The following is a 54,783-nucleotide window of genomic DNA, read 5'->3' as shown; positions in this document are numbered from 1 at the left end:
TTCAGCTTGTCGAACGGGAAGGTCTGCAGGTTGCTGAGCGAGGAATGCCCGGTACCGAAATCGTCCATGACGATGTGCACCCCGTGGATGCGCAGTCGTCCGAGGGTGGCAAGGACATCTTCGCGATTGTGCAGAAGGGCAGCCTCGGTGATCTCCAGCTCCAGCCTGCGCGGCTCCAATCCCGTGCGCCGCAGGATGCCGAAGATCTGGTCGAACAGATTGGGAAGCAGGAATTGCACCGGTGAGATATTGACCGACACCGGCAAGGGCTCGTTCCATTTCACCGCCTCCCGGCAGGCCTGCTCCAGCACCCATTCGCCGATCTGGATGATCGAACCGCTTTGCTCGGCGATGGGGATGAAGACATCGGGACTGATCAGGCCACGCTCGGGATGCATCCAGCGCAGAAGCGCTTCGTAGGCGACAATCCGATCGCCACGCAGGTCGACGAGCGGCTGGTATTCAAGGAAGAGCTGCCGGCGAAGCACGGCGTGGCGCAGATCGTTTTCAATCTGCCGGCGCGTGCGCACGGTTTCGTCCATCTCCGTGTCGAAGAAGCAGGCAATCCCCTTGCCCGACTGCTTGGCACGGTAGAGAGCGGTGTCGGCATTGTTTCGCAGCCGGTCGGCGGTGTCACCATCAGCAGGGTAGATCGCAGCACCGATGCTGACGCCGACGGCGGTCGGATCGCGGTTCGTATCCATCTCCGCGGCAAAAAACGTCAGGATACGGTCTGTCAGATGACGGGCGGCCTCCGGTTGCTCGCCCCCGACCTGAAGGATGGCAAACTCGTCACCGCCAAGCCGGGCGACGGTATCCCCCTCGCCGACCGCCTTGCGCAGGATGTCGGCAACCTTCTTGAGGATGCGATCCCCCTCGCCGTGGCCAAAGATGTCATTGACCGCCTTGAACCGATCGAGGTCAAGACAGAGGATCGCGAGTTGCTCGTCCTTCGCCGCCGCAGCCGCCATGACCTGGGTAAGGCGGAGGTCGAAGAAACCACGATTGGGAAGGTCGGTGAGGGCATCGTGATGCGCCAGATGTTCGATGGTGCGTTCCGCTTCCTTGCGCGCGCTGAGATCACGCACGAAGATCACCTCGCATTCGCGCCCGCGATATTCGATCATCCGACAGGTGAACTCGACCGGAACGGACTGCCCGGCCACATTGACCAGGTCGATCTCCCCCGGGCCGTCGCCGCGATGGTGGCCCTCCAGCCCCTCCTCGCCAAAGGCGAAAATCTCCGCCGGCTTTCGGCCGGCAAGCTCCGCGACCTTGTATCCCGCCAACCGCGCAAAGCGCTCATTGGCGTCGATGACGCGGCCTTCGTGCACGATGGCCATGCCTTCGAGCGATGCATTGGCCAGCCCGCGCAGGTCGGTCAGGTGGCGGTCGACGAACACCGCGCCGAAAGCCAGGATGATCAGCATCGTCGAGGCGGCGATGACCCCGCCGGCAAGCCAGGCGGGATGAATGACATCGGTTGCAGGAATATCCGGCGCCGGCACCAGCGTAACGCCGCTCATCGACGTGAAGTGGAGGACGCAGATGGCAACAACGAGCAGCAGGGTCGAAACCACCAGCCTGCGGACATTGCGCAACACATGAAAGGCATGAAGCGCTGCCGATGCCAGCAAGGTGCCCGCAACGATGGCCAAGCCCGTGAACCTGGTATCGTAGACGATGTGGCCGGGCATCTCGAGCGCCTGCATGCCGGTAAAGTGCATGGCGGCGATACCGACACCCAGGATGACCCCGCTTGACGCGAGAGCGTAATGCGAGCGCGCACCGAGACCGACCGTGAACGCGACCCAGGCAGCCGCGACGGCCACCGCAATGGAGAGCGCTGTTCCCGATGCGCCGTAGGAAACCGTCATACCGCCATCATAGGCAAGCATCGCGATGAAATGGGTGGACCAGACGCCGATGCCGCAGGCAAAACCACTGGCAGCGCCCCACAGAGCGCGCTGGTTGCCTTCGCTTCGCTGGGCCCGCAACAGCAGCAGCATGGTTGCGACACAACCCGCCAGGCAAACCACGGCGGCCACCAGCACCAGGCGCCAATCGTGGTCATCGCGTATGCATGCAATCACTGAAAACATGATCGTCTCCCGCGTCAACGATAGCTTGACAAGGAGTCGCTAAATAACTGTAAATTGTATTGGCCCGTTTGCTCGCCCTTGATACAACCCCAAAAATGGTTGCGTCATAGCGCGCCACACGCGTGGCAGTCAGGCCGTGGCGATCTCGCTATCGATCACGCCCAAGGCGCGCTCGAGATGTCCGTCGAAAACGAGCCGTTGTTCGTCGAGAACAACGGATATTTCGGGCGGCCCCTGAAGCCGGAGCTGGAGAGACTGGGACACACCCTCCACCAGCCCGCCGTGCAAGAGGTCGAAGTAGCGTGTGCCGGGGCCGGTGACGTAGATCGGCATGCGCTCATAAAGACTGAGCATGCGCGATATGCCGTTGCCAAGTGCAAGTCCGGCCTGCCGAAAGGCATAGCCCGCCATGCGATGCCCCTGTCGCGCACTCGCCGCGATCTTGTCCATCTCTGCAATCGGCACGAACTTTGCGGGGATCGTATCGGGCGGCACCTCGAACGCTGCCCTGAGGATGCCGTAGAACCCGGCGGCGGCTTCGATGCAGCCATAGGCCCCGCACCGGCACAATCCCGCCGATGGCGCATGCAGCATGTGCCCGAAGTTTGGCGCCGTCACGTCGATCTCGCCGAACCTGCCCTTGCGGGCAACGCCGAGGCCGATGCTGTGGCCGAGCGAGATGGCAGCAAGCGATCGGAAACCCGCCGCCGGCGCGCGCTCCGCTTCCGCCGCCAGCGCCTGCGCCACCAGCAAGGTCTCATTGTTGAGCATCACCTTCGCCCGCCACTGCGGCGCAAGCAGTGCGGCAAAATCGAGCTGTTCGCTGCCGAACACCGGCGACCAGAGCAGACGCGCGGCATCGTTGTCGACATCAACCAGCCCCTTGCTGCTGATGGAGACGGCGAGCACACGGTCACGCGTGAGGCGCGAACGCTGCAGCAAGCGCTCCAGCGCTTCGACGAAGATCTGCGCGAAGGCGGTCGTGCCGCGCTGGTCGTGATTGCGGCTCTCCTCGAAGCGGTCGAGCAGCGTGCCGCCATAGTCAGTCAGTGAATATTGCACCACGTCGGAGGAGATGCGCACGACGATGACATAGCCGCAGTCGCGGCGCGGCGTGAACAGCACGCGCGGACGCCCGCGCCCGCCCTGCACCTGCTGCTCGGCCTTGGCGATGACGCCGGCCCGCTCGAGCTCGGCCGTGATCGCCGACACGGTCGCGGACGCCAGCCCGGTGGCCGCGGAAATTTCGGTATGGGAAAGATTGCGGGCGCGCCGGAGCGCGGCAAGCACCATAGCGCTGTTTTGCTGACGCACGAGTTCAGTGCTGGACTTGGTCAGCATCATACGTCCTTGCCGGTGGCGGGTCCTTCGAACACATGCCCTCCCAAAGCATCTGCCGTTCGGCGAAGCAAGGCGCTGACGGCCTTGTCGACAGCCTTGCCAATCTCTGCCATTGATTTTCTCGACTGTCGAGAAATAATCCACAGGCCATTTCACACGCCAGGCAACCGCAATCGCCCTGTTCGGCGTCGGCCGGAGAGGCTTTGCCGCGAGTTGCATTGCCGGGCCGCCGACCAAGATCCGCCGAGCCAGCGGGCAAGGCTCTCGGTAACCATCCGGTGATCGTCGCGGAGATCGGTTGAAATGACACAACAATCCTTTCTTGACCGACTGCGGGAGCCCTGCACCCTTTGTGGCGCAGCGGTTGCGCGCATCGGGAGCGGGTGCATTCAGACGTCGAGTGCAACCGGGCTGCCCGTGTTGACAGGTCCCGGATTCTCTGACATTCATTTTCTCGACTGTCGAGAAAATAAAGCCGGACGATGTTTCGGTGGCGTTTCGACAGCGTTGCAAGGCTGGTCGAGGATGGTGCGGGAGGTTCGCACGCTCAGCCGGCCGCCACTCGGGAGGAATAAATGAAATCCGTTTTGAAGCTGATGGCAGGGGCTGCCATCATCGCGTCGATGCATTCCGCTGCCATCGCCAAGGACCTGGTGGTCGGCGTTTCCTGGTCCAACTTCCAGGAAGAGCGTTGGAAAACCGACGAAGCTGCCATCAAGGCAGCGCTTGAGGCATCCGGCGACAAGTACATTTCCGCCGACGCCCAGTCTTCCGCTGCCAAGCAGCTGACCGACGTCGAGTCGCTGATCGCCCAGGGCGCCAACGCCCTGATCGTGCTTGCACAGGACAGCGACGCCATCGGCCCGGCCATCGAAAAGGCTGCTGCCGAAGGCATTCCGGTCGTCGGCTATGACCGCCTGATCGAAAATCCGGCCGCCTTCTACATCACCTTCGACAACAAGGAAGTGGGCCGCATGCAGGCTCGCGAAGTGTTCAAGGTCAAGCCGGAAGGCAACTACGTCTTCATCAAGGGCTCGTCTGCCGACCCGAACGCCGACTTCCTGTTCTCCGGACAGATGGAAGTGCTGAAGGAAGCCGTCGACGCCGGCAAGATCAAGAACGTCGGTGAAGCCTACACCGACGGCTGGAAGCCGGAAAACGCTCAGAAGAACATGGAGCAGTTCCTGACCGCCAACGACAACAAGGTCGACGCGGTCGTCGCTTCCAACGACGGCACGGCGGGCGGCGCGATCGCAGCCCTCGACGCCCAGGGCCTCGCCGGTTCCGTTCCGGTCTCGGGCCAGGACGCCGACAAGGCGGCCCTCAACCGCGTAGCCCTCGGCACCCAGACCGTTTCGGTCTGGAAGGACTCGCGTGAACTCGGCAAGCGCGCTGCTGAAATCGCGGCCGAACTCGCAAGCGGCAAGAAGATGGAAGAAATTGCCGGCGTGACCGCCTTCAACGGCGGCCCGAAGGGCGTCGCCATGCAGTCGGTCTTCCTCGCACCGCTTCCGATCACCAAGGAGAACCTCAACGTCGTCATCGACGCCGGCTGGATCTCCAAGGACGAAGCCTGCCAGGGCGTCAAGGGCGACGTCGCTGCGTGCAAATAAGCCGCCCGGACAGGGTTGAGCTCTGACCTTAAGACAAGCGCCGCAACGCACTCCGTTGCGGCGCTTGCGCAAGGTGCGGCCGGGGCGGACAATGTGGCAAGACCTTCGGGCACGCATTGGCACGAACGACAGAAGCGCTCGACAGCTGTCTTCATCATCAGACTTGTCGCGTCCCATTCCGGCTTCTTGGCGCCGGCGGATGCGGTGACATCAACAGAAAGTGGGGGGAAGGCACGTCCATGGCCGACATCACACAGGGCAACCAGACACAAAGAACCCAGGCCAACCGGGCCCGCAATGCAGACGAGAACCCGGTGAAGCGCTTTTTCCGCGCCACCGAGATCGACACCCGCTTGCTCGGCATGGTCGGCGCGCTGGCCATTATCTGGCTCGGCTTCGAAATCATGACCGGCGGCCTGTTCCTGACGCCGCGCAACCTTTGGAACCTGACGGTTCAAACCTCGTCCGTCGCCGTGATGGCGACCGGCATGGTCTTGATCATCGTCACCCGCAACATCGATCTGTCGGTCGGCTCCGTGCTCGGCTTCTGCGGCATGATCATGGCGGTCATGCAGGTAAAAGTCCTGCCGCAATATCTCGGGCTTGAGCATCCCGCCATCTGGATCATCACGCTTGCCTGCGGCATCGCCGTCGGTGCTGCGATCGGCGCGCTCCAGGGCTCGATCATCGCCTTCCTCAACGTGCCGGCCTTCATCGTCACGCTCGGTGGCCTGCTCGTCTGGCGCGGCGCCACCTGGTTCGTCACCAGCGGCCAGACCGTTGCGCCGATGAATTCCACCTTCCGCCTGATGGGCGGCGGCACCGAGGGGTCGATCGGGGCAACTGCCAGCTGGATCGTCGGCATCATCGCCTGTATCGCCATCGTCGGCGCCATCCTCAACTCGCGCAAGCAGCGCAAGCGCTTCGGCTTTCCGCTGCGGCCGGTCTGGGCCGAATATTTCCTCGGCATCCTCGGCTGCATCCTGGTGATGGGTGCCGTCGCTATCGCCAACCACTATTACTGGCCGGTCAACATCGCCCGCAAATATGCCGATGCCAACGGCATCGCCTGGCCGGACGGCGGCCTCATGATCTCGCATGGCATCGCCATCCCCGTGCTGGTCGCCATCGCCGTCGGCATCGTCATGACGTTCATCGCCACCCGCCTGCGCTTCGGCCGTTACGTCTTTGCGCTCGGCGGCAACCCTGAAGCAGCCGAACTTGCGGGGATCAAGACCCGCTGGGTCACCGTCAAGATCTTCATGCTGATGGGCGTGCTCTGCGCCATCGCCGCTGCGATCTCGACCGCCCGCCTCAATGCCGCAACCAACGCGCAAGGCGAGCTCGACGAGCTCTACACGATTGCAGCCGCGGTTATCGGCGGCACGTCGCTTGCCGGCGGCGTCGGCACGATCGCCGGCGCGATGATCGGCGCCCTCGTCATGCAATCACTGCAGTCGGGCATGGTGCTGCTCGGGATCGACAGTCCGTTCCAGCGCATCGTCGTCGGCGTGGTTCTTGTCGTGGCCGTCTGGCTCGACACCATCTACCGCGCCCGTGCCAAGTAAGAAGGGGTCCGACCAATGAAAGACCAACGCACTCCGCTCGTGGAAATGAAGAACATTTCCATCTCCTTCGGCGGCATCCATGCGGTCGACAACGCCTCCGTCGACCTTTACCCCGGCGAAGTGGTGGCGCTTCTCGGCCACAACGGCGCCGGCAAGTCGACGCTGATCAAGATCCTGTCGGGCGCCTACAAGCGCGACGGCGGCGAGATCCTGATCAATGGCGAAGCCGCCGACATCAGCAACCCGCGCGACGCCAAGAAATACGGCATCGAGACGATCTACCAGACGCTCGCCGTCGCCGACAACGTCGATGCGGCCGCCAACCTCTATCTCGGCCGTGAGCTCAGGACCCCCTGGGGTACGCTCGACGACGTGGCGATGGAGGCCAAGGCCCGCGAAGTGATGGGGCGCCTCAACCCCAACTTCCAGCGCTTCAAGGAACCGGTGAAGGCGCTCTCCGGCGGCCAGCGGCAATCGGTGGCGATCGCCCGCGCCATCCTGTTCGACGCCCGCATCCTGATCATGGACGAGCCGACAGCAGCCCTGGGGCCCCAGGAAACCGCCCAGGTCGGCGAGCTGATCAAGCAGCTGAAGCGCGAAGGCATCGGCATCTTCCTGATCAGCCACGACATCCACGACGTCTTCGACCTCGCCGACCGCGTGTCGGTGATGAAGAACGGCCAGGTCGTCGGCCAGGCCCGCACCGAAGATGTGACCAAGGATGAGGTGCTCGGCATGATCATCATGGGCAAGGTCCCGCCCAAGGCGATCCCCGGCCCCGGCGCGATGCAGACCGCCTAACCAAAAGTACCGAATGGCCCGGCACTCGCCGGGCCATTCCTTTTGATGCCCACGTGGCTCCGCCTCGAAACAAGGAAGCGCCGCGTGAGGACGCGGAGGGCAAGCAGCCGCAAGGTGCAAGGCCCATGCCGACCTCCCGGATTCGCAACACTCCCCTCTCCCGCGCTGCCAGCTCATACATGTCGCAAGCCGACACTCGCTCCTCCTCCCCTCACCTGCCGAGACTTGTTCAAGTGGCCCATTCGACTGGTCGCCTTGGCAGCAATTTGCGGTCCTTCGCAAATTCCCCTGCGAACTCCGTCATTTCACCATTGAAGCGACGCGCAAGCTAAGCTATGAACCGCTCACAGCCCGCTTCGGCGGCCTCGCTGCAAACGGATGCACCCGTAGCTCAGCTGGATAGAGTGTTGGATTCCGATTCCAAAGGTCACAGGTTCGAATCCTGTCGGGTGCGCCAAATCTCCGCCATAGAAAAGTCACGCCCCCACAGAGGTGGAGGCTTATTTTGCATGCAATGAAGCCGCCTATCATTTGATGATGCCCCGGCACCTGGCACGGATAACGTAGGCCTGGCTTCATCTTCAAACCCAGGCGACTTGACCCGGGTTGATCAGCCGCGCGGGCATTCATTCTGCATTCCGTTCGTGCCGTTGCTCTTCGATCACTTTTCCGAGCCGCTCCAGTTCAAGCGAATAGCAGAAGAGCGCGAACAGTACGGCCATGACACCGAGCGTCTTAGCGATGCCCTGGCCAAGCGGCGGCAAGACTTCGAGCTGCGGCACATGGCGGAAGAAGATCACCGAGAACAGCGCGCCGCCGAAGACGAAGCTGGCGCGGCTGGCGAACATGAGGAGGTGGCCGACGAAGCAGCTATGAAACGGCCACGTACCGGTATCGCGCCCAATAGCACATTTGCATGACGGTCGCGGCAGACACGACCCCAATCACAACGAAGATATCCAGCTCTTCGGCTTCGCCGGAGCGCATGACCAGCTTCTGGAACAACGGAAAGATCATCCAGAACAGCGTACTGGCAGCGCCGGTTTGCACAAGCAGCAAGGTGACGTAGACAACGAAGGAGCGGTCTGCGGCGACAGGCGCTTCATGGGCCACCGTCGACCTCCACAGCTGCAAGATCCTGAAGTCCGCGAGCCATGTCCCTCGGTTCGACGTCGCCGAGAAGCGCGGACTGCACCACGAAGCCAAGTATCTCGGCAAGGACGACCTTGGCGACATCGCTTGTCGATGCGCTCTTCCGCAGCAGTCCGGCATTGCACCATGACACAGCCACATCGGCGAGACGCGCACGGAACGCGAGATAGAACCCCCGAATGGTTTCACGCAGCCGCTCGTTGCGCTGCGCCTCGCTCCACCCAAGCAGCGCGATGCGTTTGAGGTCGTAGCCTTCGCGCGTCGTGAAGTCGGAGATCGCCTGCGTGATCTTCTCGACGAACAAATCCGGAGACGGCGGCGCAGATTTGAGGATGGGCTCGACCCGTTCCTGCAGGCCAATCAGGGAGGTCGTCACGGCCGCGACAATGAGCTCCTCCTTGCTCGGGTAGTAGGAATAGACCGCCCCGGCCGAGAGCCCCGATGCCCGGATGATGTCATCCATCGTCGTGGCTTGCAGCCCCTGCTTCTGAAAGCAGAGCCAGGCGGCTTCGAGTATCTGAGCCCTGCGGGCGGCACGCTTTTCATCGGATATCTTCGGCATCGTAAATTAATAAAACGAACGACCGTTCTTTACAAGAGTTCTCTGTTGCGTTAAAAACGAACGATCATTCGATTTTAGGAGCGCCCGATGATCAAGGTCACCGCGATCGAGACAGGCAAGGCTCGAATGAAGACGGCACAACGCACCGGACGCGATGATCGCGGGCCGATTGGCCGCAAGATCGACATCTTTCGTGACAGGGACTGGGTCGAGCCGCTGCCCATACTCTGCTTCCTGATCGAGCATCCGGAAGGGCGTTTCCTGGTCGATACCGGCGACACCTGGCGCAACTCGGTGCCAGGTTATCTGCCGGGATGGAACCCGTTTTACCGGCAGGTGTCGATCCGGGTCGCGCCCGAGGAAGAGATCGGTCCGCGCCTGCGCAACCTGGGGATCGATCCGGCGCGCGACCTGTCAGCCGTGATCCTTACCCATTTCCACCACGACCACACCGGCGGTCTCGAGCATTTCCCGCACAACCGGATCATTGGCCCACGCGCAAACTACGCGGTCTCGACGGGGTTGCGCGGAATGATGATGGGCTGCCTTCCGCAACGTTGGCCGATATGGCTGACGCCGGAGCTGGTGGACCTGAATGGTCCACCGATCGGCCCCTTCCATACATCACACCCGATCACGACGGACGGACGCATTGCCCTCGTGCCGACGCCGGGCCACGTCCGCGGTCATTGCTCGGTCATCGTCCAGGCCGGAGACGTCGCCTATTTCCTCGCCGGCGATGCGACCTATTCACAGGACAATCTGCGTGCCGAACGCACCGATGGTGTCACCAACGATCCCACGACGGCGCGTGCAACGCTGCGGGCTATCAAATCGTTTGCCGCCCTCCGACCGACGATCATCCTGCCTGCCCACGATCCTGACGGACCATGCCGTCTCGCAGAAAGAGACGTTTTCGCCTGACACGAGATCTCAAGCTCCGCTTCGGCAAACCCAAGCCCAAACGGATGCAACAAGAGCTTTCAGTTGCCCTCTGCCGCACCGCTTTTCATGTTGATCTTGCTGGCAGACACAAGGCCAGCAACGGGCAAGCCGGCTAGCCCTCTGTCTCCGCCCGCGCGTACCGCCCCGGGGCCTCCCCCACATGGCGACTGAAGGCCGTGCTGAATGCGCTCGCCGAGCCGTAACCGACCCGCTCGGCGACATCGGAGATCTCGGCGTTGTGGTTGCACAGAAGATCCTTGGCCATCGCCATGCGCCAGCCGAGCAGATATTCCATCGGCGCCACGCCGACATTGCGGGTGAACCTTTCGAAGAACGCCGAGCGCGAGAGCCCGGCCGCTTTCGCAAGCTCGGCGACCGTCCATGATCGCGCCGGGTTGCCGTGCATCGCCCTTATCGCTTCCGCGAGCCGCTGATCGGCAAGCCCACGCAGCAATCCCGGCGAGGCATCCGGCCGCTGGGTCAGCCGCAGCGCCTCGATCAGCAGCACTTCGACAAGACGCGCCAGCACCAGATCGCGGCAGGCGCGCCGTTCGGCCGCTTCCTCCGTCAGCAACCGAACCAGGATCGAAAGCCGCTCGGCGCCGCGGACATGCACCTGCGCCGGCAGCAACGACACCAGCAATCCGGCATCCTCAGTTGCAAAGACGAAGTAGCCGCCAAGCAGCCGCACGCTTGCCGGTCCATCGCGGTCGCCGTGGCGAACCTCGTCACCCGGGATGGGCGCCGCCTTCGGATCGATGAACGTCGGCGTCACGGGCTCGAAGCCCGATAGGGTGAAGCCGGGTGTCGTCGGCAAAAGAACGAAATCGCCCGCCTCAAGCACCAGCGGCTCCTGGCCGTCGACTGCGAGACGACAGGCGCCGTCGAGAACGGTGCAAAACCCGGGGTGACCGAAGTCGGAATAGCGCACGCCCCAACGGCCGGCACCGCTGATGCTTTTCGTAAACACGGCGCGTGGCCTGAGCAGCGTGATGATTTCCGAGAGTGGGTCGATCATTTCAGGACTATTGCAAATGAAATAAGGATTTTCAATTATATATCGTCCGGAATTTCATCGATACCTTGGCATCATCGAAACCGACCAAGGACATCACCATGCGAACCGTATTGATTACTGGCTGCTCATCCGGCTACGGCCTCGAAACCGCCCGCCTCTTCCACGCCAACGGCTGGAACGTGGTCGCGACCATGCGCACCCCACGTGAGGATATCCTGCCGCGTTCGGACCGCATGCGCATCGTGCGGCTGGATGTGACCGAGCCCGAAAGCATTTCGGCAGCGCTCGAGGCCAGTGGTCCGATCGATGCGCTCGTCAACAATGCCGGCATCGGCGTGGTCGGCGCCTTCGAGGCAACGCCGATGGCACATGTGCGCAAGATCTTTGAGACCAACACGTTCGGCGTCATGGCGATGACGCAGGCGGTGATCCCGCAGTTTCGCGCCAGGAAGTCCGGCGTCGTGGTCAACGTCACGTCCAGCGTTACGCTCGCCGCCATGCCTCTGGCCGCCGCCTATACCGCCAGCAAGACGGCGATCGAAGGGTTTACCGGGTCGCTTGCCCACGAGCTCGCCGCCTTCGGCGTGCGCGCCAAGCTGGTCGAGCCCGGCTACGCCCCGAGTACGCGGTTTTCGCAGAACACCGGCGTGCGCATCGAGGACCTGATCCCGGAAACCTATGCCGCGTTCGCACGGCCGATCTTCGCCGCCTTTGCCAACCTGGCCCTGATCACCACGGAGAGCGATGTGGCGGACGCGGTATGGCGCGCCGTCAATGACACCTCGGAACAATTGCATTTCCCGGCGGGCGCGGATGCCGTGGCGCTGGCGCGCGCAAGCTGACATCCCCCGGTTGACCCCGCGTCACCCGGCGACCCCCGTGTCGCCCGGCAGCAACCGTCAAGCGAGCGGCAGGCCCGCAGCGTGCACCCTGTCGATGAGCGCTTCGGTGATCGCCCGGTCCTGGAAGAACTCCTGTGTGCGGATGTAGCCGGCCGACAGCTTCGGGTCGAGTGCCTGGATCTGCGCCACCAACTGGCGCGCCCGACCGGTATCGCCGCGCGCCATGCGTGCGGCGATACGGTAGATCAGCGTGCGTCGGGTCTGGTAGGGCAGCGCCCGCGCCACGGCGAAGAGCGCATCGTAGCGGCCGAGCATATAGAGCGAGGCAACCCGCTCCTCGACGATCCACACCGGCAGGAAAGGGTCCAGCGCCTCGGCCCGGTCGAGCAACTCCAACGCCCGCTCCGCCTCGTTGGCGTAGGTGTAGAAGGCGGCGCATCGCCCGGCGATGTAGGCATCGTTGGGCGCCAGCTCGATCGCCCGCTCGTGATGATGGCGCGAGGCGACAAAGTCGCCCTCCATGCACTTGATCGCGCCCATGATGCGGTGGGAGTCCGGGTCGGTGGGATCGAGATCGAGCGCGTGCGCGACCTGGCGCTCGCCGGCCGAAAGGTCGAAATCCGGCATATTGCTCCAGGCGCAGACATGCATGGCGACCGGCCGACCGAAGGACGGGTCCGCATCCATCGAGCGCTCGAACCAGCGCATGGCTTCGCCGATATGCCGGTCGGCGACGCCGATCAGGCGATGGTGGTCGAGCCCAAGAAGATAGTACTCGTAGGCCGACATGTTTTCCGGGCGCTTCAGCCGCGCGGCAACCAGTTCCGCCTGTTCTATCCGCCCCGCGACAGTCGCGGCGATGCGGGCTGTCACTTCGTCGATGACGACGAGCAGTTCTTCGAACGGCCGCTCGATCCGGTCCGACCAGACGAGATGGCCATGGATGGTCTCCGACAGCGACACATTGAGGCGGACGTGACCGCCGAGCTTGCGCACCGAGCCCGAGACCACGTAGCGCACCCCGAGTGCCTTGCCGACTTCGACGGGATCTCGGGTGGACAACGCCACGGAGGCCGAGCGCGAACTGACAAACAGGCTCTTCAGGCGGCCAAGCTCCAGGGTGAGGTCGTCGGTCAAGCCTTCCGTCAGGAAGGACTGGTCGTCCTGGCCTGCCACAAAGGCGACGAAAGGCGTGACGATGACCGAATTCGGCCGCATCGTGGCCGGCGGTGCCTCGCGCGTCGGCGCCGAGAGAAACCGGTGCCTATCGATGTTCGTGCCCACCCGGTAGACGCGGATCGGATCGGCGACCCCCTTGAACCGACGCTCGCCGATCTCCTCGAAGCCGCAGGGCGATGCCCGGCGCACTTGCTGGTAGAGCGCTTCGGACACCTCGATCTCGCCGGCGGCGGCGCTCGATTGCAGTCTGGCGGCAAGATTGACGCCATTGCCCCTCAAATCATCGCCGACCGCAAAAACGTCGGCAAGGTGCAACCCGAAACGCATGTGGCTCGGCGTGGCATCGGGGATCGCCGCAAGCGAGCTGCGTGCCTCCATGGCCGCGCGAAGAGCGTTGACCGGGCTTGTAAACTCCGCAAGCACCGCATCGCCGGCGGTGTTGAAGACGCGGCCATCATGACGCACGACCGTATCGCCCACCGCCCTCAAACAGGCGGAGACGCACTCGACGGCTTCTTCCTCATGGGATTCCATCGCCGCTGTCGACCCGACGAAATCCGCCACCATGATCGCAACCAGCTTGCGCTGCATCTCCACCGCCTCGCCGGCACCCGGGCCGCCAGCACCAAAGGATAGCACAAGATGACGGGTCAGACAGCAACCGCTATTTTAGCTATTTCTTCAAAAAGGGTGCGCCTCGTCGCGCGCCGGCATCTGGGCGGCGCTTGAGGGCCGGCCTGCGGGCTAACTTCATCATTTCTTCTTCGTCGTCTATAACGTGCCGGGTCGAAGTCACGAGAAGGCCGGTAAAGCTGCAGCCAAATGGTTTATTGAGCCGTTGTTTTCATATACAGGCTGCAACGTCTGGAGTGTGCAGATTTGACGGTCGAGATTCTAACAACAGAAACGGCGCCGTTCCGCGTGGCTCTCATTCGCTGGCACAAGTTTATAGCTAACCATGGGACAAGTTCGTATGGCTGAGAAATCTAAGGTCGCCCTCGTCACCGGCGTCACGGGGCAGGATGGCGCCTACCTTGCACAACTCCTGCTGGACAAGGGTTACATCGTACACGGCATCAAGCGGCGGTCTTCGTCTTTCAATACCGCCAGGATCGACAACATCTACCAGGATCCTCACGAGAAGAATGCGCGCTTCTTCCTGCATTATGGCGACATGACGGATGCCACAAACCTCATTCGGATCATGCAGGAAACGCAGCCGGACGAAATCTACAACCTGGCCGCACAAAGCCATGTTCAGGTCTCATTCGAAACGCCGGAATATACCGCCAATTCGGATGCGCTCGGCACTTTGCGGTTGCTGGAAGCCATTCGCATCCTGAGGCTGACCGACAAGGCACGGTTCTACCAGGCATCGACGTCCGAACTCTATGGCCTGGTCCAGGAAGTCCCTCAGCGCGAAACAACGCCGTTCTATCCGCGAAGCCCCTATGCCGCGGCAAAGCTCTACGCTTACTGGATTGTCGTAAACTATCGCGAAGCATACGGAATGCACGCTTCGAACGGGATTCTCTTCAACCACGAAAGCCCGCTGCGCGGAGAGACCTTTGTTACGAGGAAGATCACCCGCGCGGCCGCGGCCATCAAGCTCGGCAAACAAGACAAACTCTACCTCGGCAACCTCGACGCCAAACGAGACTGGGGCCACGCGCGCGAATATGTCCGCGGAATGTGGCTTATGCTGCAACAGGACAAGGCCGACGACTACGTCCTCGCCACGGGGAAAACTACCGAGGTGCGGACCTTCGTCGAATGGGCTTTCGCCGATGTTGGCATCAACCTGCGCTGGCAAGGCAGCGGCGTGGAGGAAACAGGAATCGATGATGCGACCGGCCAGGTGCTCGTCGAAGTGGATCCACGCTATTTCCGGCCAACCGAGGTCGACCTGTTGATTGGCGATCCGTCCAAGGCCCTGGAGAAACTGGGCTGGTCGCATGAGATCGGTGTCAGAGATCTCGTCAGGGAGATGGTGGAACACGACCTGCGCGAAATGGAAAGCCAGTAACCCTGCCGTGCTCCCGCACGAACCGCGAAGCGAGATACGAGAGTGACGAAAATCCTGCTAACAGGTGGCGGCGGTATGGTTGGGCGCAACCTCGTATCGCTGTGTCGCAATGTCGGTATCGACATTGTCGCCCCTGGCCGAAGCGAGCTCGACCTGCTGGACTTTAACCAAACGCAGAATGTCCTGAAGCAATTGAGCCCCGATCTGGTGATACACGCCGCAGGCGTCGTCGGCGGCATTCAGGCCAACATCAAACACCCGGTACGGTTCCTCTCCGACAATTGGGCCATGGGAAACAACATCGTCCTTGCGGCCCGATCGGCCGGCATGGCGCGGTTGCTCAATTTGGGCAGCTCCTGCATGTATCCTCGAAACAGCGAAGATGCGTTGCGAGAGGACCAGGTTCTGAGCGGGACGCTCGAGCCGACGAATGAAGGATACGCTCTGGCCAAATGCGCCGTTGCGCGCCTGTGCGAATACGTGACGAGAGAGACCCCGCAATACGACTACAAGACGATCATACCGTGCAATTTGTATGGCCCATTTGACAAATTCGATCCGGGCGTTTCGCATCTCATACCCGCGATCATTCACAAGCTGCATGTCGCCAAGCTGCGCGGTGAGAAATCCGTCGAGATTTGGGGAGATGGGTCGGCAAGGCGCGAATTCATGTTTGCCGGAGATCTTGCGGACGCGATCGTCTTCGCCATCGCCAACTTCGAGACCATGCCGAGCTTGCTGAATATCGGCCTGGGCCACGATTTTACAGTGAACGAATACTACCAGGTTGCTGCCGATGTTGTCGGCTATGACGGCACCTTTGCGCATGACATCTCAAAACCGGTCGGAATGAAACGCAAGCTGCTGGACGTGACAAAACAGACAATGCTGGGGTGGGCGCCGCGCACGACGCTTCGCGACGGCATCCGCAAAACCTACGAATACTACCTTTCAATGGAAGCCTGATATGCCTTATCCGTTAGCCAATTCCACTTGGGATGAAGAAGAATACGAAGCCCTCCAGACGGTGATAAAGTCTGGCATGTTTACCATGGGCGAGAAGGTTTCGCAGTTCGAGCGGGCCTTTGCAGACTATGTCGGCAGCAAGTATTGCGTCATGGTCAACTCCGGTTCTTCCGCCAACCTCTTGATGATCGCCGCCCTGCGGTATCGCTCGACGTCGCCTCTGCTGCCGGGAGCGGAAGTCATCGTTCCCGCAGTGTCATGGAGCACGACCTACTACCCGCTTCATCAGTATGGGCTGAAGCTCCGTTTTGTGGACATCGACGCACAGACGCTGAACTTCGACCTCGAACAGCTGTCGCAGGCGATAACGCCGGATACAAAAGCGATCATGGCCGTGAACCTGCTCGGCAATCCCAATGATTTTGCCCGCATCAAAGCGATAATCGGCGATCGCGACATCGCCCTCATCGAAGACAATTGCGAGTCGATGGGCGCCTTGTACGAAGGCAAGCAGGCCGGCACTTTCGGGCTGATGGGGTCCTTCAGTTCCTTCTTCAGCCATCACATATCCACCATGGAAGGCGGGCTTGTCGTGACTGACGACGAGGAACTGTTCCATGTCATGTTGTCCTTGCGCGCCCACGGCTGGACAAGAAACCTGCCGAAGGTAAACCGGGTGACGACCGACAAGAGCGATGACCCGTTTACGGAGTCGTTCCGCTTCGTGCTCCCCGGCTACAATCTGCGCCCTCTGGAAATGAGCGGCGCTCTGGGATTGGCCCAGCTTCGCAAGCTGCCCAGCATCGTCCAAGAGCGCCGGAAAAACGCCGAAAAATTCCTGGAGCTGATGCGCCGCTATCCGTTCCTGCGCGTTCAGCGCGAAATCGGCGAAAGCAGCTGGTTTGGCTTCAGCCTGATTGTCGAACCCGACTCGGGCGTGACGCGGCAAAGCATGCTCCAGTTGCTCACCGAGGCGCAGGTCGATGTCCGGCCAATCGTGGCGGGTAATTTTGCCAAGAACGAAGTTCTCAAATGGTTTGACTATTCCATTTCCGGCGACCTGCGGAACGCCGATACGGTCGACAAATCCGGCTTCTTCATCGGCAACCACCATTACCCGCTTGAGCAGGAGTTCGAACTGCTGCGCTCGGTCTTCGACAGGACGAATTGGAAGTAGCGACGGCGGGGGGCTCTTGCCCCTTGCCGCACTCATGACGGGACCCAGTTGATTCGGCGGGCAGCAATGCGAGCCGTGCCGGCAGCGTTCTGACGACAGACGAAGCCGCCACTTACCCACAGACGATGTGCAGCGAGCTTGGGCTGCCTTGGCATGTCGGTACATGGAACCACAGCGGCGAATTCCCAGACACGCCGCTTGGTTTTACCGAATCTGAGGACGTCCACCCGCCCAGGACGAAACGGGTGACCGAACACGTACCCGCCGTCCAGTTCGCTGGCCAACGTCGCCCACAGCTTTCCCGGTTGTGGCACTTACAGTCGCTGCCACTTGGCAGGCAGGATATCGCTCGCATCGTGCTCCTTCGAGCGGAACCACTGTGCCGGCGCGATCACGTGCTTGTCCGCTCGCGGATTGAGCCACGCGCCCCACCAACTGAATGTGCTGTTGGCGATAATGTGTGCCAGGCACGCCGCCATCAGATGCATATCCTCGCCGTCCTTGCCATCCGCCTGAGGCGCCACGAAGATCATGGACGGCCAGGACGGCAGGTTGGCGCGCGCCCAGGCCGGATCATCGGAAAACACAAAAAAGGTCGGGTTATCGAAACGCGCAGCCATCTGGCGCATCGCCTCGGCATACCACCCCGGTTCGCAGGTCCCGTGAACGGCGTTGGCTGAGGGATTGCTGACATAGTCACCGCGGCGTACGTGGACGGAGATGGGCGCATCGGCAGCGCGCACCTGCCGCAAGACCTCGTGCCTCCCGGCGCTGAACGGCGCATTCAGCTGGAACTCCTGACGAACGACATCTGCAACCGAAGCAAAGTACTTCTCTGTCTGCCAATACCCTTGGAGGTGCACTGGACCACGCAAGTCGAGGATCGCTGCGTCGAAAGTATTGGCTCGCTCCTTGGCGACAATGCAGGCCGATGCCTTGGGAAGGAGACGCGACTTCACCTTGCCGAGAAGCCCCCTGCCCGGCCGCGCCGGCACTTCTTCCGGGCGAGCGCTTTCGGCTTCGATCGCAAACTGCTCCAACCCGAAAGCCCAGGTCTTGTAGCTTTGCATTTCCGTCAGATCCAGCTTCAGCGTTTGTCCGCTTGCAGACGCAAGCGACCGGCCAGCGGCATACTGAAACATCTGGTTGCCAAGACCGCCAAGGATACGCGTGATGATCAAGAGTTTACCTTCGATTGTTGGGTTGCTTCAACAGGTACTGCCCCGTCCCGCCGTGGCTGTCATGCCTCGCTCGGCTCTTTCCATCGCCCCACGTATGGCAGATTGCTCAGGAAGCGACCGATATCGTCACGAGCGCGATAAATCGCCCGCAATCGCCGGAAACGCCGCGACTTCTTCGCACGCTGCCCCCCTTGCCAAATCTCCGATTGCTCGGCCGTTTCTGCCGCATGCGTGACTGGCAGTGGCGAAATTCCGTAGGAACCGACCCCATGGGTCCAGAACCGGTCCAAGTGGCAATCGACGGGCTCGAACCAGATCGCGGCCTTGGCCAACAGCTTGGACGCAGCCTTTGGCGACACCGCATAACATGACGTGCCGTGCGGTCCGCGCTCGAACCGGACAATGCGCATAGAGTCGTCCAGGCGCTCGCACGTCGCCCAATGGCGACGCTTGTGCCCGGAAAAACGCAAGAGTCCATAGCGCTCGATCTTGCGGGCGGCGAAATGATAGGCTTCCAAAAATTTGTCGTTGAGAACAACATCATCCTCAAAGATGAGAAGCGGTTTGTTCTCTCGCACGCTTCGTTCCCAGAGAAGATAGTGGCTGGCGAAGCACCCGAGTTCGCCTGCGTTGAGAATGAACCCTCTGCGAACTTCAGCAAGACGCTCGTCAAAATGGTCAAAAGACGAATGGCGCTCCTTGCGCCCGTCGACCGCATCGAAAAAGCTGTAGGGCAATCCCAGTGGTTCAAGCAGACGCACCATGTTCTGGCGTCGCTCCACAGAACGTTCCAGATTGACCACGACAATCTCGAGTTCAGTATCCTTCACTATATCGATCATCCCTTGGTCGCTTAATCATCACGTTTCGTCAGGTTTCTGTGCCAATTGGCGCGAATTTGTCAATCCGTCACCGCAGTCCCGACCTGGGTATCGCCGGATTCATCTTATCCACGTCAAGACGGGTTGAATGCACAGCGCTGGGGCGCGGCCCGCGCGATTGTCCGCAGAACGGGCTTGCGCCGTCCGCGACGGCACGTTGACGTTCACAAGGCATCACCGCACAGCCGAACCTCCGGAGATATCGCATGGAAGCCCGCGGCTCCGCAATTGCGCAAAATCGTGGCTTGGTCTAAGCGAAGACTTTCATTGGCAGCAATACGGTGGCCGTTGTGGCACGCCCACCAGCGCCTTGTAACCTCCCGAGCACTCCGCCCCCGGGAATTATCGCGCGAAAGGCAGGCAGCAAGCCGCCGCATCTAGCAGGAAGAGCAATGCCCCGGATTGACCTTTGCATCGTCGCCACCAGGCGTCCCGAATTGCTTGCCCAAACCCTTGCCAGTTTTCGTGAGAAGGTGCTGAACCAGCTGGACATGGGGTCGGCCTACCTCAATCTCGATCCCGTCTTCGGCTCTCCCGAGGACCATGCAGCATGCATCCAGATCGTTCGCGATCACTTCCCCGATGCGGTGATTTTCGAGCCGGAGCAACCGGGTTTTTGCGCCGCGGTCGCGAGAGTATGGTCGGCAAGCACATCGGAGTATGTCTTCCACCTGGAAGACGACTGGATTTCGCTGCGAGAGATGGGCCAGGAACTGCTTGAGCCCTTTGCCAATCCGTCGATCATGCAGGTGTCGTTTCACACCGCCGACCAGAACTGGGATATCGCGCGCAAGGGCCATTTCCATCAGCGCAACGAATATGCGCGGCTGCTCGGCATCAAGATCCCGCTGTTTCGAACCTTCCCGAAGTTCACGACCTCGCCGTCGATCCTGCGTGGCAACTTCGCGCGCCATTGCGCCGGCCTGATGGATCTCACCCGCGATCCGGAAAAGCAGTTCTATTCCGGGGTCAACCCGGCCATGGAGGCTTACGTCGCGGGCTATCGCAACTACATCTTCTCGCCGGAAGCAAAGCCGGTCATTCGCGATATGGGACGGGAATGGCGTGAGCAGCGCAACATCCGCAAGGTGATTACCAACTCCACCTCGACCTGGGAAAATGGCAGCTAAGTCCACAGTGTTCCGCTTTCAAGTGGAACGCCCGCCGGCAGATAGGGGACTTTAGAGTCAACGCGCCAGCGCGGGCTGAGTGCATTCTTCTCGGCGTTGCCCACGTTGCCCACGTTTGGCGCGACAAGCGTGCATCAACCAGCCGTCGATCCTGTTTCGGCGCGACGGCTGGTTTGTCAATGTCAGGCAGCAGCGCCCTTGCGCTGGAAGCCCTTGCTGGCCACCATCAGATTGCGGGTGTAGTCCTCACCGATCCGACCGGCAACGAGATCAGTCGAGGACAGCCGCTCGACCACGCGGCCGTTTTGCATCACGGCCAGCCGATCGCACATGTGGGTGACGACGCCGAGGTCGTGGCTGACCATGATGAAGGTGAGCTTGCGGTCGCGCCGCACCTGTTCGAGCAGGTTCAGGACCTCTGCCTGCACCGAGGCGTCGAGCGCCGATGTCGGCTCGTCGAGCAGCAGGATCGACGGCTCGAGGATCAGCGCCCGGGCAATGGCAATGCGTTGCCGCTGGCCGCCGGACAGTTGGTGCGGATAACGGAAGCGGAAGCCTGAACCGAGACCGACTTCGTCGAGCGCCTTCAGAATGCGGCGTTCGCCATCGGCAACGCCGTGGATCGCCAGAGGTTCGAGCAACTGCCGGTCGATCGTCTGGCGTGGGTGCAGCGAACCATAAGGGTCCTGGAAGACCATCTGCACGTCGCGATAAAACGCTTTGTCACGGCGGTTTCCGACGAGAACCCGGTCATGCACGCGGATCTTGCCGGATGTCACCGGCGCAAGGCCCGCGACTGCGCGAAGTAGGGTCGACTTTCCAGAGCCGGACTCGCCGACGAGCCCGAAGGATTCGCCGGGCGCGACATCGATGCTGACATCATCCAGTGCCTTGAACTCGTCATAGGTCACGACAAGATTTTCAGCAGATATTGTGGCGGTCGTCATAGGGCCCACTCCGGTTTGCGATCGAGAACCGGCAAGGGATGGCGATCGGAACCGATCGCCGGCATGCAGTTCAACAGGCCCTGGGTATAGGGATGTTTGGCGCTTGCGAGGTCGGACGCCTTAAGCTCCTCGACGATCTTGCCGGCATACATGACGATGACGCGATCACAGAACGACGACACCAGCCTGAGGTCGTGCGAAACGAAGATCAGCCCCATGCCGCGGTCGGCCACCAGATTGTCGAGGATACCAAGCACTTCGAGCTGAACCGTCACATCGAGCGCCGAGGTCGGCTCGTCGGCGATCAGAAGCTCAGGCCCTGCCACCAGCATCATGGCGATCATCGCGCGCTGCCCCATACCGCCCGAAACCTCGTGCGGATAGAGGTCAAAGACGCGGCCGGGATCGCGGATCTGCACCGCCTCCAGCATGTCGAGCGCCCGCTCGCGCGCTTCCGCACGGCTGACGTTTTCGTGGCGCGTCAACGTCTCGACGATCTGCCGGCCGATGCTCATCACCGGGTTCAACGAGTATTTCGGGTCCTGCAGGATCATGGCGATGCGCTTGCCACGCAGATCCCGCCGCACCTTCGGCGCCGCCGACAGCAGGTCGATGCCTTCGAAAGAAAGCGTCTTGGCCGTCACCCGCGCGTGCGCCGGCGTCAGCCCCATGATCGCCCGGCCGGTTTGCGACTTGCCGGAACCGCTCTCGCCAACAATGCCGAGGCGCTCGCGGCCGAGCGTGAACGAGACCCCGCGCACGGCCTCGACCACCCCAGTGCGGGTCGGAAACGAGACCTTGAGGTCGTCAACGGTCAGAAGCGGGTTCATTGTCCGCTCTCCCGTGGGTCCAGCGCGTCGCGCAGACCGTCACCAAGCAGGTTGAAGCCGAGGCTGACGATCAGGATCGCGACGCCGGGCATGGTGGCAACCCACCACTGGTCGAGGATGAAGCGGCGACCGGAGGCGATCATCGCGCCCCATTCCGGCAGCGGCGGCTGTGCGCCAAGGCCGAGGAAGCCGAGGCCTGCCGCCGTCAGGATGATACCGGCCATGTCGAGCGTGACGCGCACGATCAGCGACGACATGCACATCGGCATCACATGCCGGAAGACGATGCGTGTCGGCGACGCGCCCATCAGTTGCACGGCGGCGATGTAGTCGGAGTTGCGCACCGTCAGCGTTTCGGCGCGCGCAATGCGGGCATAGGGCGGCCAGGAGGTGATGGCGATCGCGATGACGGCATTCTCGATGCCGGGGCCAAGTGCTGCCACGAAGGCGAGAGCCAGAACCAGCTTCGGAAAGGCGAGGAAGATGTCGGTGATGCGCATCAGCACCGCATCGACCCATCCGCCGGCATAGCCCGCAACCGCGCCGACGATGAGGCCAACGGGTGCCGCGATGATCGCGACCAGCAGCACGACCGCAAGCGTCAGCCGCGAGCCGTGGATCAGCCGCGAGAGAATGTCTCGGCCGAGATCATCGGTCCCGAGCAGGTAACCCTCCGTTCCAGGCGGCAGCAGGCGGGCGTTGGCGAGATCGCCGATATAGGGCGAATGCGGTGCCAGCACATTGGCAAACGCCGCGACGAACACCAGCGCCAGCAGGATGAGCAGGCCGAGAACGGCCAGCTTGTTGGCGGAAAAGCGCTGCCAGGTCATGTAGGCGCGGCCAAGACGCGCCTGGGTGCGCGATTGCGGCCGGTCGGACAACAGCCATTCGCGGCGTGTCGTCGGGCGGGTTTCAGTGACGGTGCTCATCGCTGGCGCGTCCTCGGGTCAAGCGTCCGATAGAGAAGATCGGACAGGAGATTGATGCCGATGAAGACCGAACCGATGACGATGGTGCCACCGAGAACGGCATTCATGTCGGCATTCTGCAGCGAATTGGTGATGTAGAGGCCAAGGCCCGGCCAGGCGAAGACGGTTTCGGTCAAGACCGAACCTTCGAGCAGGCCGGCATAGGAAAGCGCAATCACGGTGACGAGCGGCACGGCGGCATTGCGCAGAGCATGGCCCCAGATGATGCGGGTTTCCGAGAGCCCCTTGGCGCGGGCGGCAACGATATATTCCTGCTGCAGCTCGTTCAGCATGAAGCTGCGCGTCATGCGGCTGATATAGGCGAGCGAGAAATAGCCGAGCAGCGACGCCGGCAGGATGATGTGGCGGAAGACGTCCCAGAGCACATCCCACTGCCGCTGCCAGAGCGCGTCGAACAGGTAGAAGCCGGTGATCGGCGTGAAGGTGTATTCGAAGACGATATCGATGCGGCCGGGATAGGCGACCCACTTCAGCCGGGCGTAGAACACCAGGAGCGACAGCAGCGCCAGCCAGAAGATCGGCACCGAATAGCCGACGAGGCCGATGACGCGCACGATCTGGTCGGCGATGCTGCCGCGCTTGACGGCGGCGAGAACGCCGAGCGGCACGCCAAAGATGGCGCCGATCAGGGTGCCGAGCGTCGCCAGTTCCATGGTCGCCGGGAAGACGCGACGGATGTCGGTCATGACGGGATTGGTCGTCAGCACCGAGATGCCGAAATCGCCGGTCAGCGCCTGTCGGACATAGATGAAGAATTGTTGATAGAGGGGCAGGTTCAGCCCCATCGCCTCGCGCGTCCTTTCGACGACATGCGTCGGCGCCCGGTCGCCGAGGACGGCGAGCACCGGGTCGATCGGAATGACCCGGCCGATGAAGAAGGTCACGGCCAGAAGGCCGAGATAGGTGGTGACGACGATCACCAGGAACCGCAGGACGGCGCCCATGATCTTCGCCGGACGGGCGCGTCGGCGCCCGCCCATCCGTTCTGTTCCGCTCATGCTCAAGGGAACTATCCTTTCGGGTTATTCCTTCGAGATGCCTGCAACGAAGTTCGTGTCGAAGCTCGGGCCGAGCTTCAGGCCCTTGACGTTGCCGCGGTAGCCGGCGACTTCGGTCTGCTGGAAGATGATGACGAATGGGCTTTCGCCCAGCACCGTCTTCTGCAGTTCCTTGTAGGTTTCCGCACGCTTGGCGCTGTCACGCTCGAGCAAGGCAGCCTTGGTCTTCTTCGTCAGTTCCGGGACGTCCCAGGCATTGCGCCAGGCAAGCGTCTTGTTCTTGCCTTCGTCGGAGTTGTCGGGGTTGGCGGTGAAGGTTTCGGCATTCGAGTTCGGGTCGAAATAGTCCATGCCCCACTGACCGATATACATGTCGTGGTTACGGGCACGGTACTTCGTCAGCGTCTGCTTGCCGTCGCCGGGGATGATCTCCAGCTTCACGCCGGCCTGGCCGAGCGTCTGCTGGAAGGATTCGGCAATGCCGGTGACCGGCTGGCCGTTGCGCACGTCCATGGTGACGGTGAAGCCGTCGGCAAGACCGGCCTTGGCCAGCAGTTCCTTCGCCTTGGCAACGTCGAACTTGTAGGGGTTCTCGTCGAGTGCACCCAGAACGCCCTTCGGCAGGAAGCTCTGGTGGATTTCGCCGATACCCTTGATGAGCGTCGAGCCGATCGCATCGTAGTCGACCAGGTACTTGAAGGCTTCGCGCACCTCGGGCTTGGCAAGGTTGGCGTTCTTCTGGTTGAGGCTGATGTAATAAACGGTGCCCTTCGGCGCGTTCGTCGTGGCAAGGTCGCCATTCTTTGCAACAGCGTCGAAATCGCCCGGCTCCAGGTTGCGCGCAACGTCGATGTCACCGGCTTCCAGCGCCAGGCGCTGGCCCGAGCTTTCCTTCATGTGGCGATAGATGACGCGGGCGAGCTTGGCCTGTTCGCCATAGTAGTTCTCGTTGCGTTCGAGAACGATGACTTCGTTGGCGCGCCATTCGCGCAGCTTGAACGGGCCCGAGCCGGCATAGCCGGTCTTCAGCCATTCATTGCCGAAGTCGTTGTCATACTTGTACTCGTCGCTCGGCGTGACCGGCTTGACGTTTTCAAGCACCAGCTTTTTGTCGAGCACGGCACCAACGGTCGCCGTCAGGCAGTTGAGCACGAAGCTCGGCGCGTAGGGCTGATCGACGGTGAAGACGAAGGTCGTGTCGTCGGTGGCCTTGGCCTTTTCCGTCACGTTGTCGCCGTTAAGGCCGAACTGGGTGAGGATGAAGGCGGGGCTCTTGTCGAGCTTGACGGCGCGCTCGAACGACCAGGCGACATCGGCAGCCGTCACTGGATTGCCGGAGGCGAACTTCAGGCCGGACTTCAGCTTGAACGTATAGGTCAGGCCGTCGTCGGAAACGGTCCAGCTGTCGGCCAGATCGCCGACGACCTTGGTGGTGTCGTTGATGTCGAGGCGCACCAGCATGCTGTAGGTATTGCCGGTGACTTCGGCGGCCGTCAGCTCGAAGGCTTCGCCCGGATCCATGGAAATGACGTCGTCGATCGCAAAGGCTTCGACCAGCGTGTCCTTCGGCGTTTCGGCAAAGGCCGGTGCAGTCGCGGCCATCACCATGGCGAGCGCTGCCGAAGCGGTCAGAAGACGAAGACGTCCATTGAGCTTGTGCATCATTTTTTGCAGTTCCCTCGTTTGCGCCCTTTTTGGGGGCTCTTCTTCATGGGTTCAGGCGGCCTCGTGCCAAGCCTGCCCCAGAACTCTCAGCCAGTTCTCCCGGCATATCTTTGCCAGTTCGGCGTCACCATATCCGGCACCCTTAAGCGCCGCAACGAGCTTCTGGCTGCCCGCCGCATCGCCGATATCCTCCGGGATCGTTGCGCCGTCAAAGTCGGAACCGAGCCCGACGCAGTCGATCCCCATGCGCTCGACCATGTAGTCGATGTGGCGAACCATGTCGGAAAGCGGCGTCGCGGCGTTTTCCTGTGCGTCGGCGCGCAGCATCGTGGTTGCATAGTTGAGGCCGACGAGCCCCTTGCTTTCGCTGACGGCGTCGAGTTGCTTGTCGGTGAGGTTGCGCGCAACCGCCGTCAGTGCATGGGCGTTCGAATGGCTGACGACCAGCGGCTGGTCGCTCGCTTTGGCGACGTCCCAGAACCCTTTTTCGGTGATATGTGCGAGATCGATAAGGATGCCCAGGCGGTTGCACGCCTTCACCAGTTCGAAGCCGGCCTCCGTCAACCCCGGCGCCGTGTCGGGCGACATCGGGAAGGCGAAGGGCACACCGTGGGCAAAGACGTTGTGGCGGCTCCAGACCGGTCCGAGCGAACGCAGGCCGGCGGCGTAGAAAGTCTCGAGCGACGACAGATCGGCACCGATCGCCTCACAGCCCTCCATGTGCAGAACGGATGCGAAAGTGCCTTGCGCGGCCGCGTCGCGGATTTCCGCAGTCGACCGACAAAGCTTCCAGGCGCCGGCCCGGTCGAGACGAACCGCAATATCGGCCATCTCGACGGCAACGCCAAGCGACGGCAGATGTTCGAGCGGTGCGGAGAGCGGCGTGGCATAGTGGCCATTGCCGTCCGGCCCCGCCAGCACCAGATCGCCCGATGGCACGTAGATCGCGCAGAGACCGCCGACCAGGCCGCCGGTTTTCGCACGCGGCGCATCGATATGCCCCTTGTCGGTGCCGCCGACGAACTCGCCAACCGGGTCGCTTCCCCTGCGTGCGTTCTGCCACAGCCGCAGAAGCACGTCATTATGGCCATCGAAAACCGCCTGCATTCCGGATTTCCTTATCATTTCAGGGAGATCGGATAGGGCATTCGATGCCGCACCGAGGGAGGAAAGATCGGATGCTATTGAAACGCTGAAGCGTTTTCAATTGATATTGAGGGGTTTTACCCAATGCCCGCTGTCGCGAAATGTTGCATGTTTGCCGCATGTGCCCCCTCAGAGAGGGCGTGAACAGGCTGAAAAGCTATGCCGAGGGCAGAAATTCTGCCATTTCTAGGGCATGAGACTTGCCGGGTCCGGGGTTATGGATCGGCACGCCGCATGATGCGGCATTGGGGGTTTTGTTGCTGCGTTTGTTTTCTTGGGCTGGCCGATCGGGCCAGGTGGGCCGCGTCGCCACCGTTCTGCTGCTGGCGTCCGTTCTTGCCGCCTGTGCCAGCCGCCCCGTCGGCGTACTTGTTCCATCGGGAACGGCCGGCGGCGCTTCGGAAGTCGATCTGCTCGTCGCCACCACCCGTGCGCCCTCGACGGAACCGGGCGTGCTTTTCAGCGGCGAGCGCGCCGACGAACTGTCGCTGACGGAAATCGTCGTTTCGATCCCGCCCGAAAAGACCCGCACGGTCGGTCAGGTTCAATGGCCGAAGAAACTGCCGGCCAATCCCGAACGCGAGTTTTCAACCGTCAGCGTGACGCCGCTCAAGGGCAAGGACGATGCCCAGTCGTGGCTGAAGGGCAATCTGCCGAAAAGCCGGCGCGTGCTGATCTTCGTCCACGGTTTCAACAACCGCTATGAGGACGCGGTCTATCGCTACGCCCAGATCGTCCACGATTCAGGAACGGATGTCGCGCCGGTGATCTTCACCTGGCCCTCGCGTGCCAGCGTCTTCGACTACAATTACGACAAGGAAAGCACCAACTATTCCCGTGACGCGCTGGAAGACCTGCTGCGCCGGGCGTCGCGCGATCCGAAGGTCGGCGAAATCACCGTCATGGCCCATTCGATGGGATCCTGGGTAACCGTCGAGGCGCTCAGACAGATGGCGATCCGCGATGGCCGGATCGCGCCGAAGATTACCGACGTCATTCTCGCCTCCCCCGATCTCGATGTCGACGTGTTCGGCAAGCAGATCCAGGCCATGGGCAAGGCGCGGCCGAAGTTCACGCTGTTCGTTTCGCGCGACGACCGTGCGCTCAACCTTTCGCGCCGGATTTCCGGCAATATCGACCGTCTCGGGCAGATCGACCCGACGGTCGAGCCCTATCGCACCCAGCTGGAGCAAGCCGGCATCACGGTTCTCGACCTGACGGCGCTCAAAGGCGGCGACAAGCTGAACCACGGCAAATTTGCCGAAAGCCCCGAAGTGGTGCAGTTGCTCGGCAACCGGCTGATCGCCGGGCAGACCGTGACCGATTCCGATGTCGGCCTCGGGGAACGCGTCGGCGCGGTGGCCCTCGGCACCGCCCAGACCGTCGGCAGTGCCGCCAGCGTCGCCGTCTCCACGCCGATCATGATCTTCGACCCGCGCACCCGCGCCAACTACGGCAATCAGGTCCGTCGTCTTGGGCAGTCGGTCGAAAACACCGTCGGATCGACCGTTGCCCCCTGAGATCGCCGCATGTTGCGCGGACAAAGCCCGGTAAGCTATGCTTTGCCGGGTCAGGATTGACCCTGGGGCAACGGGAAAATGAAATGAATCTCAAGGAGTTCGCAGGTCAGTTGGGGCTGTCTCAAACGACGGTCAGCCGTGCGCTCAGCGGTTATCCAGAAGTCAAGAAGACGACGCGCGAACGGGTGTTGAAGGCGGCAGCCGAGCTCGGCTACCGACCGAACACCAGCGCGCTCGGGCTTGCGACCGGACGCGTCGGAACGATCGGCATCGTCTTTCGCGGCGGCGGCGATTTCGGCCCGCACACCAGCGAGTTCATGGGCGGGCTCGGCAGTCGGCTGCAGCAGGCCGACGTCGATATTCTGCTGTCGACCGTCGATAGTCGGGAGGCGGAGCTTTCGACCTACCGAAGGCTTGCGGCCAGCAAGCGAGTCGATGCAGTGATCCTGCATTCGCCTGCTGTCGACGATCCGCGCATCGCCTTGCTTTCCGACCTGCGGTTGCCCTTCGTCCTGCATGGACGCACGGAGACGACAGGCGACTTCGCATTTCTCGACATCGACAATTTCGGCGCCATCCGTCAGGCGACCGAGCTCTTGACCGCACTCGGCCATCGCCGCATCGCTCTGGTCAACGGTCATCGCGGCTATACCTTCACCGAACATCGCCAGGACGGTTACGCGGCCGCGCTTGGCGCACGCGGCATCGATATCGACCCCAACCTGCTCGGCAACGGCGACTTCACCGACGAGATGGGCTTCCGCCTGATGCAGGGATTTTTGGGCCAGGAAGACCGGCCGACGGCAGTGCTGGCCGGCTCGATGATGTCGGCGCTTGGCGCCATGCGTGCCATCCGCAGTGCCGGGATGACGGTGGGCGAGCAGATCTCGCTGATCGCCCACGACGACGTCTTTCCCTATCTCAGCCCCGAGAACCTGATCCCGACGCTCACCACCACGCGCTCATCGATCCGCGCTGCGGGAACGCGGATCGCCGAGATGGTTCTGGATCTTCTTCAGGGTACGCCGGCGGCCGACCTCAGAGAGATCTGGCCGGTGGAACTGGTCATGCGCAACTCCACCGCCCCGCCTGCGGGCTGAAACCGTATCAGACAGCCAGTTCGCGCCTTTCGGCTTCGGTCTCCAGTGCCAGGTCCAGCACCTTCTGCAGGTTCGCTGCATGGCGGAAGCCGGGTTCGACCGTCCTGGCGTCCTGAACTGCGGCCGCAAAACGCTGGTAGTTGGTCGGCACCGTGCCGGCATCGATATCCCGCCAGGTTGCCGTCTCGACATCCGGTCCGAGGCAGGCACGAAGCGTCGAGCGATCAGGCGTATGCACCACCTCGAGCGCGCCCTTGTCGCCGTGAAGCCGCAGGCGCAACTCGTTGAGGTGGCCGGTCGCCCAGCGGCTGGCATGGATCACACCCATGGCGCCGCTGCCGAACTCGGCGGTCATGACGAAGCTGTCATTGGCGTCCAGATCGTATTCGCCGATCCGATTGCCCGGCGCCTTGTCGAAAGTCTTCAGCCGCGCGAAGACCCGTTCGGCATCGGTCCCCGCGCCATAGCCGGCAAAATCGAGGATATGGATGCCGACATCGCCGAGCACACCGTTCGACCCATGCTTGGTCGACAGCCGCCACAGCCATTGCGATTCCGTCGCCCAATCGCCCCAGGCCTTGGAGACGAGCCAGCTCTGCAGATAGGAGGCCTCCAGGTGCCGCAGCTTGCCAACCTCACCGGCCAGCACCATCGCCCTCGCCTTTTGCAGCGGTGCGACATTGCGATAGGTCAGGTTGACCATGGTGACGAGCCCGGAGCGCTCCGCGGCGTCGGCCATTTCCGCGGCCTTGGCGTAGTTTTCCGCAAGCGGTTTTTCGCACAGCACGTGTTTGCCGGCGGCCAGCAAGGCCAGCGTCGTCGGATGGTGCGCCTTGTCAGGCGTCACATTCGTCGCCGCATCGAACTTGCCCCAAGCAATGGCATCGTCGAGCGAAGTGAATGTATTGGCTATGCCATGTTTCTCGGCAAAATCCTTGGCGCGCTTGGGGTCGACGTCGACAGCGCCGACCATATCAACGCCTTCGATCCCGGCGAAGGCTTCGGCATGGCTGTTGGCCATGCCCCCGGTTCCAACAACGAGAAGACGCATGGCGATCACCTGTACCCGGCTTCGCCGGCCTCATGCAGCTTGGGGCCGCGCTCGACGATCGGCTCCAGAGCATCTTCCACCGGCACATTCGGTGCGTCGTGGATCGCGGTGTAGCGGTTGTCGGCGTTGTAGGCCCATTTGACCGAGTTGCGCAGCACCTTCTGGACATTGGCGTCATGATAGGTCGGATAGGTTTCGTGGCCCGGGCGGAAATAGAAGATGTTGCCGGCGCCGCGGCGCCAGGTCAGGCCGGAGCGGAACACTTCGCCGCCTGCAAACCAGGAGATGAACACCGTTTCCAGCGGTTCCGGCACCGAGAACTGCTCGCCATACATCTCTTCGTTTTCGAGCACGAAATTCTCGCCGATGCCTTCCGCGATCGGGTGACGCGGGTTGATCGCCCAGAGCCGTTCGCGCTCGCCGGCTTCGCGCCACTTCAATGCGCAAGGCGTGCCCATCAGCCGCTTGAAGATCTTGGAGAAGTGGCCGGAATGCAGCACGATCAGGCCCATGCCCTCCCAGACGCGCTTGGCGACGCGCTCCACCACGTCGTCGCTGACGGCACCATGATCCTTGTGCCCCCACCACAAAAGTACGTCGGTCCTGGCCAGCCGCTCCTCGCTCAAGCCATGTTCCGGCTCCTGCAGCGTCGCCGTCGTCGCCTCGATCGAAACGTCGGTGTTCAGCGCCGCTGCGATCGTGTTGTGCATCCCGTTGGGATAGATGTTCCGCACGACCTCGTTGGTCTGCTCATGGATGTTTTCGCCCCACACGACTGTCCGGATTGGCATCGGCAAACTCCCGTTTATGCGCAGCTGTTAAAATTGAAAGCGGTTTCAATTTATAGAACTAGTCATGCGCAAACGCCTTTGCAAGCGCTTTTTGGCCTAGCGGACGTCGGTGGCCGGATGTCGGCAGCGAGATTATCAGTGGAATGTGGACTTGGAGAAGACGTTGAGCACGACGACGCCGGCGATGATGAGCCCGAGGCCGAGTATGGCGGCAAGGTCCAGCTTCTGGCCGAAAGCGAAGTATCCGACGAGCGAAATCAAGACGATACCGAGACCGCTCCACACCGCATAGGCGATGCCGACAGGGATGTAGCGCAGCGTATAGGACAGGAAGAAGAAGGCGATGGCGTAGCAGACGACCATCGTCACCGTCGGCACCAGCCGGGTAAAATGCTGTGCCGCCTGCATCGCCGAGGTGCCGAGCACCTCAAAGACGATCGCAATGACCAGGACAGCATAGAGCATGGCGGGGTTCATCTGGGTCTCCCTCTGACCTATCGCGTCGAAAGCGCTTTGAGATTGTCGGCCAGCGCGACACGGGCCTCCGCATCGAGTTCATGGCTCTGCATCAGGTCGGCGAGCCAAAGACCGTCCGCGGCAAAACGGGCGAGTACGCAACTGGACGAGGCGTCGGTTTCCGCGAACTCCTGGGCACGACGGTTGACCCATTCGCGCCAGCGGACCTTCAGGTTCGGCTCGGCAATCAAGGCGATCGTCAGCATCCGCCAGCCCGGCACATCCGTGTCGGGATCAAGCTTCGAGCAGACATCGACATAGGCTCGGGTGAAGCGCCCCTGCGCCACCGGATCGCCAGCCATTGCCGCCTCGATCGCCGCATCGAAACGCGCCACCAGATCGTCGAACAATCCGTCGAGCAGTGCCGACTTGTTGGGGAAATGATGCAGCAGTCCACCCTTGCTGACGCCGGCCGCGTGCGACACCGCGTCGAGCGTGATGCCGGCCACCCCCTGCTCGTGCGACAGGCGCGCGGCGACCTCCAGCAATTGCTGGCGGACTTGCTCGGGTTGCTTCTTGCGGCGATGGGCTTCTGTCATGGCGCCATAAAGATACCGTCTAGACGGTTTGTCAAGACATGCAGCAGGCGACCGCGCCGAAACGCCGCAAATTCGGTGGTGGAAAGCCGTTGTCCGCCAAGTCGTGGCGGGCTAGGACAACGGGACGAAGGATGCGGCCATGGCAGATCAGGAAACGACCACCCTCTACGAAGCGATTGGCGGCGACCCGACGGTGCGCGCGCTGACCCATCGTTTCTACGAGTTGATGGATACGCTGCCCGAAGCCGCCCGTTGCCGCGCAGTTCATCCGCCGGACCTCTCCGGCAGCGAGGAAAAATTCTACGAATACCTGACCGGTTGGCTCGGCGGTCCACCGATCTATGTCGAAAAGCGCGGCCACCCCATGTTGCGGCGCCGGCATTTCGCCGCCGAAATCGGGCCGCAGGAGCGCGACGAATGGCTGCTCTGCTTCACCCGAGCGCTGGAAGAAACGGTAGAGCACCCGAAGCTGCGGCAGATCATCCTCGACCCGATCACCCGCCTCGCCTTGCACATGCAGAACAAGGAATGACCATGCCTTCAAGTGGATTGCGCGCAACGACGCTCTTTGTCGCCGGATTGATGGGGCTTGCCGGGGTGGTCAGCGCCGCCGGCGCCTCGCATGGCCCGGATCCTCGGCTGCTTGCGGGGATCTCGGCCATGTGCCTGGCGCACGCGCCGGCGCTGGTCGCGCTTTATGCGGCCTGGCCGAATTTCCGCACCGCGCCGGTCGCAGCCCTGCTGATCGCTTTTGGAACGGCGCTGTTTTCCGCCGACCTCGCCATGCGCCACATGACCGGTCATGGCCTGTTCCCGATGTCGGCGCCGCTCGGCGGCACAACGATCATGGCCGGCTGGCTTGCCGTTTCGCTCGGTGCCTTCCTTCCAAAGAAGGCGCCGTAACGCTTATACGCCGATCGAAGCGCCTGAGATCAGGCCCCTTCGACGACGGAAAAACCTTCGAACTTCGGCGGACCGAGATACATCGCACGGTTGTCGCCGGCATTCTTGTGGGCTGCGCGGAAGTTCTCCGACTTCGTCCAGGCGGAGAAGGCATCCTTGTCCTTCCAGGTCGAACTCGACACGAAGAGCGTGTAGCCCTCCTCCGCTACGCTTTCGCCCCTCAAAAGGTGGAACGAGACGAAACCCGGCATGTCCGCAAGGCTTGAATCGCGGCCCTTCCAGACGGCCTCGAAAGCCTCTTCCTGGCCAATGGCGATGCGAAAACGGTTCATTGCGAAGAACATGGCCTGCCTCTTGCTTTATGCGCTGTCTTTCTTGCGAGCCGGCTCGTTGGCGGCTCTCGGGAAGGCCACAATAGTGGCCTCCTGCGGCTCTGCAAGCCCGAAAGGATCTCGACCCGGCCGGCGCGTTTCCCACGACGGGAACTCGGTGACATTGGGGTTTTCCTCAAGCATGCGCGCGCGCCGCGTCAGCAATTCGTAGAGTTCGGGTACGAGCCCGTCGCCATTCTGCGCAGCCAATTTGTGCAGGCCGATCATCATGCACTTGTCCGGGCGGTCTTCAATCATGTCGAAAAATCTCCAGGCGCGCGGGCGGCCACTCGCCGTCGCCGCGCGTCATATTTTTGGGTGGTTCTAGTCGTTGCGGCTGTTGGTGAGATCCTGCAGCGCCCGCTCCAGGCTCGACTTCGAGCCGTTGCGTAAGGGCACGAAGGCCTTGCCCCACTTCTTGCAGCCGGTCTTCACGCGAAGACACGCATCATGGCTGATGCAATCAATCGGGCAGAAGACACAGTCGACGGAGGGAAGAACGCGGTCGATGCGCGATACGGCTTCGCGCAGACCGCCATCGTGGTGAAGAAGCTCGGCGCCAAAGGAGCTGGCGATTTCGCGCAGATGCGCGACCTGGCAGTCGCGCCCGCCGACGTAGAGAAAGCTGCGGCCTTCGAGTGTCGGTGTCGTCTTGGCGACCTCCTCGCGGACTTCTGCCCGTTCGGAACCGGAACGACCCTTGCCGTTCTTGGCCGCATTGTGGTGACGCTTGCCGCGCATGCAATCTTCTCCGCCTCATTGCTGCGTCGGGCACCCTCATGGCAACCGATCGCATCGGGGTCGACACACACCGTTCGGTTGCGTCACGGCGGCAACTTATTAAACTTGATTATCAGAGTAAAGTATAAACATGAGTTTTATAATCATATTTTGCGCATCAAAATTTGATAGGCTCTCACGCCCTACCGGCAACGCTACCGCCGACCCGTCTCAGTTAGCGAACGCTTGCTTGAATGGGCAGGGTGAACGGTATCGCACTCTTCCCGGCCCCCTCGGGAATGGCAGGAAATGGCGCAGCGCGACGGACTGCCTCAAGAGCGGCAGTGTCCAGAACCGGCGACCCTGAACTCCCGGCAATGCTGACGCGCGAAACACCGCCGTCCGCGAGCACCGTAAAGCTCACCGTCGTCGTTCCCGACAAGCCCTGGCGACGCGCCTCGGAGGGAAGCTTGTATCGACGGTTAATCTTCGCGCGCACTTTACCGTTGTAGTTCGACATGTCTGCGTTTCCAACGGCGGACGAGCGGTTCTTGCCCGTTGCCGCTGCCGAATTGCCGTTGACGTCGCCATCCAGCTTACCCTTGACCTGACTCTGGGCCTGCTCGCCCTTGTCGCCCGTCTTCTTCCGGGTGACCTTCTTCTTCTTGACCGGCTCCTTCTTGGGTTCGGGCTTTTCAACCTTCTCCTTCTTCGGCTCCTGGATTTCAGGCTTTTCCTCCGGGACGATTGTCTCGACCGGCGCGACGCTGGCGGTGACAACGGCTTCCGCGACCTGGAGTGTCGGAACCTGCTCGGCAGGAAGAATGACGTCGGCTTCCGTTGCGATCAAATCATGCGGCTGCTCCGCAGTGATCTCCGGTGTGGTCGACGTGACGTCTTCGATCGGGGCAATCTCCTCGGGCTTGACCTCGTCGGGAACATCTTCCGTGGGCTCGACGACTTCCGTCGGTTCGCCCGACTGCAAGGTCTCTTCGAAGGCATCACCGAGGATCGCCACTTCGACCTCGGCACCGCCGGCAATCAGGTCTTGCGCCTGTTCCGGCGTCGATGAGGCAAGATACATCGCCCCGCTGGCATGCGCCACGAGGGAGAAGGCGATCGCGCTGATCCATTTGATGGTATGCTTCATCTTAGCCTAACCTTCGCCGCGAACCGCGACGCAAACGCAGTACTCAATGCGAAAACCCGACCTCAGCCCTTGAGTTCGACCGGCGACTTCGAGCCGGTCTTGAGGCCTTTCATGCAGGCATCGCCCTCGACGCCGTCGCCCACGCATGCGGGCGCGTCATTGATCAGCAGGCTCTTCACCGCCTCGCAATTGGTGCCGGGAAGATCGAACTGCCGGACCTTGGTCTTGCCCGCAGGCAGGTCGCGGAAATCCAGCACCGCCATGCGCTCGACCAGCCCCTTCTGATCGAAGATCACGAACTCGAACGAAACCTTGCTCAGGTTCTGCACGAACGCGTTGCCGGCGACGAAGGTGAGTTTGCAGCCCTTTTGCGACGGCACGACCTCGTTGAGCTCGATGTTGAGCGCGCCGGCGGGGGCCGCGTCCTGGGCGACGGCAGCGCCTGCTGCAAGCACGAGTGCAACGGCCACGGGAACAACCATACGGGAAAGGTGCATCATTCTAATACCACTCGCGATCGGCGCTCCGAACCTTAAGGAGCGTTGAAGTCGTCGCCATCTGTCCACAAGCGCGGAGCATCTAAGTTGAGTGTGGCGATCCGGTATTGCGTCCATAAAGAAATATGAGTAATGAAGTCAAGATAGTAAACGAATTGTGCGGCAGGAAATGCGGGAAAAAACCCGCGACCCGCCATCTAGAGACGACCGAACCGTGGCAGCTGACGACACCGATTATGCGCGACTTTCGCAACCTGCGGTATCCGTGCCGCGTGCCCAGCGGGTCGTCGAAAGCCGCGACCTGTTTCGCGGCGAAAACGAGATCCTCATTTCTCACGACGGGGCGATCTACCGCATGAAGATCACCCGCCAAGGCAAACTGATCCTGAACAAATAGGCGAATGACAATGACCGAGAGCCTCCGTCCCACCCCGTCCGAAATCCGCGCCTACCGCGCCGAGAACCCGAAAATGCGCGAGCGCGATATCGCAGCTCAGCTTGGCGTTTCGGAAGCAGCGCTTGTGGCCGCCGAATGTGGTTTGACCGCCGTGCGCATCGACGCGGACGCCAACCGCTTCCTGCTGCGCGCCGAGGAACTTGGTGAGGTCATGGCTTTGACCCGCAACGAGAGCGCCGTCCACGAGAAGATCGGCGTCTACGAGAAGATCACCACCGGCGAGATGGCCAGCATCGTGCTCGGCGAGCAGATCGACCTGCGCGTCTTCCCGAGCGCCTGGGCGCATGCCTTCGCCGTGACCAAGACCGACGACAGCGGCGAAGCCCGCAAGAGCCTGCAGTTCTTCGACAAATGGGGCAACGCCGTGCACAAGCTGCACCTGCGCCCGGCGTCGAATGTCGCAGCCTATGACAAGATCATCGAAGATTTCCGCCTCGACGACCAGGCGCAGACGTTTGTTGCCGACGCCAGCACACCGGCTACCGACGACAAGCCGGAAAACGTCGTCGACGTGACCGAGTTGCGCGACCGCTGGGCCAAGATGACCGACACGCATCAGTTCCACGGCCTCTTGCGCAAGCTGAAGATCGGCCGCCGCCAGGCGCTGCAGCATATCGGCGACGATTTCGCCTGGCGCCTCGACCCGTCGAGCGTCGAGACGATGATGCGCGCCGGCGCCGAGATCGAACTGCCGATCATGTGCTTCGTCGGCAATCGCGGCATGATCCAGATCCATTCCGGCCCGATCGCCAAGATCGCCCCGTTGGGCCCGTGGCTCAACGTCATGGATCCGACCTTCCACCTTCACCTGCGCACCGACCACATCGCCGAGCTTTGGGCCGTGCGCAAACCGACCGCCGATGGGCATGTCACCTCGATCGAGGCGCTGGACGCCAAGGGTGAGATGATCATCCAGTTCTTCGGCAAGCGTAAGGAAGGGTTTGCCGAGCGCCCCGAGTGGCGCGACATCGCCGAGGGCCTCGCACGCCTCGACACCACCGTCGCAGCTTAAAGGACAGCGTGATGATCAAGGGTCTCGACTTCCGCCGCCTTCGCCGCTGGGAGCTGGCTTTGGCCGCCTTTGCGGTATCGGCTCCTTTCCTGCTGCCCGCCGTGGCGCCGGGGGCGCCGTCGTTTATCCGCCCGGCCATGGCAGAAAGCATCGAGAAGCCGGACGTCTCGCGCGTCGTTTCGGTCGGCGGCGCGATCACCGAGATCATCTACGCACTTGGCGAGGAAGGCCGACTGGTAGGCCGCGACTCGACCAGCACCTACCCGGAAGCGGCAAACAAGCTGCCCGACGTCGGCTACATGCGCGCGCTCGCGCCTGAAGGCATCATCGCGGTCAATCCGACCGCGATCGTCGCCGTCGAAGGCAGCGGCCCTCCGGAGGCGCTTGCCATCCTGAAGGATGCCAACATCGCCTTTACCAGCGTTCCGGAGACCTTCGACAAGGACAGCATCCCGGCAAAGATCCGCTCGGTCGGCGCTTTCCTCAATGTGCCCGACAAGGCCGATGCACTGGCGAAGTCGGTGGAAGCCGATCTTGACGCAGCGGTCGCCGATGGCGCCAAGCGCGCGGAAAGCGAGCGCAAGCGCGTTCTTTTTATCCTGAGCACCCAGGGTGGCAAGATCCAGGCTTCCGGCACCGGCACCGCCGCCAACGGCATCATCGAGCTTTCCGGCGCGATCAACGCCGCCGGCCAGTTCCCCGGCTACAAGGCCCTGACCGACGAGGCGATCATCGAAGCCAAGCCCGACGTCATCCTGATGATGGATCGCGGCGGCGAACACAGCGCCAAGGCGGCCGAGCTTTTCGCCTTGCCGTCGCTGAGCTTGACACCTGCCGCCAAGACCCAGGCGCTGATCCGCATGGACGGCCTGCACCTGCTCGGCTTTGGCCCGCGCACGGCAAGCGCCATTCGCGAACTCAATGCTGCAATCTACGGAAAGAAGGCCAATGCCTCGCAGTGAGGCATTGAACCGCGGCATGCGCCTGACCGCCCTTACTGCCGATATTCGGGCCGAATGGCGGTCCGGCAATCGCGCGCGGCTGGCGCGCGTCGTCATCGCGCTGCTCATCGTTTTCGCGGCAGCCACCTTCGTCGGTTCGATCATGACAGGTGCCGCCGACGCGTCGCTGTCGAACGTCGTGCGCTGGCTTCTGGGCGCGAGCGATGCGGACCAGATCCTGAGTGTTCGCGACCGCATCATCATTCTCGACATTCGACTGCCACGCGCCGTGCTCGGCATGCTCGTCGGTGCGTCGCTCGCCGTCTCCGGCGTCGTCATGCAGGGTCTTTTCCGCAACCCGCTGGCCGATCCCGGCCTCGTCGGCGTTTCCTCCGGCGCGAGCCTCGGCGCCGTTCTTTTGATCGTGCTCGGTTCGGCAGTCTTTGGGCCATTGTTTGCGCTCTTCGGCTTTTACGCCTTGCCGGTCGCTGCCTTCATCGGCGGCCTCGTGACCACGCTCCTGCTTTACCGGATTGCCACACGCGGCGGCCAGACATCGGTTGCGACGCTGCTTCTCGCCGGTATCGCGCTCGGCGCGCTCACCGGCGCCTTCACCGGCGTGCTGATCTTCATGGCCGATGACAAGCAACTGCGCGACGTCACCTTCTGGGGTCTCGGCTCGCTTGCCGGCGCCAACTGGACGAAGATTGCAGCAGCTGCGCCCATCATCCTGCTGTCGCTCGCCGTCACGCCCTTCCTGGCGCGCGGCCTCAACGCCATTACGCTCGGCGAAGCGGCCGCCTTCCATATGGGCATCCCGGTGCAGCGCATGAAGAACATCGCCATCGTCAGCGTCGCCGCGGCAACGGGTGCGTCGGTTGCGGTCAGCGGTGGCATCGGCTTCGTCGGCATCGTCGTGCCGCATCTCCTGCGCCTGGTCATCGGGCCGGATCACCGCTATCTCGTGCCGGCATCGGCGCTCCTGGGCGGAACCTTGCTGATCCTGGCCGACATGATCGCCCGCACCATCGCCTCGCCCGCGGAACTGCCGATCGGCATCGTCACCGCCTTCATCGGTGCGCCGTTCTTCCTGTGGATCCTGCTGCGCGGTCGCACGACCATAGGGCTGTGAGACGAAACCATGATCAACGTATCCAACCTTTCCGTCCGATTGGGCGGCCACCAAGTCATTCACGGCATTTCGCTTGAGGCAGCGCCGGGGGCGCTCACCGCAATCGTCGGGCCGAACGGCTGCGGCAAGACGACGACACTGAAGGCGATCTCCGGCGAACTGCCGCCGGAAAGCGGGTCGGTCAGCATCAACGGCCGCAATCTCAAGGGCCTCAAACCCTGGGAACTCGCGCTCAAACGCGGCGTGCTGCCGCAGTCGACCGTGATTTCGTTTCCCTTCACGGTGCGCGAAGTGGTGCGTCTGGGCCTGACCGCAGGCGCGACATCAGATGCAAAGGCCAATGACCGCATCGCCGCCGACGCGCTCGAAGCTGTCGATCTTGGCGGCTTTGCCGGCCGCTTTTATCAGGAGCTTTCGGGCGGCGAGCAGCAGCGCGTGCAGCTTGCGCGCGTCCTCTGCCAGATTTCCGACCCGGTCGCCTTTGGCGAGCCGCGCTACCTTCTGCTCGACGAGCCGGTCTCAAGCCTCGATATCCGCCACCAGCTGACCATCATGCAGCTGGCGCGCAAATTCTGCGAGCGCGGCGGCGGCGTCATCGCGGTCATGCACGACCTCAACCTGACGGCGATGTTCGCCGACCGGATGATCATGATGAAGTCGGGCGTTATCCGGGCAAGCGGCGCGCCAGGCGATGTGTTGACCGACGAGACGATGGAGGCGGTGTTCGGTTGCCGCATGCAGGTCAGCGCCATGCCGGCCGCCGGCGTGCCCTTCGTGTTGCCGCAGACGGCGACGCTCTAGCCGCCGCGCCGCAAATCGCGCCAACTTCAAGATTTATCGAAACAATTTGCGCACTCGTGCGTTGTTCTTCCTGAAGAGCCGGCCGTGGCGATGAACGCGTCATGCCGGCTCAAGCGGATCACGCCGGTCGACCTTGGCCGGCGTTGTAGCGAAAAGGAGACCAATCATGGCTTCAGGCCTCTTCTCAGGTTCCAGTTCACGGTCGAGCAAGCGCAACGGCGCGCTCACTGACATTTCCATCGAAGACCAGCTCAACGAACTGCGTGGCGACATGGCAGCGCTGGTCGCACTGCTTGGCGATCGCGGCGCCGATGCGTCGAAACATGCGCGCAGCAAGGCGCACGATGCGCGCGAACAGGCCGAAGCCGGCCTTCAGGATCTGCTTGCAACCGGCGAGGAATTGCTGGGCGATCTGCGTAGCCGATACGCCGGCACGGAAAAACAGCTGCGCAATGCGGTCCGCGAGCACCCCTTCGCAACGCTTGGCACTGCAGCGCTGATCGGCCTGATCGCCGCTGCACTTCTGCGGCGCTAGGCGAGCGTTAGGCCACTACGGAACAGGGTGGGCACGCCACAAGCGTCCCACCCGTTTTGACGTCTTTTCAGGAGTAGAAGCGCATGGGTCCACTTGGGGCTGCCCTGTCCGCCTTGCTGGCCGCCGACATCGGCGCCACCGCATCTCGTTTCAAGCGCAACGCCGCGCTCTGCGCCGTCGTCGCCGTGCTGCTTGTCACGGCTTACATTTTCGCGCTGATTGCCATCGCGCTCTATCTCAGCGCCACCTATTCGCCCGTGATCGCCGCTGCGTCGATCGCCGCAGCCCTCATTCTGACCGCTCTCATTCTGATCATCGTGATGATTTCCATGCAGGAGCGCGATAGAAAGCTGGCGGAAGAGCGCCGTCGTCGGTCGATGATGAAAACCAATCTGACGATGCTTGCCGCAACCACCATTCTGCGCAAGCAGCCACTCATTGCTGTCGGTACGGCCCTGGCTATCGGCGCCTTGCTCGGCACGGGCAAGAGGCGTCGGCCGAACCGGGATGCTTGAACGGCAACCGGCTAAAGCGGCAGGCGGATCAGGGCGGTGACGCCGGCCGCCATGTATTCGACCTTCACCGAACTGCCGAGAACCTTGTCGAGACTGCGCTCTATCAGAATGGAGCCGAAGCCTCGGCGTTTCGGTTCGCGAACCGGCGGGCCGCCGACCTCGGTCCAGGTCAGATGCAGCACTGCCTCGCCTTCTTCCACGACATTGCGCGCGGTCAGCACCACCTTGCCGTTCGGCACCGACAGGGAGCCATACTTCACCGCGTTGGTCGCAAGTTCGTGCAGCACCAGTCCGAGGCCGACCGCCTGGTCGGGGCCGAGCAGCACTTCGTCCTTGTGCAGTTCGATCTGGTCCGCATAGACGCTGACATGCGGCATCAATTGCTTGGAAATCAGGTCCGCGAGCCGGATCGTGCCCCACTCGTGATCCGATAGCAGCCCATGCGCCTCGGAGATTGCCTGAAGCCGCCCGGCAAAGGCGGTCATGAATTCCGCAGGATCGCTGGTCTGGCGCAGCGTCTGGCGGGCGAGCGACTGCAGCATTGCCAGCGTATTCTTGACCCGGTGATTGAGTTCCTTGAGCAAGAGCCGTGTCCGCTGGACCGACATCTGCTGGTCGGTGACATCGATGGTGACGCCGATGAAGGTCAGCGGATTTCCCTTGGCATCCCGTTCATGCACCCGCCCGCGTCCGAGCAACCAGCGCCCGGTGTCGCCGACCCGGAACATGCCGTCATATTCCTCATCCGCCTTCATCGCCTGGCGAAGTTTGGCAAAGGTCGCGCCGCGGTCGTCGGGATGGATGGCGCCGAACACTTCTCTCGCGCCGAACGAACGATCGGCGGGCAATCCAAACATGCGCATCAAGGCGCTGTTGCCGGCGATCACGCCGGAGCGGACGTCCCAGAGCCAGCTGCCGATATTGGCCGCCTCCAGCGCCATCGCGTGGCGCTGTTCCTCGCGGGAAAGCGCGGCCTCCTTGATGGCACGACGACGCGCTTCGTCCTTCAGCTTGAACAGGGCAGCGGCAAGGCCGGCAAGCCGGCGCAACTGTTCCATAAGATGCGGTGCAATCTCGCTGCGCGCGGCAACGTCCAGCACGCAGACCGTGCCGACCGGCTGGCCATCGAGGACGATCGGGGCACCGGCATAAAAGCGCAGGAACGGCGCGCCGGTAACCAGCGGCCGTGTGCGAAAGCGCAGATCGGCTGAAGCATCGAGAACGACGAGACCGGCGCCTACGGCATCCGCTGCCGCGTGCACACAGAACGAATCCTCCGATGACGCGCGCGGCTCCGACGTACCGACCGCAGACTTGAACCATTGCCACTCGCGGTCAAGCAGGCTGACGAGTGCGATCGGCGCATCGAAGAGGCGGGCAGCGATTTCGGTAATGCCGTCGAAATCCGTATCAGGGACGGCCATATCCGGCACTGTCGCGTGCAGCACACGCAAGCGCTCGGGCGCGTCGAGCAGCAATGTCTCCGGCGAGGCAGTGTTTTCTTCTCGTTCTTCGCGCATCCGGCCCCAACTCCAAACTGCCGCCTCGGCCACCGGCGCCAATTGCGATTGACGCACGGCGCTCCTATACGGAGGCATTCTGGCCGCCAGTGAAAGCAGGGCTGCTCTCGATTTGCAACGCTCTGGCGGCCAAAAAAGCTTTCGAATCAGGAAACGAATGCCCGAGAGGTAATGGGAGCGGACGTTTCGTCCGGACCGTAATCGTTTTCGCCCTGAACCTGGAGGATATCCTGAAGGCGCTGGCGGGCGCGATTGACCCGGCTCTTGATCGTGCCGAGCGCACAACCGCAGATCGTCGCCGCTTCCTCGTACGAGAAACCCGACGCTCCGACGAGAATGATCGCTTCGCGCTGATCCGGAGGCAGCGTCTCGAGTGCCCGGCGGAAATCCTGCAGGTCGAGCGAACCGTATTGTTCCGGATGATGGGCGAGCGATTCGGTGAAGTGGCCGTCGCTGTCCTGAACCTCGCGTCCGCGCTTTCGCATCTGGCTGTAAAGCTCGTTGCGCAGGATGGTGAACAGCCAGGCCTTCATGTTCGTGCCCATCTGGAAATGGTCCTGCTTGGCCCAGGCCTTCATGATCGTGTCCTGGACAAGATCGTCCGCCCGGTCATGGCGACCGATGAGGGACATGGCAAAGGCGCGCAGGCTCGGCAATGCGGCGAGCATCTCTCGCTTGAAATCATTCTTTTCAGACGACATTCTGGCGCTCACTCCCTACCCTGCAGAACCGACTGCTGCTCGGCCGCATCGAGTTTCTCCAGAAGATCGAGAAAACGCGACGGAATCGCTTCTTCCTGAACGGACTGATAGAGCGCCTTCAGCTTGGCTGCGATCTGCGCGTTCGGGTCTTCGGTCCATGAGGTCGTACCGGAAGTGCGCCCCGCCCCTGTTTTATACTTCATTGTCAATCTGTCGCCTTGTGGTGTTCATTACCGCCTTAACGCGTCTGAAAAATGAAATGTTCCCTCCCGGAACTTTTTTTTGCGTGGAACGTTTTCGGGACGTCACTGCAAATAATATCTCGAGGGAGTTCCCCATGACATTGTCCACACGGATCGCGCCGCTGCTGCCCTATCTGCGCCGCTACTCGCGCGCATTGACCGGCTCGCAGACTTCAGGCGACGCCTATGTGGCCGCCGTGCTCGAAGCGCTGATTGCCGACACCTCCATTTTCCCGGAGGCCAGCAACGACCGCGTCTCGCTGTTCCGCCTTTACACGTCGCTCTTCGGCTCCTCGTCAGTGCTGGTCCCCGAACCGATTTCGCCCTTTGCGTGGGAGCAACGCGCCTCGGTCAACCTGGCAAACGTATCGCCGCTTGCCCGCCAGGCGTTCCTTCTCGTCTCGGTCGAGGGCTTTCGCCCCGAAGAAGCCAGCGAGATCCTTGACGTCACCGACGACAAGATCGGTTCGCTTCTCGACCGCGCCTCGCAGGAAATCTCGCGTCAGGTCGCAACCGATATCATGATCATCGAAGACGAGCCGCTGATCGCCATCGACATCGAAAACATGGTCGAGAGCCTTGGCCACCGCGTCACCGGCATTGCCCGCACCCGCGACGAAGCAATCGCGCTTTACAAGAAGACCCGGCCAAGCATGGTGCTTGCCGATATCCAGCTGGCCGACGGCAGCTCGGGCATCGACGCGGTCAACGACATCCTCAAGACCAGCGCCATCCCGGTGATCTTCATCACCGCCTTCCCCGAGCGCCTGTTGACCGGCGAGCGTCCCGAGCCGACCTTCCTGGTCACCAAGCCTTTCAACCCCGACATGGTGAAGGCGCTGATCAGCCAGGCGCTGTTCTTCAACGAGTCGACCAAAGCAGCCGCTTAAACGCCGCAACACCATTCAAACCGCCGGCGGCTACGGTCGCCGGCTTTCGTTTGTCTGAGTACCGCTTGTCTTGATCAGCACAACCGCGGCCCGGAAACAAAACAGCCAGTGCCGAGGGAAGGCACTGGCTGACATTGTTCAACTCACAGGGGGAGTGTGAGTTGTAAACCGGCGGATTACCTCCGGCGCCACATTGGGGGCGATGCGCGCCACCGTCCGGTCTGCAAATAAAATGCGTGACGCAAACAAATGTTCCGGGTTTTCGCGTTTCCCGATCATTTTTTTATTGAAGCGCGTCGAGCTCGTCGCGATGGCGGTAGAGCGCGAGGAAGCGGCGGTAGTCGCGATCATAGATCGCGCGCATTTCAGGGTTCGGCAGTCGCTCGCGCCCGCCGGACGACATGGCATCGCCGGCCGCAGCAAGGTCGGTATGGACCTGGCCCGCAACGGCTGCCGCCATCGCGGTTCCGAGAAGCACTGCATCGGGCGCGTCCGGAGCCACGACCCGGCACCCCGTGACATCGCAGTAAAGCTCCATCAGCAGCGCATTGCGCACGTGACCGCCGGTGACGTGCAGCGTATCGAGCTCGTAGCCGACCTCACGCATCGTCTCGAGGATATGGCGGATGCCGAGCGCGATCGCGACGCAGGTGCGCCAATAGAGCCGGCACAGCGCATCGAACGACGAATCGAACGGCAGGCCGCTGATGACCCCGAGCCCGTGCGGGTCGGCAAGCGGCGAACGATTGCCGTGAAAATCGGGCAGAACATGCAGCCGCTCGGCAAACTGCGCCCCGTGAAGGGCGCGCAGTTCCTGCACACGCGCAATGATCCGTCCGTGCGTCTCGGTCGAAGGCTCCAGGCCGCCGCCATGGATACGCACGATGTGATCAAGCAGCGCGCCGGTTGCCGACTGGCCCGCCTCGATCAGCCAGGCACCGGGTAGCACCGCTTCGAAATAGGGTCCCCACATGCCGAAGCCCGGCTTCATCTCCCTGGAGAAGGCAACGATGCAACTCGAGGTGCCAGCGATCAGCGCCAGTTGCCGCTCGAGCTTTTCCGGTTCCCCGGCAAAGCCTCCGAGCACGCCGAGCGCACCCGCATAGGCATCGATCAATCCGGGCGCCACCTGACAATCGGTATCAAGGCCGAGGTCTGCTGCAGCCTGCGCCGACAAGCTGCCCACCGAGCTTTCGAGCTGCAGCGTTTCCTGCGGCAACCCGCCCCGCGTCAGCAGATCCTCAAGGCCGATCCGCTCGAGATAATCCGCCTGCCAGCCACGCTTCTCATGGGCGAGATAGTTCCACTTCGCCGTCAGAGTGCAGCGCGAGCGCGCCGCACTGCCGGTCGCCTTCCAGGAGAGGTAGTCGGCGAGATCGAAGAAATAGCCGGCCTTTTCCCACTGCGTCGGCAGGTTCCGCTTCAGCCACATCAGCTTCGGCATCTCCATCTCCGGCGACATGACGCGACCGGAGAAGTCAAGAACCGGGTGTTTGGTTGCCGTGCAGAAATCCGCTTCCTTGAGCGCCCGGTGATCCAGCCAGACGATCGTGTCCCAGCGCGCCTCGCCCTTCCGATTGACGGAAAGCGGTGCCCCGTCCCGGTCGCGAACGACGAGCGAGCACGTCGCGTCGAAACCGATGGCAGCGATATCCTCTGCCGCGATGCCAGCCTTTTCCCTGGCAGTCTTCACCGAGCCGCAGACGGCTCTCCAGATATCGTCCGAATCATGTTCGGCATGATTTTCCTCCGGCCGGTTCATGGCGATCGGCAGGTCGGCACGCGCCAGCAGCCTGCCGGTCCGGTCGAAGATACCGGCGCGGGCACTGCCGGTACCGACATCGACCGCAACGACGAATTCACGCATCAATGGAGGTCCCCGTCCCCGTTACCTCGAGCTTTGCGCACCATCCCTGACGTGCAAAGCTCGCAGTAAAATCCTGAAACTGCTGCATAATTGTTATCCTTAGATCGGGTTCGACTTAAGGAGCCATGCCGTATTGGCGGACAAACTGTAACAATTCGCCCATGTCGTCAAACAGCACGTCTGGGCTGAGTTCGGCCAGCGTCTGTCGATGACGATCGCTGCGCGCATGCCCCCCCCCGGCGAAGGCAAATGCGCGCATGCCGGCGGCATGTGCCGCCTCGATACCGGCCGGACTGTCCTCGACGACGATACAGTCCTCGGGCGCATAGCCCATCTCCCGGCTCGCCAGCAGAAACAGGTCGGGCGCAGGCTTGCCATGCTTGACCATCGTCGCAGAGAAGATGTTCGGCTCGAAAAGATCGATCAGACCGGTGACGGTCAGCGATAGCCGGATGCGTTCCGGCTGGCTGGACGATGCGACGCAACAGGCAACGCCAAGCTCTTCGACCGCCCGGCGGATGCCGGCGATCGGCTGCAGCTCGGAGCGGAACCGCTGGTAGAGCCGCGTGCGCATGTCATCGAGAAAGGCGTCGTCGGTCGCCAGGTCGTACTCGTCGTGGAGGATGGCGGACATGCTCTTGAGGCTGCGGCCGAGAAACCGTTCGGTCGCCTCCTCCGTCGTCATCGATACGCCGGCGGACGAGAGCACATCGACCAGGACTTCGAGCGATATCGGTTCGCTGTCGACCAGCACGCCATCGCAATCGAAGATCACTAGCTTGGACGCGTCGTCCCCCATGATAGCCTACTCCTTACAGCGCCGCGCGTCTTCCGCGACGCGTCAAGGTCGCTGTAACGCTTTGAGTTGCTGCATAATTTCATCCTTGGATCGGTGCGGCCCCCCAAGGAATTATGCAGTAAGCTTGCCATCCAGATAAAGCTGGAGCGTAGCGCGCGTACCCTTTTCCCAAAGGGTTTTCAATGCTTGGGCGAAGCGCTTGCGGAAAAGATCGGATTGCGCAACCTCGCCGAAAATGTCCGACAGCGCCAGAAAGGCCATGGGATCGTCTTTGGCTGCACGGGCCGCCGCCTGAAGCCGGTCGGCGTTCTGGTCGTTGAAGACGATCTGCTTGCCGCTGTCCGATACACCGGCGAAGTAGCGGCACCACATTGCCGAGACCAGCGCCAGCCCGACGACATCTTCGCCGCGTGCCAACCGGTCGACGGTCGACGGCAGGATGAATTTCGGTTGCCGGTTGGACCCGTCCTGCGCCAGCCGCGGGATCGTGTCGCCGATCTTCGGATTGGAAAAGCGGGTCTCGATCAGCTTGTAGTAATCGCCAAGATCGGTGTTCGGCACCGGCGGAATGACCGGAATGATCTCGTCATGTTCGAGCTTGGCGAGGAAGGCGCGGATCAACGGCTCCTCCATCGCCTCGTGGACGAAATGGATGTCGAGCAGGGCGGCCGGATAGGCGATTGCCGCGTGGCCGCCGTTGAGAATGCGGATCTTCATGTGCTCATAGGGCGCGACGTCGGGCACGAATTGCACCCCGACCTTTTCGAGCGCCGGACGCCCTTGCGGAAAATGATCCTCCAGCACCCATTGCTTGAACTCTTCGCAGAACACAGGCCACGCGTCCTCGATCTCGTAATCGGTCGCCACTATGCCGATTTCGCGTGCGCCGGTGGCCGGCGTGATGCGATCCACCATGCCGTTCGGAAAGGCGACATTTGCATCGATCCAGTCTGCGAAGTCAGGATCGAAGAGCCGTGCGAGGCCCGAGACCGCCGCATGGGTTACTTCGCCATTACCCGGAATGTTGTCGCAGGACATGACGGTGAACGGCGGGATGTGCCTGTCGCGGCGCGCTTTCAGGCCCGCGACAACAAGGCCGAAGACGGTCTTCGGCGAAGCCGGGTTCTGGGCATCGTCGACGATGGCGGGATGCGTCGGGTTGAAGACGCCGGAGGCCGGATCGATGAAGTAGCCGCCCTCGGTAATCGTCAGCGAAACGATGCGGATCGCCGGGTCGGCGAGCCTAGCGACGATGCTAGAGATATCGCCGGGTTTGAGGTAATCGATCATCGCGCCGGTCACATGCGCGCCGGTGCGGTTGTTGTCCTGCTCGACCACCGTCGTCAAGAAATCCTGGGCCGAGAGTTTCGCCCGCATCTGTTCGTCGGACGGCAGGACACCGGCGCCGACGATCGCCCAATCGTGGTCGTGCCCGGCATTGAAGAGATCGTCGAGATAGACGGCCTGATGGGCTCTATGAAAGTTGCCGACGCCGAAATGCACGATGCCGGCTTTGAGAGCCGCGCGGTCATAGCTCGGCACGCCGGCCTTGGCCTTGACCGCATCGAGTGCGCCAAGAGAGAGTTTGGTCGTCATGGTCCCGTTTCCTTATCGAGGCACTGTCTCAATGACAGGCCTCAGTTCATCCAGTTGCCGCCATCGACGTTGTAGGTCTGCGAAACGACGTAGTCGCTCTCGGCCGATGCGAGGAAGATGGCCATGCCGGTCAGATCCTCGGCCGTTCCCATGCGCCCGTAGGGCACTTCCGCTCCCACGAGCCGCTTCTTCTCGCCGCGCGGGCGGTTCTCGTATTTGGCAAACAGTGCATCGACGCCGTCCCAGTGTTCGCCGTCGACCACGCCGGGGGCGATGGCGTTGACGTTGATGCGGTGCTTGATCAGGTCGAGCCCGGCCGACTGGGTCAGGCTGATGACCGCCGCCTTGGTGGCGCAGTAAACGGCGACCAGCGCTTCGCCGCGCCGACCCGCCTGGCTTGCCATGTTGATGATCTTGCCGCCCCTGCCCTGGGCGATCATCTGCCTGGCGGCCGCCTGCATCGTGAACAGCGTTCCCGAGACATTGATCGAAAACAGCCGGTCATAACTTTCGCGGGTGATTTCCACGATCGGCGCAAGATCGAAGAGTGCTGCATTGTTGACGAGGATGTCGAGACCGCCGGCCTCGGTAACGACCGATGCTATCGCCGCGTCGATCGAGCCCTGCTGCGTCACATCCATTTCAACCGCATAGGCGCTCGGTCCGATTTCCGAAGCGGTCTCGCGTGCCCGCGCCATATTGATGTCGGCAATCGCCACCCTGGCGCCTTCGCGCACATAGGCTTCGGCAAAAGCGCGACCGATACCGCGCGCAGATCCGGTGATCAGCGCGCTTTTTCCGTGAAGACGTTTCATCGAACTGCCAGTCCCTTGTCGTCGAACCTGTGCACACGCTGGGCATCAGGCGTCAGGAACACCCGGTCGCCATGGGTCACCGGGAAATCGCCGCCGACGCGCGCCGTCATCGTGCCGATATTGTCGACATTGATATGCAGGAACGTGTCGGAGCCGAGGTGCTCTGCGACCCCGACCGTGCCCGCCCAGGTACCGTTCTCCTTCGAAAGCACCAGATGCTCCGGCCGGATGCCCATGGTGTGCGCCTGATAGGCAGCAGCCGGCGCACCAGAAACGAAGTTCATGCGCGGCGAGCCGATGAAGCCGGCAACGAAGAGATTGTCCGGCTTGTGATAGAGGTCGAGCGGCGAGCCGACCTGCTCGATCCGGCCTCGATTGAGCACAACGATCTTGTCGGCCATGGTCATGGCCTCCACCTGGTCGTGGGTGACGTAGACCATTGTCGTCTTCAGATCCTGGTGCAGCTGGCTGATTTCCAGCCGCATGTTGACACGCAGCGCCGCGTCGAGGTTCGACAGCGGTTCGTCGAACAGGAACGCCTTCGGCTGGCGCACGATCGCCCGGCCGATTGCGACGCGCTGGCGCTGGCCGCCGGAAAGCTGGCGAGGCTTGCGATCGAGATAGTCGGTGAGGTTCAGCACGCGGGCTGCATCGGCCACTTTCTTGTCGATGACCGCCTTATCCTCGTTGGCCATCTTCAACGGAAAGCCGATGTTCGAGCGCACGCTCATATGCGGATAGAGCGCGTAAGACTGGAACACCATCGACAGGCCGCGTTGTGCGGGCGGCAGCTCGGTGGCGTTCTTGCCGTCGATGACGATCTCACCATCGCTGACATCCTCAAGTCCGGCGATAAGCCTCAAGAGCGTCGACTTTCCGCAACCCGAGGGGCCGACGAAGACGACGAATTCGCCATCGTTGATGTTGAGGTCGATCGACGGGATGACGGCATGGGCGCCGAAGACCTTCGAGACGTTTCTGAGCGTTATGTTTCCCATTGTCGTATCCCTTATTTGACCGCGCCGAAGGTGAGGCCGCGCACGAGCTGCTTCTGCGAGAACCAGCCGAGTATGAGGATGGGGGCGATCGCCATGGTCGAAGCCGCCGAAAGCTTGGCGTAGAACAGGCCCTCGGGGCTCGAATAGGAAGCGATGAAGGCCGTCAGCGGCGCCGCCTTCGCGGCACTCAGGTTCAGCGTCCAGAACGCCTCGTTCCAAGCAAGGATGATGTTGAGCAGAAGCGTCGAGGCGATGCCGGGGATCGCCATCGGCGTCAGCACGTAGATGATCTCCTTGGACAGCGACGCGCCGTCCATGCGGGCCGCCTCGAGGATCTCGCCGGGGATCTCCTTGAAGTAGGTGTAGAGCATCCAGATGATGATCGGCAGGTTGATCAGTGTCAGCACGATGACGAGACCGGTGCGGGTATCGAGCAGCCCGGTGTTGCGGAACAGCAGGTACATCGGCACGAGCACGCCAACCGATGGCATCATCTTGGTGGAGAGCATCCACATCAACACGTCCTTGGTGCGCTTGGTCGGCGAGAACGCCATAGCCCAGGCGGACGGGATGGCGATGACCAGGCCGATCAGCGTCGAGCCGAAGGAGATGACGACCGAGTTCATGAAGTGCAGCAAGTAGTTCGATCGGCTCTGCACCTCGTGATAATTCTCCGTCGTCCAGTCGAAGAAGAACAGCGACGGCGGCGAGGCGATCGCCTCGGCCTCGGTCTTGAAGCTCGTCAGGAACGTCCAGAGGATCGGAAAGAAGATCAGGATGCCGATCGTCCAGGCGACGACGGTCACGACGATCTTTCTTTGGGTGGAGACATTGCGTGCCATGGGTATCAAGCCTCCAGCGTCTTGCCGATCATGCGCATCAGGAAGAATGCGACGATGTTGGCGAGTATGACGGCGATGATGCCGCCGGCGGATGCGCCGCCCACGTCGAACTGCAGCAAAGCTTGCGCATAGACGAGGAAGGTCAGGTTGGTGCTTTGCGTGCCGGGACCGCCATTGGTCGTCACCAGGATTTCCGCAAAGACCGAGAGCAGGAAGATCGTCTGGATCAGGATGACCACGGTGATGGCGCGGGAGAGATGTGGCAGCACGAGGTAGATGAAACGGCTCCAGGCGCTGGCGCCGTCCATCTGGGCCGCTTCCTTCTGCTCTTCATCGAGCGATTGCAGCGCCGTCAGAAGGATCAACGTTGCAAAGGGCAGCCACTGCCAGGCGACGATGAGGATCACCGACATCAGCGGCGCATTGGCGAGGAAGTCGAAGGGCTGGAGCCCGAAGAGCTTGGCCACCCAGGCGAACAACCCGTTGACCGGGTTCATGAACATGTTCTTCCACACAAGGGCCGCGACCGTCGGCATGATCAGGAACGGCGCGATCACGAGGATGCGTACGATCCCCTGCCCGAACATCGGCTGGTCCAGGAGAAGCGCCAGCGCGATGCCGCCGACGACAGTGATGAACAGCACACCGAGCACGATGGCGAGGGTGTTGAAGAGCGCCTGGAAGAAGGCGGGATCGGTGAGGAAGTACTTGTAGTTCGAGAAGCCCGCGAACTCTTCCATTCCCGGCATCAGGAGATTGTAGCGCAGGAACGAGAAATAGATTGTCATGGCCAGCGGAACGATCATCCAGGCCAGAAGCAGAAGCACCGAGGGCGCGATCATCAGACGCGCGGCGGAGCGGGTGTGCAAGGTCGCCATGGCGTCCCCCCAAATGACGGAATTCAACGCTGTTTCGAGATCAGGCCGGGCCGGCGCGTTTTTCCGCGCGAGCCTTGGTTAAGGGAAATTGCCGGGGCGCCAGCCATTTGCGGCCGGCACCCCGGGCCCTTGGGAGCCTTATTTGATGTACCCGGCCTTGGTCATTTCGCGTTCGGTCAGCTTCTGGGCGCTGGCAAGCGCATCATCGACGCTCATCTGGCCGGCAAGGGCGGCCGAGAACTGCTGGCCCACCGCCGTGCCGAGACCCTGGAATTCAGGGATCGCCACGAACTGCACGCCGACATAGGGCACCGGCTTGACGGCCGGGTTCTTCGGATCGGCGGCATTGATCGAGTCGAGCGTCATCTTCGCAAACGGCGCTGCCTTCTGGTATTCGGGGTTAGCGTAGAGCGAGGTGCGCGTGCCCGGAGGAACGTTGGCCCAGCCTTCCTTGTCTGCCACAAGCTTCAGATAATCCTTGCCGGTTGCCCAGGCGATGAACTTCTCGGCCGCGGCCACCTTTTGCGAACCGGCGGGGATGGCGAGGTTCCAGGCCCAGAGCCAGTTGCCGCGTTTGCCAAGCCCCGTGTCAGGCGCAAGTGCAAAGCCCACCTTGTCGGCCACCGTCGATTCCTTCGGGTTGGTGACGAATGAGGCCGCAACCGTCGCATCGATCCACATGCCGCACTTGCCGGTCTGGAACAGCGACAGGTTTTCGTTGAAGCCGTTCGAGGATGCCCCGGGCGGTCCGGCGTCGTTCATCAGCTTGACGTAGAAGTCGAGCGCATTCTTCCATTCCGGCTGGTCGAACTGCGGCTTCCAGTTCTCGTCGAACCATCGGGCGCCAAAGGCGTTCGCGGTCGCGGTCAGGAAGGCCATGTTTTCGCCCCAGCCCGCCTTGCCGCGCAGGCAGATGCCGTAGACTTCGTTGTTCTTGTCGGTGATCTTGCGGGCCGCCTCGGCGATGAAGTCCCAGGTCGGCGCGTCGGGCATGGTCAGCCCCGCCTTCTCGAACAGGTCCTTGCGGTACATCACCATCGAGCTTTCGCCATAAAACGGTGCGGCATAGAGCTTGTCGTCGATGGTCAGACCCGAACGGATCGCCGGCAGGAGGTCGTCGACGTCGTAGTCGGCGCCGAGATTGTCGAGCGGCAGCAACCAGCCCTGCTTGGCCCAGATCGGCACTTCATAGGTGCCGATGGTCATGATGTCGTACTGGCCGCCCTTGGTGGCAATATCCGTCGTCACGCGCTGGCGCAGCACGTTTTCCTCAAGCGTTACCCACTCGAGCGTAATGTCCGGATTCTTGGACGTGAAATCATCCGTCAGCTTCTGCATCCGGATCATGTCGCCGTTGTTCACGGTCGCAATGGTCAGCGTTTCTGCTTGGGCCAGACCTGCCAGTGCGACTGCCGAGCACGTGCCCAGCAGGAAAGTTCTCAAATTCATCGACTTCCTCCCAGAAGAAATTGAGCATTTGCTTCGCTCATGGGCAATTACTCACTTATCACAAAAGAATGTCAATCCGCTTTCGTTGCTGCGTTGCAAACGGAAAGGTTACGAAGCTGTTTTGATTGTCGATTTTTTATCAGCAAGCGATCATATGAACGACAAAAGGCCGGCACATGGCCGGCCTCCGTCAATTGGAGTCGCTGCGATCAGGCGTTGAGCAGATAGGCCGCCGTCGCCTCATCGGTGATAATGCCGTTGATGATCCGGCCCTTGAGAGCCGCCCTCAGCGCCTCGTATTTGCGCCGTCCCTTGGCGAGACCGATCACCGAGGCATTGTCACGGGATGGGAGCGGAACCGAGGCGACCCGGTCGTTGAAACTGCCCGCCAGCAATGCGCCGTCATGGTCGAACATCCAGCCGCAGATTTCTCCGGCGGCACCCGATTTCGTCAACTGCCCCATTTCGTCCTGGGACAGAAACCCATCCTGGCAAAGCGGCGCGTCGGGGCCGAGTTCGCCGACACCGACAAAGGCGACATTGGCTTGCGCCCCGAGCTTCAGCGCCACCTGGACG

Annotated in this window: 57 protein-coding genes and 1 tRNA gene (2 of these 58 running past the window's edge); 22 read left to right on the top strand and 36 right to left on the bottom strand. The window is 62.1% G+C overall.

Features of this window, described 5'->3' with window-relative positions:
• Both BLJAPNOD_RS08705 and BLJAPNOD_RS08700 read right to left on the bottom strand, forming a co-directional pair.
• On the bottom strand, window positions 1–2,102 hold the 5' portion of the coding sequence (locus BLJAPNOD_RS08705; RefSeq protein ID WP_115419530.1) for an EAL domain-containing protein. The gene continues 265 nt to the left of window position 1, outside the view; the window shows 2,102 of its 2,367 coding nt (coding positions 1–2,102); the start codon lies at window positions 2,100–2,102; the stop codon falls past the left edge of the window.
• Between the two features lie 129 nt (window positions 2,103–2,231).
• Window positions 2,232–3,443 (bottom strand): ROK family transcriptional regulator, encoded by a 1,212-nt coding sequence (locus BLJAPNOD_RS08700; protein ID WP_115421206.1) that lies wholly within the window; start codon window positions 3,441–3,443, stop codon window positions 2,232–2,234.
• A gap of 575 nt (window positions 3,444–4,018) precedes the next feature.
• Here BLJAPNOD_RS08700 and xylF point away from each other — a divergent pair.
• The 4 genes from xylF (at window position 4,019) to BLJAPNOD_RS08680 (ending at window position 7,882) form a co-directional block, all read left to right on the top strand.
• On the top strand, window positions 4,019–5,056 hold the full coding sequence (gene xylF, locus BLJAPNOD_RS08695) for a D-xylose ABC transporter substrate-binding protein (RefSeq protein WP_077503332.1): 1,038 nt from the start codon (window positions 4,019–4,021) through the stop codon (window positions 5,054–5,056).
• A 239-nt stretch (window positions 5,057–5,295) separates the two neighbouring features.
• Window positions 5,296–6,624 (top strand): sugar ABC transporter permease, encoded by a 1,329-nt coding sequence (locus tag BLJAPNOD_RS08690; RefSeq protein ID WP_115419529.1) that lies wholly within the window; start codon window positions 5,296–5,298, stop codon window positions 6,622–6,624.
• A 15-nt stretch (window positions 6,625–6,639) separates the two neighbouring features.
• Window positions 6,640–7,425, top strand: a complete 786-nt coding sequence (locus tag BLJAPNOD_RS08685) for an ATP-binding cassette domain-containing protein (RefSeq protein WP_025428054.1) — start codon at window positions 6,640–6,642, stop codon at window positions 7,423–7,425.
• A 380-nt stretch (window positions 7,426–7,805) separates the two neighbouring features.
• A tRNA-Arg gene (locus tag BLJAPNOD_RS08680) sits at window positions 7,806–7,882 on the top strand.
• Window positions 7,883–8,051: 169 nt separating this feature from the next.
• Here BLJAPNOD_RS08680 and BLJAPNOD_RS35920 read toward each other — a convergent pair.
• From BLJAPNOD_RS35920 to BLJAPNOD_RS08670, 3 genes are read right to left on the bottom strand one after another with little or no spacing between them, the layout of a single operon-like run.
• On the bottom strand, window positions 8,052–8,273 hold the full coding sequence (locus BLJAPNOD_RS35920) for a hypothetical protein (RefSeq protein ID WP_244610900.1): 222 nt from the start codon (window positions 8,271–8,273) through the stop codon (window positions 8,052–8,054).
• Between the two features lie 22 nt (window positions 8,274–8,295).
• Complete coding sequence (locus BLJAPNOD_RS35915; protein WP_244610899.1) at window positions 8,296–8,538, bottom strand: hypothetical protein; 243 nt, start codon at window positions 8,536–8,538, stop codon at window positions 8,296–8,298.
• The gene (locus BLJAPNOD_RS08670) at window positions 8,528–9,139 is read right to left on the bottom strand and encodes a TetR/AcrR family transcriptional regulator (RefSeq protein ID WP_115419528.1); all 612 of its coding nucleotides are present in this window, start codon (window positions 9,137–9,139) and stop codon (window positions 8,528–8,530) included. Before BLJAPNOD_RS08670 ends, BLJAPNOD_RS35915 begins: the two co-directional genes overlap by 11 nt.
• Before the next feature lie 87 nt (window positions 9,140–9,226).
• On the opposite strand from BLJAPNOD_RS08670, the gene BLJAPNOD_RS08665 reads away from it, so the two are divergent.
• A complete protein-coding gene (locus tag BLJAPNOD_RS08665) occupies window positions 9,227–10,063 on the top strand; it encodes an N-acyl homoserine lactonase family protein (protein WP_115419527.1) in 837 nt (278 codons plus the stop codon).
• A 133-nt stretch (window positions 10,064–10,196) separates the two neighbouring features.
• On the opposite strand, the gene BLJAPNOD_RS08660 is transcribed toward BLJAPNOD_RS08665, so the two are convergent.
• Window positions 10,197–11,102 (bottom strand): AraC family transcriptional regulator, encoded by a 906-nt coding sequence (locus BLJAPNOD_RS08660; protein WP_115419526.1) that lies wholly within the window; start codon window positions 11,100–11,102, stop codon window positions 10,197–10,199.
• Between the two features lie 98 nt (window positions 11,103–11,200).
• Here BLJAPNOD_RS08660 and BLJAPNOD_RS08655 point away from each other — a divergent pair, with 98 nt between their 5' ends.
• A complete protein-coding gene (locus BLJAPNOD_RS08655) occupies window positions 11,201–11,944 on the top strand; it encodes an SDR family oxidoreductase (RefSeq protein WP_115421205.1) in 744 nt (247 codons plus the stop codon).
• Window positions 11,945–12,001: 57 nt separating this feature from the next.
• Here the strand turns inward: BLJAPNOD_RS08655 and BLJAPNOD_RS08650 are convergent, their stop codons facing one another.
• Entirely contained in the window at window positions 12,002–13,714 is a 1,713-nt protein-coding gene (locus BLJAPNOD_RS08650; protein ID WP_077503326.1) for an adenylate/guanylate cyclase domain-containing protein, read from the bottom strand.
• A gap of 382 nt (window positions 13,715–14,096) precedes the next feature.
• On the opposite strand from BLJAPNOD_RS08650, the gene gmd reads away from it, so the two are divergent.
• From gmd to BLJAPNOD_RS08635, 3 genes are read left to right on the top strand one after another with little or no spacing between them, the layout of a single operon-like run.
• Window positions 14,097–15,149 carry a GDP-mannose 4,6-dehydratase gene (gene gmd / locus BLJAPNOD_RS08645; protein ID WP_115419525.1) on the top strand — a complete coding sequence of 351 codons (1,053 nt, stop codon included), beginning with the start codon at window positions 14,097–14,099 and terminating at the stop codon, window positions 15,147–15,149.
• A gap of 42 nt (window positions 15,150–15,191) precedes the next feature.
• Window positions 15,192–16,115: a GDP-L-fucose synthase gene (locus BLJAPNOD_RS08640; protein ID WP_115419524.1), complete on the top strand. Its 924-nt coding sequence runs from the start codon at window positions 15,192–15,194 to the stop codon at window positions 16,113–16,115.
• 1 nt (window position 16,116) lies between these two features.
• Window positions 16,117–17,292 (top strand): DegT/DnrJ/EryC1/StrS family aminotransferase, encoded by a 1,176-nt coding sequence (locus BLJAPNOD_RS08635; RefSeq protein WP_115419523.1) that lies wholly within the window; start codon window positions 16,117–16,119, stop codon window positions 17,290–17,292.
• A 314-nt stretch (window positions 17,293–17,606) separates the two neighbouring features.
• Here BLJAPNOD_RS08635 and BLJAPNOD_RS08630 read toward each other — a convergent pair whose 3' ends face one another.
• Together BLJAPNOD_RS08630 and BLJAPNOD_RS08625 are read right to left on the bottom strand one after the other, a co-directional pair.
• Window positions 17,607–18,473 carry an alpha-1,2-fucosyltransferase gene (locus BLJAPNOD_RS08630; protein ID WP_115419522.1) on the bottom strand — a complete coding sequence of 289 codons (867 nt, stop codon included), beginning with the start codon at window positions 18,471–18,473 and terminating at the stop codon, window positions 17,607–17,609.
• Between the two features lie 59 nt (window positions 18,474–18,532).
• A complete protein-coding gene (locus BLJAPNOD_RS08625; RefSeq protein WP_115419521.1) occupies window positions 18,533–19,315 on the bottom strand; it encodes a glycosyltransferase family 25 protein in 783 nt (260 codons plus the stop codon).
• A gap of 431 nt (window positions 19,316–19,746) precedes the next feature.
• On the opposite strand from BLJAPNOD_RS08625, the gene BLJAPNOD_RS08620 reads away from it, so the two are divergent.
• Window positions 19,747–20,484 carry a hypothetical protein gene (locus tag BLJAPNOD_RS08620; protein ID WP_244610898.1) on the top strand — a complete coding sequence of 246 codons (738 nt, stop codon included), beginning with the start codon at window positions 19,747–19,749 and terminating at the stop codon, window positions 20,482–20,484.
• A 182-nt stretch (window positions 20,485–20,666) separates the two neighbouring features.
• Here BLJAPNOD_RS08620 and BLJAPNOD_RS08615 read toward each other — a convergent pair whose 3' ends face one another.
• From BLJAPNOD_RS08615 to BLJAPNOD_RS08590, 6 genes are read right to left on the bottom strand one after another with little or no spacing between them, the layout of a single operon-like run.
• On the bottom strand, window positions 20,667–21,431 hold the full coding sequence (locus BLJAPNOD_RS08615) for an ABC transporter ATP-binding protein (RefSeq protein ID WP_115419520.1): 765 nt from the start codon (window positions 21,429–21,431) through the stop codon (window positions 20,667–20,669).
• Window positions 21,428–22,261 (bottom strand): ABC transporter ATP-binding protein, encoded by an 834-nt coding sequence (locus tag BLJAPNOD_RS08610; protein ID WP_115419519.1) that lies wholly within the window; start codon window positions 22,259–22,261, stop codon window positions 21,428–21,430. The genes BLJAPNOD_RS08615 and BLJAPNOD_RS08610 overlap by 4 nt, the downstream gene beginning before the upstream one ends.
• Complete coding sequence (nikC, locus tag BLJAPNOD_RS08605; protein WP_115419518.1) at window positions 22,258–23,190, bottom strand: nickel transporter permease; 933 nt, start codon at window positions 23,188–23,190, stop codon at window positions 22,258–22,260. Before nikC ends, BLJAPNOD_RS08610 begins: the two co-directional genes overlap by 4 nt.
• On the bottom strand, window positions 23,187–24,230 hold the full coding sequence (locus tag BLJAPNOD_RS08600) for an ABC transporter permease (protein ID WP_112810653.1): 1,044 nt from the start codon (window positions 24,228–24,230) through the stop codon (window positions 23,187–23,189). The genes nikC and BLJAPNOD_RS08600 overlap by 4 nt, the downstream gene beginning before the upstream one ends.
• Window positions 24,231–24,272: 42 nt before the next feature.
• The gene (locus tag BLJAPNOD_RS08595) at window positions 24,273–25,913 is read right to left on the bottom strand and encodes an ABC transporter substrate-binding protein (protein WP_115419517.1); all 1,641 of its coding nucleotides are present in this window, start codon (window positions 25,911–25,913) and stop codon (window positions 24,273–24,275) included.
• Between the two features lie 51 nt (window positions 25,914–25,964).
• Entirely contained in the window at window positions 25,965–27,020 is a 1,056-nt protein-coding gene (locus tag BLJAPNOD_RS08590; RefSeq protein ID WP_115419516.1) for a dipeptidase, read from the bottom strand.
• Window positions 27,021–27,355: 335 nt separating this feature from the next.
• On the opposite strand from BLJAPNOD_RS08590, the gene BLJAPNOD_RS08585 reads away from it, so the two are divergent.
• Both BLJAPNOD_RS08585 and BLJAPNOD_RS08580 read left to right on the top strand, forming a co-directional pair.
• The gene (locus tag BLJAPNOD_RS08585) at window positions 27,356–28,579 is read left to right on the top strand and encodes an alpha/beta hydrolase (protein WP_171986877.1); all 1,224 of its coding nucleotides are present in this window, start codon (window positions 27,356–27,358) and stop codon (window positions 28,577–28,579) included.
• A gap of 83 nt (window positions 28,580–28,662) precedes the next feature.
• Complete coding sequence (locus tag BLJAPNOD_RS08580) at window positions 28,663–29,679, top strand: substrate-binding domain-containing protein (protein ID WP_115419514.1); 1,017 nt, start codon at window positions 28,663–28,665, stop codon at window positions 29,677–29,679.
• Between the two features lie 7 nt (window positions 29,680–29,686).
• On the opposite strand, the gene BLJAPNOD_RS08575 is transcribed toward BLJAPNOD_RS08580, so the two are convergent.
• The 4 genes from BLJAPNOD_RS08575 to BLJAPNOD_RS08560 all read right to left on the bottom strand — a co-directional run bounded on the left by BLJAPNOD_RS08575 (window position 29,687) and on the right by BLJAPNOD_RS08560 (window position 32,576).
• The gene (locus BLJAPNOD_RS08575) at window positions 29,687–30,730 is read right to left on the bottom strand and encodes a Gfo/Idh/MocA family oxidoreductase (RefSeq protein ID WP_115421203.1); all 1,044 of its coding nucleotides are present in this window, start codon (window positions 30,728–30,730) and stop codon (window positions 29,687–29,689) included.
• Between the two features lie 5 nt (window positions 30,731–30,735).
• Complete coding sequence (locus BLJAPNOD_RS08570; protein WP_115419513.1) at window positions 30,736–31,521, bottom strand: ThuA domain-containing protein; 786 nt, start codon at window positions 31,519–31,521, stop codon at window positions 30,736–30,738.
• 135 nt (window positions 31,522–31,656) lie between these two features.
• Entirely contained in the window at window positions 31,657–31,998 is a 342-nt protein-coding gene (locus tag BLJAPNOD_RS08565) for an SMR family transporter (RefSeq protein ID WP_115419512.1), read from the bottom strand.
• Between the two features lie 17 nt (window positions 31,999–32,015).
• A complete protein-coding gene (locus tag BLJAPNOD_RS08560) occupies window positions 32,016–32,576 on the bottom strand; it encodes a TetR/AcrR family transcriptional regulator (RefSeq protein WP_115419511.1) in 561 nt (186 codons plus the stop codon).
• A 139-nt stretch (window positions 32,577–32,715) separates the two neighbouring features.
• Between BLJAPNOD_RS08560 and BLJAPNOD_RS08555 the strand changes: the two genes are divergently transcribed.
• Window positions 32,716–33,108: a group II truncated hemoglobin gene (locus BLJAPNOD_RS08555; RefSeq protein WP_115419510.1), complete on the top strand. Its 393-nt coding sequence runs from the start codon at window positions 32,716–32,718 to the stop codon at window positions 33,106–33,108.
• A 2-nt stretch (window positions 33,109–33,110) separates the two neighbouring features.
• Window positions 33,111–33,479 carry a DUF423 domain-containing protein gene (locus BLJAPNOD_RS08550; protein WP_115421202.1) on the top strand — a complete coding sequence of 123 codons (369 nt, stop codon included), beginning with the start codon at window positions 33,111–33,113 and terminating at the stop codon, window positions 33,477–33,479.
• Between the two features lie 29 nt (window positions 33,480–33,508).
• Here the strand turns inward: BLJAPNOD_RS08550 and BLJAPNOD_RS08545 are convergent, their stop codons facing one another.
• The 5 genes from BLJAPNOD_RS08545 to BLJAPNOD_RS08525 all read right to left on the bottom strand — a co-directional run bounded on the left by BLJAPNOD_RS08545 (window position 33,509) and on the right by BLJAPNOD_RS08525 (window position 36,217).
• The gene (locus BLJAPNOD_RS08545) at window positions 33,509–33,823 is read right to left on the bottom strand and encodes an antibiotic biosynthesis monooxygenase (protein WP_115419509.1); all 315 of its coding nucleotides are present in this window, start codon (window positions 33,821–33,823) and stop codon (window positions 33,509–33,511) included.
• A gap of 15 nt (window positions 33,824–33,838) precedes the next feature.
• Entirely contained in the window at window positions 33,839–34,108 is a 270-nt protein-coding gene (locus BLJAPNOD_RS08540) for a hypothetical protein (protein WP_115419508.1), read from the bottom strand.
• A gap of 66 nt (window positions 34,109–34,174) precedes the next feature.
• Complete coding sequence (locus tag BLJAPNOD_RS08535; RefSeq protein WP_115419507.1) at window positions 34,175–34,591, bottom strand: DUF2325 domain-containing protein; 417 nt, start codon at window positions 34,589–34,591, stop codon at window positions 34,175–34,177.
• A 214-nt stretch (window positions 34,592–34,805) separates the two neighbouring features.
• Window positions 34,806–35,720, bottom strand: coding sequence for an energy transducer TonB (locus BLJAPNOD_RS08530; RefSeq protein ID WP_115419506.1), 915 nt, complete (start codon window positions 35,718–35,720; stop codon window positions 34,806–34,808).
• 62 nt (window positions 35,721–35,782) lie between these two features.
• The gene (locus tag BLJAPNOD_RS08525; RefSeq protein ID WP_115421201.1) at window positions 35,783–36,217 is read right to left on the bottom strand and encodes a hypothetical protein; all 435 of its coding nucleotides are present in this window, start codon (window positions 36,215–36,217) and stop codon (window positions 35,783–35,785) included.
• 214 nt (window positions 36,218–36,431) lie between these two features.
• On the opposite strand from BLJAPNOD_RS08525, the gene hemP reads away from it, so the two are divergent.
• The 7 genes from hemP (at window position 36,432) to BLJAPNOD_RS08490 (ending at window position 41,610) form a co-directional block, all read left to right on the top strand.
• Complete coding sequence (gene hemP / locus BLJAPNOD_RS08520; RefSeq protein WP_077503303.1) at window positions 36,432–36,614, top strand: hemin uptake protein HemP; 183 nt, start codon at window positions 36,432–36,434, stop codon at window positions 36,612–36,614.
• A 10-nt stretch (window positions 36,615–36,624) separates the two neighbouring features.
• Window positions 36,625–37,686, top strand: a complete 1,062-nt coding sequence (locus BLJAPNOD_RS08515; RefSeq protein WP_199565915.1) for a ChuX/HutX family heme-like substrate-binding protein — start codon at window positions 36,625–36,627, stop codon at window positions 37,684–37,686.
• An 11-nt stretch (window positions 37,687–37,697) separates the two neighbouring features.
• Window positions 37,698–38,648 (top strand): hemin ABC transporter substrate-binding protein, encoded by a 951-nt coding sequence (locus tag BLJAPNOD_RS08510; protein ID WP_077503301.1) that lies wholly within the window; start codon window positions 37,698–37,700, stop codon window positions 38,646–38,648.
• A complete protein-coding gene (locus BLJAPNOD_RS08505) occupies window positions 38,635–39,759 on the top strand; it encodes an iron ABC transporter permease (protein WP_115419504.1) in 1,125 nt (374 codons plus the stop codon). Before BLJAPNOD_RS08510 ends, BLJAPNOD_RS08505 begins: the two co-directional genes overlap by 14 nt.
• 9 nt (window positions 39,760–39,768) lie before the next feature.
• A complete protein-coding gene (locus BLJAPNOD_RS08500; protein ID WP_115419503.1) occupies window positions 39,769–40,560 on the top strand; it encodes a heme ABC transporter ATP-binding protein in 792 nt (263 codons plus the stop codon).
• Between the two features lie 166 nt (window positions 40,561–40,726).
• Entirely contained in the window at window positions 40,727–41,095 is a 369-nt protein-coding gene (locus BLJAPNOD_RS08495; RefSeq protein ID WP_077503298.1) for a DUF883 family protein, read from the top strand.
• Between the two features lie 83 nt (window positions 41,096–41,178).
• Window positions 41,179–41,610, top strand: a complete 432-nt coding sequence (locus BLJAPNOD_RS08490) for a hypothetical protein (RefSeq protein WP_115419502.1) — start codon at window positions 41,179–41,181, stop codon at window positions 41,608–41,610.
• 11 nt (window positions 41,611–41,621) lie between these two features.
• Here the strand turns inward: BLJAPNOD_RS08490 and BLJAPNOD_RS08485 are convergent, their stop codons facing one another.
• The 3 genes from BLJAPNOD_RS08485 to BLJAPNOD_RS08475 all read right to left on the bottom strand — a co-directional run bounded on the left by BLJAPNOD_RS08485 (window position 41,622) and on the right by BLJAPNOD_RS08475 (window position 44,034).
• Window positions 41,622–43,130: an HWE histidine kinase domain-containing protein gene (locus BLJAPNOD_RS08485; protein WP_115419501.1), complete on the bottom strand. Its 1,509-nt coding sequence runs from the start codon at window positions 43,128–43,130 to the stop codon at window positions 41,622–41,624.
• 146 nt (window positions 43,131–43,276) lie between these two features.
• Window positions 43,277–43,831 carry an RNA polymerase sigma factor gene (locus BLJAPNOD_RS08480; protein WP_077503295.1) on the bottom strand — a complete coding sequence of 185 codons (555 nt, stop codon included), beginning with the start codon at window positions 43,829–43,831 and terminating at the stop codon, window positions 43,277–43,279.
• 8 nt (window positions 43,832–43,839) lie between these two features.
• Complete coding sequence (locus BLJAPNOD_RS08475) at window positions 43,840–44,034, bottom strand: NepR family anti-sigma factor (protein WP_077503294.1); 195 nt, start codon at window positions 44,032–44,034, stop codon at window positions 43,840–43,842.
• 134 nt (window positions 44,035–44,168) lie between these two features.
• Here BLJAPNOD_RS08475 and BLJAPNOD_RS08470 point away from each other — a divergent pair, with 134 nt between their 5' ends.
• Window positions 44,169–44,963 (top strand): response regulator, encoded by a 795-nt coding sequence (locus BLJAPNOD_RS08470; protein ID WP_077503293.1) that lies wholly within the window; start codon window positions 44,169–44,171, stop codon window positions 44,961–44,963.
• 283 nt (window positions 44,964–45,246) lie between these two features.
• Here BLJAPNOD_RS08470 and BLJAPNOD_RS08465 read toward each other — a convergent pair whose 3' ends face one another.
• The 9 genes from BLJAPNOD_RS08465 to BLJAPNOD_RS08425 all read right to left on the bottom strand — a co-directional run.
• Window positions 45,247–46,830 (bottom strand): FGGY-family carbohydrate kinase, encoded by a 1,584-nt coding sequence (locus tag BLJAPNOD_RS08465; protein WP_115419500.1) that lies wholly within the window; start codon window positions 46,828–46,830, stop codon window positions 45,247–45,249.
• A gap of 115 nt (window positions 46,831–46,945) precedes the next feature.
• Entirely contained in the window at window positions 46,946–47,629 is a 684-nt protein-coding gene (locus BLJAPNOD_RS08460; protein WP_115419499.1) for an HAD family hydrolase, read from the bottom strand.
• Window positions 47,630–47,740: 111 nt separating this feature from the next.
• Window positions 47,741–49,225 carry a mannitol dehydrogenase family protein gene (locus BLJAPNOD_RS08455; RefSeq protein ID WP_115419498.1) on the bottom strand — a complete coding sequence of 495 codons (1,485 nt, stop codon included), beginning with the start codon at window positions 49,223–49,225 and terminating at the stop codon, window positions 47,741–47,743.
• A 41-nt stretch (window positions 49,226–49,266) separates the two neighbouring features.
• The gene (locus BLJAPNOD_RS08450; RefSeq protein ID WP_115419497.1) at window positions 49,267–50,040 is read right to left on the bottom strand and encodes an L-iditol 2-dehydrogenase; all 774 of its coding nucleotides are present in this window, start codon (window positions 50,038–50,040) and stop codon (window positions 49,267–49,269) included.
• Entirely contained in the window at window positions 50,037–51,038 is a 1,002-nt protein-coding gene (locus BLJAPNOD_RS08445; protein ID WP_115419496.1) for an ABC transporter ATP-binding protein, read from the bottom strand. The genes BLJAPNOD_RS08450 and BLJAPNOD_RS08445 overlap by 4 nt, the downstream gene beginning before the upstream one ends.
• 11 nt (window positions 51,039–51,049) lie before the next feature.
• Entirely contained in the window at window positions 51,050–51,880 is an 831-nt protein-coding gene (locus BLJAPNOD_RS08440) for a carbohydrate ABC transporter permease (protein WP_115419495.1), read from the bottom strand.
• A gap of 5 nt (window positions 51,881–51,885) precedes the next feature.
• Window positions 51,886–52,758: a sugar ABC transporter permease gene (locus BLJAPNOD_RS08435; protein WP_115421199.1), complete on the bottom strand. Its 873-nt coding sequence runs from the start codon at window positions 52,756–52,758 to the stop codon at window positions 51,886–51,888.
• Between the two features lie 138 nt (window positions 52,759–52,896).
• On the bottom strand, window positions 52,897–54,207 hold the full coding sequence (locus tag BLJAPNOD_RS08430; protein WP_077503286.1) for a sugar ABC transporter substrate-binding protein: 1,311 nt from the start codon (window positions 54,205–54,207) through the stop codon (window positions 52,897–52,899).
• 209 nt (window positions 54,208–54,416) lie between these two features.
• On the bottom strand, window positions 54,417–54,783 hold the final stretch of the coding sequence (locus BLJAPNOD_RS08425) for a sugar-binding transcriptional regulator (protein ID WP_115419494.1). Its footprint extends 587 nt past the window's final position; the window shows 367 of its 954 coding nt (coding positions 588–954); the start codon falls outside the window, past its right edge; its stop codon occupies window positions 54,417–54,419.

The sequence above is a fragment of the Ensifer sp. M14 genome, assembly GCF_003355565.1.
In the GTDB taxonomy this organism is placed as follows: Bacteria; Pseudomonadota; Alphaproteobacteria; order Rhizobiales; family Rhizobiaceae; genus Ensifer.
The sequence above is the reverse complement of the archived record's forward strand: the minus strand, read 5'-3'. Positions and strand labels throughout refer to the sequence as shown.

Coding starts and splice junctions, on each gene's coding strand:
- BLJAPNOD_RS08465 (WP_115419500.1), bottom strand. CDS start 46,830: ATGCGTGAATTCGTCGTTGCGGTCGATGTCGGTACCGGCAGTGCCCGC.
- BLJAPNOD_RS08515 (WP_199565915.1), top strand. CDS start 36,625: ATGACCGAGAGCCTCCGTCCCACCCCGTCCGAAATCCGCGCCTACCGC.
- BLJAPNOD_RS08650 (WP_077503326.1), bottom strand. CDS start 13,714: ATGCAGCGCAAGCTGGTTGCGATCATGGTGGCGGATTTCGTCGGGTCG.
- BLJAPNOD_RS08440 (WP_115419495.1), bottom strand. CDS start 51,880: ATGGCACGCAATGTCTCCACCCAAAGAAAGATCGTCGTGACCGTCGTC.
- BLJAPNOD_RS08435 (WP_115421199.1), bottom strand. CDS start 52,758: ATGGCGACCTTGCACACCCGCTCCGCCGCGCGTCTGATGATCGCGCCC.
- BLJAPNOD_RS08475 (WP_077503294.1), bottom strand. CDS start 44,034: ATGAAGTATAAAACAGGGGCGGGGCGCACTTCCGGTACGACCTCATGG.
- BLJAPNOD_RS08665 (WP_115419527.1), top strand. CDS start 9,227: ATGATCAAGGTCACCGCGATCGAGACAGGCAAGGCTCGAATGAAGACG.
- BLJAPNOD_RS08615 (WP_115419520.1), bottom strand. CDS start 21,431: ATGACGACCGCCACAATATCTGCTGAAAATCTTGTCGTGACCTATGAC.
- BLJAPNOD_RS08450 (WP_115419497.1), bottom strand. CDS start 50,040: ATGAAACGTCTTCACGGAAAAAGCGCGCTGATCACCGGATCTGCGCGC.
- BLJAPNOD_RS08575 (WP_115421203.1), bottom strand. CDS start 30,730: ATGCGTCTTCTCGTTGTTGGAACCGGGGGCATGGCCAACAGCCATGCC.
- BLJAPNOD_RS08590 (WP_115419516.1), bottom strand. CDS start 27,020: ATGCAGGCGGTTTTCGATGGCCATAATGACGTGCTTCTGCGGCTGTGG.
- BLJAPNOD_RS08685 (WP_025428054.1), top strand. CDS start 6,640: ATGAAAGACCAACGCACTCCGCTCGTGGAAATGAAGAACATTTCCATC.
- BLJAPNOD_RS08480 (WP_077503295.1), bottom strand. CDS start 43,831: ATGTCGTCTGAAAAGAATGATTTCAAGCGAGAGATGCTCGCCGCATTG.
- BLJAPNOD_RS08445 (WP_115419496.1), bottom strand. CDS start 51,038: ATGGGAAACATAACGCTCAGAAACGTCTCGAAGGTCTTCGGCGCCCAT.
- BLJAPNOD_RS08495 (WP_077503298.1), top strand. CDS start 40,727: ATGGCTTCAGGCCTCTTCTCAGGTTCCAGTTCACGGTCGAGCAAGCGC.
- BLJAPNOD_RS08470 (WP_077503293.1), top strand. CDS start 44,169: ATGACATTGTCCACACGGATCGCGCCGCTGCTGCCCTATCTGCGCCGC.
- nikC (WP_115419518.1), bottom strand. CDS start 23,190: ATGAGCACCGTCACTGAAACCCGCCCGACGACACGCCGCGAATGGCTG.
- BLJAPNOD_RS08510 (WP_077503301.1), top strand. CDS start 37,698: ATGATCAAGGGTCTCGACTTCCGCCGCCTTCGCCGCTGGGAGCTGGCT.
- BLJAPNOD_RS08540 (WP_115419508.1), bottom strand. CDS start 34,108: ATGATTGAAGACCGCCCGGACAAGTGCATGATGATCGGCCTGCACAAA.
- BLJAPNOD_RS08635 (WP_115419523.1), top strand. CDS start 16,117: ATGCCTTATCCGTTAGCCAATTCCACTTGGGATGAAGAAGAATACGAA.
- BLJAPNOD_RS08455 (WP_115419498.1), bottom strand. CDS start 49,225: ATGACGACCAAACTCTCTCTTGGCGCACTCGATGCGGTCAAGGCCAAG.
- BLJAPNOD_RS35920 (WP_244610900.1), bottom strand. CDS start 8,273: ATGTTCGCCAGCCGCGCCAGCTTCGTCTTCGGCGGCGCGCTGTTCTCG.
- BLJAPNOD_RS08535 (WP_115419507.1), bottom strand. CDS start 34,591: ATGCGCGGCAAGCGTCACCACAATGCGGCCAAGAACGGCAAGGGTCGT.
- BLJAPNOD_RS08525 (WP_115421201.1), bottom strand. CDS start 36,217: ATGCACCTTTCCCGTATGGTTGTTCCCGTGGCCGTTGCACTCGTGCTT.
- BLJAPNOD_RS08655 (WP_115421205.1), top strand. CDS start 11,201: ATGCGAACCGTATTGATTACTGGCTGCTCATCCGGCTACGGCCTCGAA.
- BLJAPNOD_RS08670 (WP_115419528.1), bottom strand. CDS start 9,139: ATGCCGAAGATATCCGATGAAAAGCGTGCCGCCCGCAGGGCTCAGATA.
- BLJAPNOD_RS08550 (WP_115421202.1), top strand. CDS start 33,111: ATGCCTTCAAGTGGATTGCGCGCAACGACGCTCTTTGTCGCCGGATTG.
- BLJAPNOD_RS08610 (WP_115419519.1), bottom strand. CDS start 22,261: ATGAACCCGCTTCTGACCGTTGACGACCTCAAGGTCTCGTTTCCGACC.
- BLJAPNOD_RS08555 (WP_115419510.1), top strand. CDS start 32,716: ATGGCAGATCAGGAAACGACCACCCTCTACGAAGCGATTGGCGGCGAC.
- BLJAPNOD_RS08570 (WP_115419513.1), bottom strand. CDS start 31,521: ATGCCAATCCGGACAGTCGTGTGGGGCGAAAACATCCATGAGCAGACC.
- BLJAPNOD_RS08565 (WP_115419512.1), bottom strand. CDS start 31,998: ATGAACCCCGCCATGCTCTATGCTGTCCTGGTCATTGCGATCGTCTTT.
- BLJAPNOD_RS08580 (WP_115419514.1), top strand. CDS start 28,663: ATGAATCTCAAGGAGTTCGCAGGTCAGTTGGGGCTGTCTCAAACGACG.
- BLJAPNOD_RS08660 (WP_115419526.1), bottom strand. CDS start 11,102: ATGATCGACCCACTCTCGGAAATCATCACGCTGCTCAGGCCACGCGCC.
- BLJAPNOD_RS08530 (WP_115419506.1), bottom strand. CDS start 35,720: ATGAAGCATACCATCAAATGGATCAGCGCGATCGCCTTCTCCCTCGTG.
- BLJAPNOD_RS08500 (WP_115419503.1), top strand. CDS start 39,769: ATGATCAACGTATCCAACCTTTCCGTCCGATTGGGCGGCCACCAAGTC.
- BLJAPNOD_RS08690 (WP_115419529.1), top strand. CDS start 5,296: ATGGCCGACATCACACAGGGCAACCAGACACAAAGAACCCAGGCCAAC.
- BLJAPNOD_RS08620 (WP_244610898.1), top strand. CDS start 19,747: ATGCCCCGGATTGACCTTTGCATCGTCGCCACCAGGCGTCCCGAATTG.
- BLJAPNOD_RS08485 (WP_115419501.1), bottom strand. CDS start 43,130: ATGCGCGAAGAACGAGAAGAAAACACTGCCTCGCCGGAGACATTGCTG.
- BLJAPNOD_RS08700 (WP_115421206.1), bottom strand. CDS start 3,443: ATGCTGACCAAGTCCAGCACTGAACTCGTGCGTCAGCAAAACAGCGCT.
- BLJAPNOD_RS08560 (WP_115419511.1), bottom strand. CDS start 32,576: ATGACAGAAGCCCATCGCCGCAAGAAGCAACCCGAGCAAGTCCGCCAG.
- BLJAPNOD_RS08545 (WP_115419509.1), bottom strand. CDS start 33,823: ATGTTCTTCGCAATGAACCGTTTTCGCATCGCCATTGGCCAGGAAGAG.
- BLJAPNOD_RS08430 (WP_077503286.1), bottom strand. CDS start 54,207: ATGAATTTGAGAACTTTCCTGCTGGGCACGTGCTCGGCAGTCGCACTG.
- BLJAPNOD_RS08625 (WP_115419521.1), bottom strand. CDS start 19,315: ATGATCGATATAGTGAAGGATACTGAACTCGAGATTGTCGTGGTCAAT.
- BLJAPNOD_RS08505 (WP_115419504.1), top strand. CDS start 38,635: ATGCCTCGCAGTGAGGCATTGAACCGCGGCATGCGCCTGACCGCCCTT.
- BLJAPNOD_RS08490 (WP_115419502.1), top strand. CDS start 41,179: ATGGGTCCACTTGGGGCTGCCCTGTCCGCCTTGCTGGCCGCCGACATC.
- xylF (WP_077503332.1), top strand. CDS start 4,019: ATGAAATCCGTTTTGAAGCTGATGGCAGGGGCTGCCATCATCGCGTCG.
- BLJAPNOD_RS08600 (WP_112810653.1), bottom strand. CDS start 24,230: ATGGGCGGGCGCCGACGCGCCCGTCCGGCGAAGATCATGGGCGCCGTC.
- BLJAPNOD_RS08460 (WP_115419499.1), bottom strand. CDS start 47,629: ATGGGGGACGACGCGTCCAAGCTAGTGATCTTCGATTGCGATGGCGTG.
- gmd (WP_115419525.1), top strand. CDS start 14,097: ATGGCTGAGAAATCTAAGGTCGCCCTCGTCACCGGCGTCACGGGGCAG.
- BLJAPNOD_RS08595 (WP_115419517.1), bottom strand. CDS start 25,913: ATGATGCACAAGCTCAATGGACGTCTTCGTCTTCTGACCGCTTCGGCA.